Origin of the sequence: Amycolatopsis sp. cg9 (genome assembly GCF_041346945.1) — a bacterium.
In the GTDB taxonomy this organism is placed as follows: domain Bacteria; phylum Actinomycetota; class Actinomycetes; order Mycobacteriales; family Pseudonocardiaceae; genus Amycolatopsis.
Map to the genome: position 1 here is coordinate 6581272 of NZ_CP166850.1, position 56468 is coordinate 6637739.

Annotated in this window: 52 protein-coding genes (2 of these 52 only partly in view); 26 read left to right on the forward strand and 26 right to left on the reverse strand. The window is 73.1% G+C overall.

The window, feature by feature from the left end:
- The 4 genes in view from AB5J73_RS30580 to AB5J73_RS30595 are tightly spaced (at most 53 nt apart) and all read left to right on the forward strand, a layout consistent with a single transcriptional unit that may run on beyond the window.
- Window positions 1–5325, forward strand: the 3' portion of a protein-coding gene (locus AB5J73_RS30580; protein ID WP_370962129.1) for a beta-ketoacyl synthase N-terminal-like domain-containing protein. Its footprint begins 948 nt before the window's first position; the window shows 5325 of its 6273 coding nt (coding positions 949–6273); the start codon falls outside the window, past its left edge; the stop codon is at window positions 5323–5325.
- A complete protein-coding gene (locus AB5J73_RS30585) occupies window positions 5325–6902 on the forward strand; it encodes an acyl-CoA carboxylase subunit beta (protein ID WP_370962130.1) in 1578 nt (525 codons plus the stop codon). The genes AB5J73_RS30580 and AB5J73_RS30585 overlap by 1 nt, the downstream gene beginning before the upstream one ends.
- Window positions 6903–6919: 17 nt before the next feature.
- On the forward strand, window positions 6920–7894 hold the full coding sequence (locus AB5J73_RS30590) for an alpha/beta hydrolase (protein ID WP_370962131.1): 975 nt from the start codon (window positions 6920–6922) through the stop codon (window positions 7892–7894).
- A 53-nt stretch (window positions 7895–7947) separates the two neighbouring features.
- Window positions 7948–9138, forward strand: a complete 1191-nt coding sequence (locus AB5J73_RS30595) for a lipase family protein (RefSeq protein WP_370973391.1) — start codon at window positions 7948–7950, stop codon at window positions 9136–9138.
- A 4-nt stretch (window positions 9139–9142) separates the two neighbouring features.
- On the opposite strand, the gene AB5J73_RS30600 is transcribed toward AB5J73_RS30595, so the two are convergent.
- Together AB5J73_RS30600 and AB5J73_RS30605 are read right to left on the reverse strand one after the other, a co-directional pair.
- Entirely contained in the window at window positions 9143–9787 is a 645-nt protein-coding gene (locus AB5J73_RS30600) for a cutinase family protein (protein WP_370962132.1), read from the reverse strand.
- Window positions 9788–9964: 177 nt separating this feature from the next.
- Window positions 9965–10633 carry a TetR/AcrR family transcriptional regulator gene (locus tag AB5J73_RS30605; protein WP_370962133.1) on the reverse strand — a complete coding sequence of 223 codons (669 nt, stop codon included), beginning with the start codon at window positions 10631–10633 and terminating at the stop codon, window positions 9965–9967.
- Between the two features lie 136 nt (window positions 10634–10769).
- Here AB5J73_RS30605 and AB5J73_RS30610 point away from each other — a divergent pair, with 136 nt between their 5' ends.
- The 8 genes from AB5J73_RS30610 to fgd all read left to right on the forward strand — a co-directional run bounded on the left by AB5J73_RS30610 (window position 10770) and on the right by fgd (window position 18312).
- The gene (locus tag AB5J73_RS30610) at window positions 10770–11906 is read left to right on the forward strand and encodes a PucR family transcriptional regulator (protein ID WP_370962134.1); all 1137 of its coding nucleotides are present in this window, start codon (window positions 10770–10772) and stop codon (window positions 11904–11906) included.
- A 383-nt stretch (window positions 11907–12289) separates the two neighbouring features.
- Entirely contained in the window at window positions 12290–13057 is a 768-nt protein-coding gene (locus AB5J73_RS30615; RefSeq protein WP_370962135.1) for an SDR family oxidoreductase, read from the forward strand.
- Window positions 13054–13932: an SDR family oxidoreductase gene (locus tag AB5J73_RS30620; protein ID WP_370962136.1), complete on the forward strand. Its 879-nt coding sequence runs from the start codon at window positions 13054–13056 to the stop codon at window positions 13930–13932. Before AB5J73_RS30615 ends, AB5J73_RS30620 begins: the two co-directional genes overlap by 4 nt.
- On the forward strand, window positions 13932–14672 hold the full coding sequence (locus AB5J73_RS30625) for an enoyl-CoA hydratase family protein (protein WP_370962137.1): 741 nt from the start codon (window positions 13932–13934) through the stop codon (window positions 14670–14672). The genes AB5J73_RS30620 and AB5J73_RS30625 overlap by 1 nt, the downstream gene beginning before the upstream one ends.
- Window positions 14662–15525, forward strand: coding sequence for a CoA transferase subunit A (locus AB5J73_RS30630; RefSeq protein WP_370962138.1), 864 nt, complete (start codon window positions 14662–14664; stop codon window positions 15523–15525). Before AB5J73_RS30625 ends, AB5J73_RS30630 begins: the two co-directional genes overlap by 11 nt.
- Complete coding sequence (locus AB5J73_RS30635) at window positions 15522–16253, forward strand: CoA-transferase subunit beta (protein ID WP_370962139.1); 732 nt, start codon at window positions 15522–15524, stop codon at window positions 16251–16253. The genes AB5J73_RS30630 and AB5J73_RS30635 overlap by 4 nt, the downstream gene beginning before the upstream one ends.
- The gene (locus AB5J73_RS30640) at window positions 16250–17305 is read left to right on the forward strand and encodes an NAD(P)H-dependent flavin oxidoreductase (protein ID WP_370962140.1); all 1056 of its coding nucleotides are present in this window, start codon (window positions 16250–16252) and stop codon (window positions 17303–17305) included. The genes AB5J73_RS30635 and AB5J73_RS30640 overlap by 4 nt, the downstream gene beginning before the upstream one ends.
- 2 nt (window positions 17306–17307) lie before the next feature.
- Window positions 17308–18312, forward strand: coding sequence for a glucose-6-phosphate dehydrogenase (coenzyme-F420) (gene fgd / locus AB5J73_RS30645; RefSeq protein WP_370973393.1), 1005 nt, complete (start codon window positions 17308–17310; stop codon window positions 18310–18312).
- 9 nt (window positions 18313–18321) lie between these two features.
- On the opposite strand, the gene AB5J73_RS30650 is transcribed toward fgd, so the two are convergent.
- Genes AB5J73_RS30650 through AB5J73_RS30660 form a run of 3 tightly spaced genes read right to left on the reverse strand, consistent with a single transcriptional unit; the run spans window position 18322 to window position 21376 of the window.
- Entirely contained in the window at window positions 18322–19473 is a 1152-nt protein-coding gene (locus AB5J73_RS30650) for an acetyl-CoA C-acetyltransferase (RefSeq protein WP_370962141.1), read from the reverse strand.
- 8 nt (window positions 19474–19481) lie between these two features.
- The gene (locus AB5J73_RS30655; RefSeq protein ID WP_370962142.1) at window positions 19482–20243 is read right to left on the reverse strand and encodes an SDR family oxidoreductase; all 762 of its coding nucleotides are present in this window, start codon (window positions 20241–20243) and stop codon (window positions 19482–19484) included.
- The gene (locus AB5J73_RS30660; RefSeq protein WP_370973395.1) at window positions 20240–21376 is read right to left on the reverse strand and encodes an acyl-CoA dehydrogenase family protein; all 1137 of its coding nucleotides are present in this window, start codon (window positions 21374–21376) and stop codon (window positions 20240–20242) included. Before AB5J73_RS30660 ends, AB5J73_RS30655 begins: the two co-directional genes overlap by 4 nt.
- 91 nt (window positions 21377–21467) lie before the next feature.
- Between AB5J73_RS30660 and AB5J73_RS30665 the strand changes: the two genes are divergently transcribed.
- From AB5J73_RS30665 to AB5J73_RS30685, 5 genes are read left to right on the forward strand one after another with little or no spacing between them, the layout of a single operon-like run.
- Entirely contained in the window at window positions 21468–22997 is a 1530-nt protein-coding gene (locus AB5J73_RS30665; RefSeq protein WP_370962143.1) for a FadD3 family acyl-CoA ligase, read from the forward strand.
- Complete coding sequence (locus AB5J73_RS30670; RefSeq protein ID WP_370962144.1) at window positions 22994–23839, forward strand: enoyl-CoA hydratase; 846 nt, start codon at window positions 22994–22996, stop codon at window positions 23837–23839. The genes AB5J73_RS30665 and AB5J73_RS30670 overlap by 4 nt, the downstream gene beginning before the upstream one ends.
- On the forward strand, window positions 23839–24969 hold the full coding sequence (locus AB5J73_RS30675; protein WP_370962145.1) for an acyl-CoA dehydrogenase family protein: 1131 nt from the start codon (window positions 23839–23841) through the stop codon (window positions 24967–24969). The genes AB5J73_RS30670 and AB5J73_RS30675 overlap by 1 nt, the downstream gene beginning before the upstream one ends.
- Window positions 24966–25877, forward strand: coding sequence for an acyl-CoA dehydrogenase family protein (locus tag AB5J73_RS30680; RefSeq protein WP_370962146.1), 912 nt, complete (start codon window positions 24966–24968; stop codon window positions 25875–25877). The genes AB5J73_RS30675 and AB5J73_RS30680 overlap by 4 nt, the downstream gene beginning before the upstream one ends.
- The gene (locus AB5J73_RS30685; protein ID WP_370962147.1) at window positions 25874–26917 is read left to right on the forward strand and encodes an acyl-CoA dehydrogenase family protein; all 1044 of its coding nucleotides are present in this window, start codon (window positions 25874–25876) and stop codon (window positions 26915–26917) included. The genes AB5J73_RS30680 and AB5J73_RS30685 overlap by 4 nt, the downstream gene beginning before the upstream one ends.
- On the opposite strand, the gene AB5J73_RS30690 is transcribed toward AB5J73_RS30685, so the two are convergent.
- From AB5J73_RS30690 to AB5J73_RS30700, 3 genes are all read right to left on the reverse strand, one after another.
- The gene (locus tag AB5J73_RS30690) at window positions 26914–28728 is read right to left on the reverse strand and encodes a flavin-containing monooxygenase (protein ID WP_370962148.1); all 1815 of its coding nucleotides are present in this window, start codon (window positions 28726–28728) and stop codon (window positions 26914–26916) included. The genes AB5J73_RS30685 and AB5J73_RS30690 overlap by 4 nt on opposite strands.
- Before the next feature lie 90 nt (window positions 28729–28818).
- On the reverse strand, window positions 28819–29991 hold the full coding sequence (locus tag AB5J73_RS30695; protein WP_370962149.1) for a GAF domain-containing protein: 1173 nt from the start codon (window positions 29989–29991) through the stop codon (window positions 28819–28821).
- 494 nt (window positions 29992–30485) lie between these two features.
- Entirely contained in the window at window positions 30486–31232 is a 747-nt protein-coding gene (locus AB5J73_RS30700) for a sigma-70 family RNA polymerase sigma factor (RefSeq protein ID WP_370962150.1), read from the reverse strand.
- Between the two features lie 84 nt (window positions 31233–31316).
- On the opposite strand from AB5J73_RS30700, the gene AB5J73_RS30705 reads away from it, so the two are divergent.
- On the forward strand, window positions 31317–32003 hold the full coding sequence (locus AB5J73_RS30705; protein WP_370962151.1) for a TetR/AcrR family transcriptional regulator: 687 nt from the start codon (window positions 31317–31319) through the stop codon (window positions 32001–32003).
- Between the two features lie 80 nt (window positions 32004–32083).
- Window positions 32084–33085: a TerC/Alx family metal homeostasis membrane protein gene (locus tag AB5J73_RS30710; protein ID WP_370962152.1), complete on the forward strand. Its 1002-nt coding sequence runs from the start codon at window positions 32084–32086 to the stop codon at window positions 33083–33085.
- On the opposite strand, the gene AB5J73_RS30715 is transcribed toward AB5J73_RS30710, so the two are convergent.
- Window positions 33065–33481, reverse strand: a complete 417-nt coding sequence (locus tag AB5J73_RS30715) for a VOC family protein (RefSeq protein WP_370962153.1) — start codon at window positions 33479–33481, stop codon at window positions 33065–33067. The genes AB5J73_RS30710 and AB5J73_RS30715 overlap by 21 nt on opposite strands.
- A gap of 22 nt (window positions 33482–33503) precedes the next feature.
- On the opposite strand from AB5J73_RS30715, the gene AB5J73_RS30720 reads away from it, so the two are divergent.
- Both AB5J73_RS30720 and AB5J73_RS30725 read left to right on the forward strand, forming a co-directional pair.
- Window positions 33504–34148: a GntR family transcriptional regulator gene (locus AB5J73_RS30720; RefSeq protein WP_370962154.1), complete on the forward strand. Its 645-nt coding sequence runs from the start codon at window positions 33504–33506 to the stop codon at window positions 34146–34148.
- Window positions 34149–34180: 32 nt separating this feature from the next.
- Window positions 34181–34999 carry a DUF427 domain-containing protein gene (locus AB5J73_RS30725; protein ID WP_370962155.1) on the forward strand — a complete coding sequence of 273 codons (819 nt, stop codon included), beginning with the start codon at window positions 34181–34183 and terminating at the stop codon, window positions 34997–34999.
- Here the strand turns inward: AB5J73_RS30725 and AB5J73_RS30730 are convergent.
- From AB5J73_RS30730 to AB5J73_RS30740, 3 genes are all read right to left on the reverse strand, one after another.
- Window positions 34994–36943, reverse strand: coding sequence for a DNA/RNA non-specific endonuclease (locus AB5J73_RS30730; RefSeq protein ID WP_370962156.1), 1950 nt, complete (start codon window positions 36941–36943; stop codon window positions 34994–34996). The two genes, AB5J73_RS30725 and AB5J73_RS30730, sit on opposite strands and share 6 nt — an antisense overlap.
- Before the next feature lie 140 nt (window positions 36944–37083).
- Window positions 37084–38691 carry a CocE/NonD family hydrolase gene (locus AB5J73_RS30735; RefSeq protein WP_370962157.1) on the reverse strand — a complete coding sequence of 536 codons (1608 nt, stop codon included), beginning with the start codon at window positions 38689–38691 and terminating at the stop codon, window positions 37084–37086.
- Window positions 38688–39281, reverse strand: a complete 594-nt coding sequence (locus AB5J73_RS30740) for a TetR/AcrR family transcriptional regulator (RefSeq protein WP_370962158.1) — start codon at window positions 39279–39281, stop codon at window positions 38688–38690. Before AB5J73_RS30740 ends, AB5J73_RS30735 begins: the two co-directional genes overlap by 4 nt.
- Before the next feature lie 54 nt (window positions 39282–39335).
- Between AB5J73_RS30740 and AB5J73_RS30745 the strand changes: the two genes are divergently transcribed.
- Entirely contained in the window at window positions 39336–40349 is a 1014-nt protein-coding gene (locus AB5J73_RS30745) for a zinc-binding dehydrogenase (RefSeq protein WP_370962159.1), read from the forward strand.
- Window positions 40350–40474: 125 nt separating this feature from the next.
- Here the strand turns inward: AB5J73_RS30745 and AB5J73_RS30750 are convergent, their stop codons facing one another.
- Window positions 40475–42004 (reverse strand): adenylate/guanylate cyclase domain-containing protein, encoded by a 1530-nt coding sequence (locus AB5J73_RS30750; protein WP_370962160.1) that lies wholly within the window; start codon window positions 42002–42004, stop codon window positions 40475–40477.
- 106 nt (window positions 42005–42110) lie between these two features.
- Between AB5J73_RS30750 and AB5J73_RS30755 the strand changes: the two genes are divergently transcribed.
- Both AB5J73_RS30755 and AB5J73_RS30760 read left to right on the forward strand, forming a co-directional pair.
- A complete protein-coding gene (locus AB5J73_RS30755; RefSeq protein ID WP_370962161.1) occupies window positions 42111–43013 on the forward strand; it encodes a diiron oxygenase in 903 nt (300 codons plus the stop codon).
- A 1-nt stretch (window position 43014) separates the two neighbouring features.
- Window positions 43015–44484, forward strand: a complete 1470-nt coding sequence (locus tag AB5J73_RS30760) for an FAD-dependent oxidoreductase (RefSeq protein ID WP_370962162.1) — start codon at window positions 43015–43017, stop codon at window positions 44482–44484.
- Here AB5J73_RS30760 and AB5J73_RS30765 read toward each other — a convergent pair.
- From AB5J73_RS30765 to AB5J73_RS30810, 10 genes are all read right to left on the reverse strand, one after another.
- Window positions 44467–45003, reverse strand: coding sequence for a pyridoxamine 5'-phosphate oxidase family protein (locus tag AB5J73_RS30765; RefSeq protein ID WP_370962163.1), 537 nt, complete (start codon window positions 45001–45003; stop codon window positions 44467–44469). The genes AB5J73_RS30760 and AB5J73_RS30765 overlap by 18 nt on opposite strands.
- A gap of 2 nt (window positions 45004–45005) precedes the next feature.
- Window positions 45006–45509: a winged helix-turn-helix transcriptional regulator gene (locus tag AB5J73_RS30770; RefSeq protein WP_370962164.1), complete on the reverse strand. Its 504-nt coding sequence runs from the start codon at window positions 45507–45509 to the stop codon at window positions 45006–45008.
- A gap of 60 nt (window positions 45510–45569) precedes the next feature.
- The gene (locus AB5J73_RS30775) at window positions 45570–46709 is read right to left on the reverse strand and encodes a M20 family metallopeptidase (RefSeq protein WP_370962165.1); all 1140 of its coding nucleotides are present in this window, start codon (window positions 46707–46709) and stop codon (window positions 45570–45572) included.
- The gene (locus AB5J73_RS30780; RefSeq protein WP_370962166.1) at window positions 46706–47692 is read right to left on the reverse strand and encodes a ketopantoate reductase family protein; all 987 of its coding nucleotides are present in this window, start codon (window positions 47690–47692) and stop codon (window positions 46706–46708) included. The genes AB5J73_RS30775 and AB5J73_RS30780 overlap by 4 nt, the downstream gene beginning before the upstream one ends.
- Window positions 47685–48464, reverse strand: a complete 780-nt coding sequence (locus AB5J73_RS30785; protein WP_370962167.1) for an SDR family NAD(P)-dependent oxidoreductase — start codon at window positions 48462–48464, stop codon at window positions 47685–47687. The genes AB5J73_RS30780 and AB5J73_RS30785 overlap by 8 nt, the downstream gene beginning before the upstream one ends.
- Window positions 48464–49747 carry an MFS transporter gene (locus AB5J73_RS30790; protein WP_370962168.1) on the reverse strand — a complete coding sequence of 428 codons (1284 nt, stop codon included), beginning with the start codon at window positions 49745–49747 and terminating at the stop codon, window positions 48464–48466. Before AB5J73_RS30790 ends, AB5J73_RS30785 begins: the two co-directional genes overlap by 1 nt.
- Window positions 49744–50631, reverse strand: coding sequence for a polysaccharide deacetylase (locus tag AB5J73_RS30795; RefSeq protein WP_370962169.1), 888 nt, complete (start codon window positions 50629–50631; stop codon window positions 49744–49746). The genes AB5J73_RS30790 and AB5J73_RS30795 overlap by 4 nt, the downstream gene beginning before the upstream one ends.
- Complete coding sequence (locus AB5J73_RS30800; protein WP_370962170.1) at window positions 50628–51635, reverse strand: Lrp/AsnC family transcriptional regulator; 1008 nt, start codon at window positions 51633–51635, stop codon at window positions 50628–50630. The genes AB5J73_RS30795 and AB5J73_RS30800 overlap by 4 nt, the downstream gene beginning before the upstream one ends.
- A 217-nt stretch (window positions 51636–51852) precedes the next feature.
- Window positions 51853–52788: a carbohydrate kinase family protein gene (locus AB5J73_RS30805; RefSeq protein WP_370962171.1), complete on the reverse strand. Its 936-nt coding sequence runs from the start codon at window positions 52786–52788 to the stop codon at window positions 51853–51855.
- Entirely contained in the window at window positions 52785–53435 is a 651-nt protein-coding gene (locus tag AB5J73_RS30810; protein ID WP_370962172.1) for a class II aldolase/adducin family protein, read from the reverse strand. The genes AB5J73_RS30805 and AB5J73_RS30810 overlap by 4 nt, the downstream gene beginning before the upstream one ends.
- Window positions 53436–53489: 54 nt before the next feature.
- On the opposite strand from AB5J73_RS30810, the gene AB5J73_RS30815 reads away from it, so the two are divergent.
- Window positions 53490–54098, forward strand: a complete 609-nt coding sequence (locus AB5J73_RS30815) for a TetR/AcrR family transcriptional regulator (protein WP_370962173.1) — start codon at window positions 53490–53492, stop codon at window positions 54096–54098.
- On the opposite strand, the gene AB5J73_RS30820 is transcribed toward AB5J73_RS30815, so the two are convergent.
- Genes AB5J73_RS30820 through AB5J73_RS30830 form a run of 3 tightly spaced genes read right to left on the reverse strand, consistent with a single transcriptional unit; the run spans window position 54052 to window position 55427 of the window.
- The gene (locus AB5J73_RS30820; RefSeq protein ID WP_370962174.1) at window positions 54052–54927 is read right to left on the reverse strand and encodes a class I SAM-dependent methyltransferase; all 876 of its coding nucleotides are present in this window, start codon (window positions 54925–54927) and stop codon (window positions 54052–54054) included. The two genes, AB5J73_RS30815 and AB5J73_RS30820, sit on opposite strands and share 47 nt — an antisense overlap.
- A 1-nt stretch (window position 54928) precedes the next feature.
- A complete protein-coding gene (locus AB5J73_RS30825) occupies window positions 54929–55273 on the reverse strand; it encodes a VOC family protein (protein ID WP_370962175.1) in 345 nt (114 codons plus the stop codon).
- Between the two features lies 1 nt (window position 55274).
- Complete coding sequence (locus AB5J73_RS30830) at window positions 55275–55427, reverse strand: CopG family transcriptional regulator (protein ID WP_370962176.1); 153 nt, start codon at window positions 55425–55427, stop codon at window positions 55275–55277.
- Between the two features lie 671 nt (window positions 55428–56098).
- Between AB5J73_RS30830 and AB5J73_RS30835 the strand changes: the two genes are divergently transcribed.
- Window positions 56099–56468: the start of an RICIN domain-containing protein gene (locus tag AB5J73_RS30835; protein ID WP_370962177.1), read on the forward strand. The gene runs 1499 nt beyond the window's last position; the window shows 370 of its 1869 coding nt (coding positions 1–370); it begins with the start codon at window positions 56099–56101; its stop codon lies beyond the right edge, outside the window.

The window sequence follows — 56468 nt, forward strand, 5'->3', positions numbered from 1 at the left end:
GGCGTCGTCGTGCTGAAGCCGCTGCGCGCGGCCCGGCGGGACGGCGACCGGGTGCTGGCCCTGGTGCGGGGCAGCGCGGTGAACTCGGACGGGCGCTCCAACGGGCTGACGGCACCGAACCCGGAGGCGCAGGCCGCGCTGCTGCGGGACGCCTACGCGGGGCTCGATCCGTCCTCTGTGGACTACGTCGAGGCGCACGGAACCGGCACCCCGCTGGGGGATCCGCTGGAGGCCGGGGCGCTGTCGGCGGTGCTCGGGCGCGACGCGGACCGCCCGCTGCTGCTCGGCTCGGTCAAGAGCAACCTCGGCCACCTCGAAGGGGCGGCCGGGATCGCCGGCCTGCTCAAGGTGGTGCTGGCCATGACGCACCGGCGGCTGCCGCCTAGCCTGCACTTCCGTTCGCCGAACCCGTACATCGACTTCGCCGGTTTGCGAGTGGTCGCGGAGGGGACGTCGTGGCCGCGGTACTCCGGGACCGCGCGGGCCGGGGTGTCGGCGTTCGGGTTCGGCGGGACCAACGCCCACGTCGTGCTCGAAGAGTGGCCCGCGGCGGCGTTCCCGGCCCGGGTGGAGCCGGCCGGGCCGCAGGTGTTCGCGCTTTCGGCCCGCTCCGGCGAGGCTTTGCGGGCGCGGGCCGGCGAGCTGGCGGACTGGCTCGACGGGACGGAGGTCCCGCTGGGCCCGGTCGCGGCGACGCTGGCCCACCGCCGGGAGCACCTGCCGGTCCGGGGCGCGGTGGTGGGGGAGAGCCGCGGGGAAGTGGTGGAGGCGCTGCGCGAGCTGGCGGCCGGGCGGGGGATTGTGGCGGGTTCGGCTGGGCTGGGTGGCGGGCAGCGGTCTGCGTCGGGCTCGGCTGAGTTGGCCGCGGGGCGGGGAATCGCGTCGGGCTCGGCTGAGCTGGCTGGTGGTGGCTCGATCGCCCCGGCGGGCGGCGGTGGCTCCGCTGAGGCGCGGGGCCTGACCGGTGAGCCCAGCGTGGTCTTCGTCTTCTCCGGCTACGGTTCGCAGTGGTCCGGCATGGGCCGCGGCCTCCTCGAATCCGAGCCCGCCTTCCGCGCCGAGATCGAAGCCCTCGATCCCGTTTTCCGCGCCCACGCCGGGTTCTCCCTCCGCGAAGCGCTCGATCAGGACCTGCCGGACCTGGCCACGACCCAGCTCACGCTCTTCGGCGTGCAGCTCGCCCTCGCCGCGCTGTGGCGGGCGCAGGGCGTCACCCCGGCCGCCGTGCTGGGGCACTCGATGGGGGAGGTCGCCGCGGCCGTGGTCGCCGGGGCGCTCGATGTCGCCGCCGGGGTGCAGGTCATGGCCACCCGGGCGCGGCTGCTTGCCGAACTCGACCAGTCGGGGGCGGGGGCGATGGCCGTCGTCGAGCTCTCGCCCGCCGAGCTCGCGGAGTTCCCCGAAGTCGCCATCGCGGTGTACGCCTCGGCCACCCAGTGCACCGTCAGCGGGCCCGCCGACCAGGTCGAAGCGCTCGTCGAGCACGCCGAAAGCCGCGGGAGGCTGGCGCGGCGGCTGCCCGTCGGCGGGGCCGGGCACTCCGCCGCCGTCGACGCCGTGCTCGGGCGGCTGCGCGAAGACCTGGCCGGGCTCACCCCGGGCGAAGCCGGGATTCCCTGCTACAGCAGCGTTCTCGACGACCCCCGGGCGCGGCCCGCGTTCGACGTCGAGTACTGGGCCGCGAATCTGCGCCGTCCGGTGCGGTTCAGCCAGGCCCTCGCCGCGGCGGCCGGGGACGGGCACACCGCCTTCGTCGAGATCGCGCCGCACCCCGTCGCGCTCGCCGCGATCGAGCAGGCCGGTGCGCTCGGCCTGCCGTCGGGGAGTCGCCGGGCCGACGAGCGGACGGCGTTCCTGACCAGCCTCGCCCGGCTGCACGTGCTGGGCCGGCCCGGTGTGCTCGCCGCGCGGCCGACGGCGGCGCCGGTCGAGCTGCCCGGGCCTGTCTGGCGGCACGAGCGGTTCTGGCCGCGGCGGGCCGTCCGCGCCGGCGGCGGCCACCCGCTGCTGGGCGTCCACATCGAACACCCGGACGGCGGCCACCTCTGGCGCGCCGACGTCGGCACCGCGCTGCTGCCGTGGCTGGCCGACCACACCGTGCGGGGCCGGCCGGTGTTCCCGGCCACCGGGTTCCTCGAGCTGGCACTGGCCGCCGGCGGGCACGTGCGCGACCTCGAACTGCGGGAAGTGCTCCCGCTCGCCGACCACACCGAGGTGACGACCACCCTGACCGGCGGCGAGCTGTGCGTGCACGCCAAGTCCGCGGCCGGTGAGTGGGTTCGCCACGCCACGGCGCGGGTCGGGACCGGTGGGACGCCGTCGGCGCCGTTCGGTGAGGCCGGCGGTGAGCCCGTCGACGTCTACCGCGCGCTGGCCGAGCTGGGCCAGTCCTACGGGCCGGCGTTCCGCGGCCTGCGGCTGGTCGTGGCCGCGGACGGCCGCGCGTCGGCGTCGATCGCGCTGCCCGGCGCCGACCACCCGGCGTACGTGCTGCACCCCGCCCTCGCCGACGCCTGCCTGCACGCACTGGCCGCCGCCGTCGGTTCCGCGGACACCCTCTACCTGCCGCTTTCCGTGGGCGAGGTGGTCGTCGCGGGCGAACCGCGCCGGGGCGTGCGGGTGGACGCCGTGGTCGCCCCCGCCGGCGACGGCCTGCTCGGGAGCGTCCAGCTGGTCGACGCCGAGGACGTCGTCCTGGTGGAGTTCCGCGACGTCTACTGCCGCCGGTTCCGCGACGCGGCGGTGGCGCGGCTCCTGCTCGAAGCGACCTGGCAGCCGGTGGAGCTGCCCGAAGAGCCGGAGCGCGACCACGACTGGATCGAGCTGGACACCGCCCGCCTCGGCGACCGGGCCGCGCTCGCGAAACTGGTGCGCGACGGCGAACCGGCCGCGGTCGTCGCCCGCCTCGGCCGGGCGGGCGGCCCGGACCCCGAGTCCGCCGCGCGGCTGGTCGAGACGCTGACCGGGGTCGTCGCCGAACTGGCCGAACTACCGGTGCCGCCGCGGTTGTGGCTGGTCACGGCGGGGGCCCAGGTCGTCCGGCCGGGGGAGGCGGGCGATCCCGGGACGGCCGCGGTGCGCGGGCTGGTGCGGGTGCTCGCGTTCGAGCACCCGGAACTGCGGGTGTCGCTCGCCGACTTCGACGACTTCGCCCGGTTGCGGGACGAGATCCGCGCGGACGCCCCGGACGACGAGATCGCTTGGCGCGACGGCGTCCGGTACGCCCGGCGGCTGACCCGCCCGGAACTCGGTGAAGCGGTCCGCGAGCCGGTCCGTGACGGCGCGTACATCATCACCGGCGGGCTGGGCGGGCTCGGCCTGGTGGCGGCGAAGTGGCTGGCCGAGCACGGAGCGACCCGGGTGGTGCTCGGCGGCCGGCGCGCCGCCGATCCGGGCGGGTCGAGTGCCGAAGTCCGGGTCGTGACCGGGGACATCGCCGAACCCGGGACCGCCGAAAAGCTGGTCGCGGCCGCCGTCGAAGGGGGCGTGCCGCTGCGCGGGGTGCTGCACGCCGCCGGCGTGCTCGCCGACGGGGCCGCGATCACCCTCGACGCCGGCGCGCTCGACGCCGTCTGGCGGCCCAAGGCGCTGGGGGCTTGGCGGCTGCACCAGGCGACCGCCGGGCACGACCTGGACTGGTGGCTCGTCTACTCCTCCGCCGCCGCGCTCTTGGGGTCGCCGGGCCAGACCGCCTACGCGACCGCCAACGCCTGGGCCGACGCCCTCGTCGCCTGGCGCCGGGCCCAAGGGCTGCCCGCCGCGACCGTCAACTGGGGTGCCTGGGGCGAGGCCGGCGCCGCGGCCGGGTCGGTGAACCCGGTGCTCACCCCGCTCGGTACCGGCGAAGCCTTGAGCGCTCTCGAGGCCGTCCTGGCGACGGACCGTCCGGAAACCGGCGTCGCCCGCGTCGACGCCGGGACTGTCCTCGAACTGTTCCCGCGCCTCGCCGACCGCCCGTTCTTCAGCCTGTTCAGCCCACCGAAACAGTCCACTTGGGACGGTATGGCGGCGTTGCGGGCCGGGACGCCCGAGCGGGCCAGGGCCGCGATCGCCGACCACCTCGCCGGCCTGATCGCGGACCTGCTGGGCTTCGCCGAGGTCGACCGGGACGTACCGCTCACCCGGCTCGGGCTCGATTCGCTGTCGGCCATGCGCGCCCGCGGCGCCGTGGAACGCGATTTCGGGCTGCCGCTGCCGATTCCGCTGCTCCTGCGCGGGGCCAGCCTCGGCGAGCTCGCCGGGCACCTGGCCGAGCAGGCCGGGTTCGGGACCACCACGCCGGCCGGGCGGGTGGTCGCCGGGCCGCGTGATCCGGCCGAACGGTGGGTGGCGCGGCACTGGCGGACCGTCGTGGGCGGGACCGAACCCGGGGTGCACGACGACTTCTTCGCCGCGGGCGGCGATCCGGACCGGCTGCGGGCGCTGTTCGCGGCCGAGCTCGACGTGGTGCCCGACCGGCTGTTCGACACCCCGACCGTCGCCGCGATGGCCGATCTGCTGCGGCCCGAGCTGGAAGGGCACGGGGGCGGGCCGGTGCGGGTGCTGCGCGACGGCGTCGCCGACCCGGTGTTCCTGTTCCACCCGGCGGGCGGCCGGGCGAGCGTGTACCGCGAGCTCGTGCGGCTGCTGCCGGAAGGGCAGCCGGTGTACGGGTTCGAGCGGATCGACGACGAGGACACCGTCGAGGGCAAGGCCGCCTGCTACGCGGAACTGGTCCGCGAGATCCAGCCGGACGGTCCCTACCGGCTCGGCGGCTGGTCGTTCGGCGGCTGCCTGGCCTACGAGACCGCGCGGCAGCTGGGCGGCGCCGAGCTGGTGTTCCTGATCGACACCATCCTGCCGCTGCCCGCGGCCGGAACCGCGGTGGAAGACCTGCTGCTGGACCGCTTCGACCGGTTCGCCGACCACGTTTCGCGCACGTACGGGGTCCCGTTCCCGCTCCCGCGCGACGAGCTCACGCGGCTGGACGAGGACGCCCAGATCCGGTGGGTGCTGGCGAAGCTGACCGAGCTCGTGCCGGACCTCGGCGCCGGGGTCCTGCGGCACCAGTACGAGTCCTATGTGGACGCGCGGGTCGCCGAGCGGTACACCCCCGAGCGCTACGACGGGCGCGTGGTGCTGCTGCGGGCGCAGGACCCGCACCCGCTGACCACCGCGCTGGACCCGCGGTACCTGCGCACCGACGACGCGCTCGGCTGGGACGCGCACTGCCCCGCCCTCGACGTCGTGCGGGTACCGGGCGACCACGTGTCGATGATCGACCCGCCGCACGTGGCGGCGCTGGCGGCCGCGCTCACCGCGCGGCTCGGGACGGGGGTGCGCTGATGGACGAACTCACGCCGGGGACGGCGTTCCGGATCGCCGACCTCGCCGCGCGGCAGGACGAAGCCGTGCGGATCGCCGAGAAGCGGGCCGTCGACCGGCAGCACGCCAAGGGCAAGCTGACCGCGCGCGAGCGGATCGGGCTGCTGCTGGACCCCGGGTCCTTCGTGGAGCTCGACCAGTTCGCGCGGCACCGGTGCGCCGAGTTCGGGATGGACGCCAACCGGCCGTGGGGCGACGGCGTGGTGACCGGGCACGGCACCGTCGACGGACGGCAGATCTGCGTGTTCTCGCAGGACTTCAGCGTCTTCGGCGGCAGCATGGGTGAAGTTTCGGGCGAGAAGGTCCTCAAGGTGATGGACCTCGCGATGGCGCTGGGCTGCCCGGTCGTCGGGATCAACGACTCCGGCGGCGCCCGGATCCAGGAAGGCGTCGTTTCGCTGGCGTACTACGCCGAACTCGGCCGCCGCAACGCCCACGCCTCCGGCGTCGTCCCGCAGATCTCGATGATCATGGGCCCGTGCGCGGGCGGCGCCGTCTACGCGCCCGCGATCACCGACTTCACCGTGATGGTCGACGGGACTTCGCACATGTTCGTCACCGGCCCGGACGTCGTGCACGCGGTCACCGGCGAGCGGGTGACCGCGCAGGAGCTCGGCGGCGCGGCCGTCCAGTCCGAAGTGGCCGGCAACGCCCACCACCGCGCGGTGTCCGAAGAGGACGCCGTCGAGTGGGTGCAGACCCTGCTCGGCTACCTGCCGCAGAACAACCTCGACCTCGCCCCGGAGTACGCCGACGACACCAGTCCCGCCGTCACGCCGGCCGACCTCGAGCTCGACCGGCTGGTGCCCGACTCGCCGCACCGGACCTACGACATGGCCGAGCTGATCGCCGCGCTGGTCGACGACGGCGACTACACCGAGGTCCACAGTGCCTTCGCGCCCAACATGATCTGCGCGTTCGGCCGGGTGCAGGGCCGGTCGGTCGGCGTCGTCGCCAACCAGCCGCGCCACCAGGCCGGCGTGCTCGACATCGACGCGTCCGAGAAGGCCGCGCGGTTCGTGCGTTTCTGCGACGCCTTCGGGATCCCGCTGCTCACCCTCGCCGACGTCCCCGGCTACCTGCCCGGCACCGGCCAGGAACGCGGCGGGATCATCCGCCGCGGTGCCAAGCTGATCTACGCCTACTCGGAAGCCACCGTGCCGAAGGTGACCGTGGTCGTGCGCAAGGCCTACGGCGGCGGCTACGCGGTGATGGGCTCGAAGCACCTCGGCGCCGACGCCGTGCTCGCCTGGCCCACCGCGGAAATCGCGGTGATGGGCGCCGAAGGCGCGGTGCAGGTGCTGCACCGGCGCGAGCTGGCCGCCTTGCCACCGGAACGCCGGGAAGCCGCGCGCCGCCGGCTCACCGACGAGTACCGCGAACGCCACGGCGGCCCCTACCTGGCCGCCGAACGCGGGTACGTCGACCAGGTCGTCACGCCGTCGCAGACCCGCCTGCACGTGGCTCGGGCGCTGCGGACCCTGCGGACCAAACGGCAGACCCTGCCGGCGAAGAAGCACGGCAACATCCCCCTGTGACGAGTCGAGGAGTCGCGATGAAGCGATGGGCTTTGCTGGCGTTGTCGGCCGTGCTCTTGGTGGCCGCCGGCGGCGTGACCCCGGCCGTGGCCGCCCCCGCCGTGGCCGACGACGGCGCGAAGGTCGTCGGCGAAACCTGGCTGGACGCCCGGACCGTCGACCTCAAGATCAGTTCGCCCGCGCTCGGCACGACCGGGCTGGTCCGGCTGATCGTGCCGACCGGCTGGGCGGCGCAGCCGAGCCGGACCTGGCCGGTGCTGTTCCTGCTGCACGGCTGCTGCGAGCCGGTCGACTACCAGTCGTGGGACCGGTTCACCGACGTCAAGGCGTTCACCGCGAACAAGGACGCCCTCGTCGTGATGCCGACCGACGGGCCGGCCGGGATGTACACCAAGTGGTGGAACTTCGGGTTGAGCGGCACCCCCGACTGGGAGACGTTCCACACCGCCGAAGTGCGCCAGATCGTCGAACGCGGTTACCGCGGCGGCACCAAGCGGGCGGTCGCCGGGCTGTCGATCGGCGGCTACGGCGCGCTCGCCTACGCGTTCAAGCACCCGGGGATGTTCGGCGCGGCCGCGTCCTACAGCGGCGTGCCGAACACGCTCTTCCCGGGCATCCCGGTCTGGATCATCGGCATCCTGGCCCGCGCCGGCATCTTCAACTATCTCCAGCTTTGGGGTGACTCCTTCGGGATGCGGCCGCTCTGGTCGGCCGCCAACCCGTACGACCACGCCGACCAGCTGCGCGGCACGGCGCTCTACATCTCCTGCGGCAACGGCCAGACCGGGCCGCTCGACCCCCCGGGGCAGTCCGACGTCCTTGAGCCCTCGGCGCTGCTGTCGTCGCAGAGCTTCACGGATCTGCTGCGGGCCAAGGGGATTCCCGCGACCGTCGACTACTACGGACCGGGCACGCACAGCTGGCCGTACTGGCAGCGGGCCCTGCACAAATCGTGGCCGGTCCTCGCCGGCGCGCTCGGCCTCCCGGCCTGAGTGGTTCCCTTCGACTGATGGAGGTTGTGGTGAAGTCCGTCCACGTGCGACAGCTGGTGTCGGCGCTGGTGAGCTGCTGCCTGGTGGCGCTGGGGGTGGTGGCCGCGAGCCCGCCCGCCGGCGCGGCCGCCGCTCCGATCCTGCCCGGGCCGTTCGACGACTCGTTCTACACCCCGCCGTCGCCGCTGCCGGCCGGGAAACCCGGGGACGTGCTCCGCTGGCGCCCCACCGTCCCGCTGCTCAACGCGGCCAACGCCGACGCCTGGCAGGTGATGTACCTCTCGACCAACGCCCAGGGCCGCCCGGACGCGGTGACCGGGACGATCCTGGTGCCCAAGGGGAAGGACCCGGCCACGGCGCCGATCGTCGGCTACGCCGTGGGCACGCAGGGCCCGGCGTTCAAGTGCACGGCGTCCAAGGCGATGGAGCGGGGCACGCTGTACGACCAGCCCGCCGTCAACGACTCGCTCTCGGCCGGGTACGCGGTCGCGGTGACCGACTACGAGGGCTACTCGCCGACGACGGTGCCCACCTACATCACCGGGCAGTCGATGGGGCCGGCCGTGATCGACTCGGTGCGGGCGGCGCAGAGCCTCCCGTCGGCGCGGCTTTCCCGGAGCGCCAAGGTGATCTTCCAGGGGTACTCGCAGGGCGGCGGCGGAGCGATGTGGGCGGGGGAGAAGCAGCCCTCGTACGCACCGGAGCTGAACCTCGTGGGCGTCGTCGCGGGCGGGGTCCCGGCCGACCTGACCGAGGTCGCCAAGGGGCTCGACGGGTACATCGGGTTCGGGTTCCTCGCGTTCGCCGCGGTCGGGCTGGACGCGGCTTACCCGGACCTGAAACTGGATTCGTTCCTCAACGACACCGGTCGTCAGCAGTTGTCCGACGCCAAGAAGAACGCGTGCGTCGCGGAACTGCTGCTCAACTACTCGTTCAAGAAGATCAGTGACTACACGACGTCCAACCCGTTGACCACCCCGCAGTGGCAGGCGCGGCTGGCGCAGAACAAGCTGGGCGCGAACCCGCCGCGGGTGCCGGTGTTCCAGTACCACGCGAGCACCGACGAGATCGTCAACACCCCGCAGGCGGAGGCGCTGCACCGGGCGTACTGCGCGGCCGGCGTCCGGGAGCAGTGGAAGACCTACATCTCCGACCACGCCACCGGGATCCTGGCCGGCAACGCCGACGCCCACCAGTGGATCGTCAACCGCTTCACGGGGGCGGCGGCGCCGTCGAACTGCTGAGGCGTCAGACCTTCGTAGCGGCGAAGGCTGCTGCGTCGGCGGCGTTGCTCCCGTAGCTCAGGTGGGCCAGGAAGTTGAACGCGCCCGCCCGGCAGACCGGGTCGCCGTCGGCGCAGTAGTCCTTGGTGCGGCTCTGGTAGGTGCCGGTGACCTGGCGGCCGATCGCGCGGATCGGGTTGCCGAACAGGAGGATCGCCGCGATCCGGGGCGCGAGCTCGGCGGGGACGGTCGCGACGATCGGGCCGCCGACGACGGCGCCGTCGCTGCTGATGCCGATCGAGTTGTCGACGACGTTGGCGCCCTGGGAGTAGCCGACCAGCACGAACCGCTGCTGCGGGCAGGCGGCGGCCTGCGCCTTGACGTGGTCGACCAGATCGGTGTTGCCCTTCTGCACCGACGCGGGCTCGCCGAGGTCGGCCGGGTAGTCGACCCGGTAGCTGCTCAGCGTGCGCGGGCGCAGCGCGTTCTGGACCGCTCGGTAGACGGGGTCACCGACGATGAAACCCAGTGTGCCGGGTTCGCCGGTGCCGCGGGCGACGGGGACGTCGATGTCGGTGCACGGCGCGGCCGAGGCCGGCGGCGCGGAAACGGTGAGGCCGGTGACGGCGATGCCGAGCGCGGCGGCGGCGGAAAACAGGCGCGGTTTCATGGCTGATCAACACCTCTTCGCGGAAACGGAGTCGGCAAGCGCTTTCCGGAAGGGCCGGAAAGCGTTCATCGCTTGCGGGCAATGGCAGCGTCGCAGTGGCCGCCGACCGCGGCAAGGGGGAATTCCGGGGCCCGCCGGGAATTGTTCAGCCGATGACAACCAGTCCGGTGTGGACGCTCAGGTGGCGCACTGGCGCGCGGTGTCGACGCGGTCGAGCAGCGCCGGGTCGAGGCCGCGCAGCGCGGCCACGACGAACCCGGTGGCGAGTTCGCCCGCCGCGATCGGGTCGACGCCGGGGGAGTGCGAGACGTGCATCGCGGCCCGGCCGACGAGGCCCACCATCATCGCGGCGAGCAGGTCCGCGCCCGGGCCGGGCGTGCGGCCGTGGGCCAGCAGGTGCTCGTGGATCCGGCCGAGGACGTGGGTGGTGACGGTGTCGGCCAGCGCGCGCCGCTCGTTCGACATCTCGTCGACGGCGGAGTCGAACAGCAGCCGGAAGCTGTCCGGGTGGGCGCCGGCGTAGCTGAACATCGCCATCACCGACAGCCGCACGCGGTCTTCGAGGGGGCGCCCGCTCGCGGTCTCGTAGGCGGTGAGCACCCACTCCCGCAGCGCGCCCACTTCGCGGGTCACGGTGGCGCGGAAGAGGGCCGCTTTGTCCCCGAAGTGCGCGTAGAGGGTCGGTTTGGTGGAGTCGGCGCGCTCGGCGATCAGCCCCATGGTCGCCTGGGCGTAGCCGCGCTCGGCGAACACGGCGCGGGCGGCGTCGAGCAGTTCGCCGTCGGTGGGCCGGGCGGCCGGGCTGCGGCGAGTGCTGGATCGATCAGGGGGACTCGGCCGGCTCATGGAGGTGTACTGTACGGTCCCGCTGCTTTACCGTCCGGTAAAGCTCGTTCCGTCGCCCGTCCCCGGTGGAGGAACCCTGGTGTCCCCCGAAAGTGCCCGGCAGCGCGTCCCGGCTCCCCGGGACGACGGTGGAGAAGTGCTCGGGAGAAGCGAGCTCGCGGCCCTCATGCGCCCGGCCCTGCCGGCGCTGGTCGACTGGATCGTCCAGGAGGTGTGGCGGGTCGTCCCGGTCTTCGCCCGGCCGGGGGACGGGTCCTACGGCCGCGTCACCCGCCACGGCGTCGAGTGCGCGGTCGCGCTCTTCGTGGACCTCGTCGAGGACCCGCTGGCGCCGCGCGACCGGCTGTACGAGACGTGCCACCGGCTCGGCGCGGGCGAAGCGCGCGAAGGCCGGACGCTCGACGACCTCCAGGCGGCCTACCGGGCCGGCACCCGCGCGGGCTGGCGCTGGATCATGCGGCTGGGCCGCCGCCACCGGCTGTCGTCGGCGGCGATGGCGCGGCTGGCGGAGATGCTGTTCGGCTACGCGGACGAGCTGGCCCGGATGTCGGCGCAGGGCTACCGCGAAGCGCGCGCGGAGATAGAGGGCACCCGGGCGGGGCTGCGCCGCCGGTTGCTGCGGCTGCTCGTCGGCCCGGGCGACGTCCCGGAGCCGGTCCTCGCCGAGCTCGCGGCCGCGGCCGGCTGGCCGGTACCCGCTTCGGTGGCCGCGATCGCGGCGGAGACCGCGGTGAGCGCGTCGTGGGGCGCCGAGGTGCTCACCGACCTCGAACCGCCGCGGCCGTACCTGCTCGTGCCCGCCCCGGTCGACGCCGGCGCGCTGGCCCGCCTCGGCACGCGCGTGGCGGTCGGCCCGGCGACGGACCTCGCGGCGGCGGCGCACTCCCTGCGCTGGGCCCGCACCGCCCTGCGCCTGGTGGCCGACGGCGCCCTCCCGGACGTGCCGGTGACGTGGTGCGGGGAGCACCTGACCACGCTGTGGCTGCTGTCCGACGCACCGCTGGCGGACCGGCTGGCCGACCGCGAACTGGCCCCGCTGGCGCAGTTCCCGGACCGCACGCGACGGCGGCTGGGGGAGACGTTGCTGTCCTGGCTGGAGCACGGCGGCAACTCGGAGAAGATCGCCGTTGAGCTGTCGGTGCACCCGCAGACGGTGCGCTACCGCGTGCGCCAGCTGAAGCAGGCGTTCGGGGACCGGCTGGAGAACGCGGACACCCGGTTCGCGATGCAGGCGGCGTTGCGCGCGTCGGGGTTGAGGTCGCGCGAGGCCTGACGGCCCCGGCGTGGCCTGACGGCCCCGGCGTGGCCTGACGGCCCCGGCGTGGCCTGACGGCCCCGGCGTGGCCTGACGGCCCCGGCGTGGCCTGACGGCCCCGGCGTGGCCTGACGGCCCCGGCGTGGCCTGACGGCCCCGGCGTGGCCTGACGGCCCCGGCGTGGCCTGACGGCCCCGGCGAGGCCTGACGGCCCCGGCGAGGCCTGACGGCCCCGGCGAGGCCTGACGGCGTACGCCGGCAGCGGGTGGCCGGTCGCCGAGGTCGCGAATGACTCATTCGGGACCTCGGACGTCCCGAATGAGTCATTCGCGACGCTGCCGTGCCCCGTCGACCGGCCGCGCCACCTTGCCCCAAGTGAGAACGTGTTCTAGTTTTGTGACGTGAAGACCGATCTGGGCCTGGCCGGTGCCGTGGTGCTGGTCACCGGCGGTGTCCGAGGTGTCGGCCAAGGCATCTGCAACGTGTTCTTGGCCCAGGGGGCGCGCGTGGTGACCTGCGCGCGACGCGAGGCGCCCACCGACGCGGAGTTCGTCCCGTGCGACGTCCGCGACGAAGCGCAGGTCGCCGCGCTCGTCGAAGGGATCGTCGAGCGGCACGGGCGGCTCGACGTCGTCGTGAACAACGCCGGCGGGGCGCCGTACGCCCCGGCGGCCGAGGCCTCACCGCGGCTGCACGAGAAGGTCGTGCAGCTGAACCTGCTGGCGCCGCTGCTGGTCTCGCAGCACGCGAACGCCGTGATGCAGCGCCAGGACGGCGGCGGTGCGATCGTGATGATCTCCAGCGTCAGCGGGACGCGCCCGTCGCCGGGGACCGCGGCCTACGGCGCCGCGAAAGCCGGGCTCGGGAACCTGACCGCCAGTCTCGCCGTGGAGTGGGCGCCGAAGGTGCGGGTCAACGCACTGGCCGTCGGGATGGTGCGGACCGAGCAGTCCCACCTGCACTACGGCAGCGAAGCCGCGGTCGAAGCGGTCGGGAAGACCGTGCCGCTGGGCCGGCTCGCCGAACCCGGGGAGGTCGGCGCGTGCGCCGCGTTCCTGGCTTCGCCGCTGGCTTCCTACGTCTCCGGCGCCACCTTGCACGTGCACGGCGGCGGTGAGGTCCCGGCCTTCCTCGCCGCGGCCGACGTCAACCATCGGGAGGATTCGTGATCGGGTTGTGCCAGGACCGGGTGGTCGTGGTGACCGGAGCCGGCCGCGGGATCGGGCGCGCGCACGCGCTGGCGTTCGCCGCCGAGGGGGCGCCGGTGGTGGTGAACGACGTGGACGGCGACGCGGCGGCCCAAGTCGTCGCCGAGGTCGGGGAACTCGGCGGGAAGGCGGTGGCGAACACCTCCGACATCGCCGACTGGGCCGGGGCCGCGGAACTGATCGGCACGGCGCTGGAGAATTTCGGGCGCCTCGACGTGCTGGTCAACAACGCGGGATTCGTCCGGGACCGGATGCTGGTCAACCTCGGTGAGGACGAGTGGGACGCGGTGATCCGCGTGCACCTCAAAGGGCATTTCGCGCCGCTGCGGCACGCGGCCGAGCACTGGCGGGCGGAGGCCAAAGCGGGCCGGCTGCCGAGCGCGCGGGTGGTCAACACCAGCTCGGGCGCCGGGCTGCTGGGCAGCGTCGGGCAGGGCAACTACTCGGCGGCGAAGGCGGGGATCGCCGGGCTGACCGTCGTGGCCGCGGCCGAGCTGGCGCGGTACGGGGTGACGGTGAACGCGATCGCGCCGGCCGCGCGGACCCGGATGACCGAGGCGGTGTTCGCGTCGATGGCGCGTCCGGACGAGGGGTTCGACGCGATGGCGCCGGAGAACGTCTCGCCGCTGGTCGTCTGGCTCGGCAGCGAGGAGTCCGCGCACGTCACCGGCCGCGTCTTCGAGGTCGAGGGCGGCAAGGTTTCCCTGGCGCAGGCCTGGCGGCACGGCCCGGTCGTGGACAAGGGGGACCGGTGGGCGCCGGGCGAACTCGGCCCGGTCGTCGCCGAGCTGCTCGAGCGCGCGCCCGAGCCCGAACCCGTCTACGGAGCGAGCTGATGGGCATCCACACCAAGCGCGACGCGCACGTCGAGGTCGTCACGGTCGACTTCCCGCCGGTCAACGCGCTGCCGGTGCAAGGCTGGTTCGACCTGGCCGACGCGCTCACCCGGGCCGGGCGCGACCCGGACGTCCACGTCGTCGTGCTGCGCGCCGAGGGGCGGGGCTTCAACGCGGGCGTGGACATCAAGGAGATCCAGCGCAGCGCGGGTTACGACGCGCTGGTCGGCGCGAACCGGGGCTGCTACGCGGCTTTCGGGGCGGTTTACGACTGCGAAGTGCCGGTCGTCGCGGCCGTGCACGGGTTCTGCCTCGGCGGCGGGATCGGGCTGGTCGGCAACGCCGACGTCGTCATCGCGTCCGACGACGCCACCTTCGGCGTCCCCGAAGTGGAACGCGGCGCGCTCGGCGCGGCGACGCACCTGGCCCGGCTGGTGCCGCAGCACCTGATGCGCACGCTGTACTTCACCGCCCGCACCATCACCGCCGCCGAGCTGCACGCCCACGGCTCGGTGTACCAGGTCGTGCCCCGCGCCGAACTCGACGACGCGGCGCTGGCCGTCGCCGCCGACATCGCGAAGAAGGACCCGCGGGTCATCCGGGCCGCCAAGGAGGCGCTGAACGGGATCGACACCCAGCAGGTGCACCGCAGCTACCGGTTCGAGCAGGGCTTCACCTTCGAGCTCAACCTGCTCGGCGCGTCCGACGAGGCCCGCGAGGAGTTCTTGAATGGCCGATAAGCGCATGACCGCCGACGAGGTCGCGGCGGAACTGGAAGACGGCATGACGGTCGGCATCGGCGGCTGGGGGTCGCGGCGCAAGCCGATGGCCCTGGTCCGCGCGATCCTCCGGACGCCCGTGCAGGATCTCACCGTCGTCTCCTACGGCGGTCCCGACGTCGGCCTGCTGTGCGCGGCGGGCAAGGTGAAGCGGGTCGTGTTCGGGTTCGTCACGCTGGATTCGATCCCGTTCGACCCGTGGTTCGGCCGCGCCCGCGAAACCGGCGCGATCGAGGTGACCGAGTACGACGAAGGCATGTTCGGCGCGGCGCTTTCCGCGGCCGCGCAACGGCTTCCGTTCCTGCCGCTGCGCGCCGGGCTCGGCTCGGAGGTGATGCGCGCCAACCCGGACCTGCGGACCGTGCGCTCGCCCTACGCCGACGCCGAGGAGCTCGTCGCCGTCCCCGCGCGGCACCTCGACGTCGCGCTGGTGCACCTCAACCGCGCCGACACGCGCGGCAACGCCCAGTACCTCGGGCCGGACCCGTACTTCGACGACCTGTTCTGCCTCGCGGCGGCGAAGCGGTTCGTATCGGTGGAAAGGGTCGTCGAGACGGCGGAGCTGACGGCGGCCGGGCCGGTGCAGTCGCTGCTGCTCAACCGCGGCGCGGTGGACGGCGTCGTCGAGGCCCCGCGGGGCGCGCACTTCACCACCGCGGTCCCGGACTACGGCCGGGACGAGCGGTTCCAGCGCCACTACGCGACCTGCGCCAAGGACCTCGACGCGTGGCCCGGGTTCGTGGACCGGTTCCTGTCCGGGGACGAGCGGACGTACCTGTCCGAAGTGGACAAGTTCGAGGCGGAGGCGGCATGAACGCGACCCGGGCCGAGATCGCCGTCGTGGCGGTGGCCGAGCTGTTCCGCGGCGACGGCGAGATCGTCGCCAGCCCGATGGGCCTGATCCCGCAGCTGGGCGCCAAGCTCGCGCGGCTGACGTTCGAGCCGGACCTCCTGCTGTCCGACGGCGAAGCCTACCTGGTCACCCCGGACGGCGAGATCGAAGGCTGGCAGCCGTTCCGCAAGATGCTCGACACGATCGTCCCGCACGGACGGCGGCACGTCGTGATGGGCGCGAACCAGGTCGACCGGTACGGCAACCAGAACATCTCCGCCATCGGCGACCACGCGCACCCGAAGAAGCAGCTGCTCGGCGTGCGCGGCGCGCCCGGCAACACGGTCAACCACCGCACCAGCTACTGGGTGCCGAAGCACTCCGCCCGGGTGTTCGTGGACGCCGTGGACGTCGTCTCCGGGGTCGGCTACGACAACGCGGCCAAGGCGGGACCGTCCGCCGAGAAGTACCACGACGTCCACCGGGTGGTCACCAACCTCGGCGTGTTCGACTTCGCCACGCCGGACCACTCGATGCGCGCGGTGTCGCTGCACCCCGGCGTGACGCGCGAGGAGGTCGCCGCGGCGACGACGTTCGAGATCGACTTCGCGGACGCCGGGACCAGCCGCGAGCCGGCCGCGGAGGAACTGCGCCTGCTCCGCGAAGTGCTCGACCCGAAGAGCGTCCGCGACAAGGAAGTCCCGGCGTGAAGACCGCGCTGACCGCACTCGCGGGCGTCGAGCACCCGATCGTCCAGACCGGCATGGGCTGGGTCGCCGGCCCGCGGCTGGTCTCGGCGACCGCCGAAGCCGGCGCCCTCGGCATCCTCGCCTCGGCGACGATGACCTACCTCGAGCTCGAAGCCGCGATCGCGGAGGTGAAGAAGCGCACGGAGAAGCCGTTCGGCGTCAACCTGCGGGCGGACGCCGCCGACGCGGGCGACCGCGTCGACCTGCTGATCCGCGAAGGCGTGAAGGTGGCGTCGTTCGCGCTCGCGCCGCGGAAGGAGATGATCGCGAAGCTGCGCGACCACGGCATCGTCGTCATCCCGTCGGTCGGCGCCGCCCGGCACGCCGAGAAGGTCGCCGGCTGGGGCGCGGACGCCGTCATCGTCCAGGGCGGCGAAGGCGGCGGGCACACCGGCGGCGTCGCCACCACGCTCCTGCTGCCGTCCGTGCTCGACACCGTCGACATCCCGGTGATCGCGGCCGGCGGCTTCTTCGACGGCCGCGGGCTCGCCGCCGCGCTGGCCTACGGGGCCGCGGGCGTGGCGATGGGCACCCGGTTCCTGCTCAGCAAGGAGAGCACGGTCCCCGACGAGGTCAAGCGCGTCTACCTCGGTCAAGGGCTCACCGGGACCGTCGTCACCCGCCGCGTCGACGGCCTGCCGCACCGGGTGCTGCGCACCGACCTCGTCGACCGGCTCGAGCGCTCCGGGCGGCTGAAGGGACTCGCACAGGCCGCGCGAAACGCGCTCCGCTTCCGGAATATCACCGGACTGTCCCCGGTTGCCATGGTCAAAGAAGGCTTCGCGATGAAGCACGGCAACGATCTCACCTGGAGTCAGCTGGTCATGGCGGCCAACACCCCCATGCTGCTGCGTGCGGGCCTGGTCGAGGGCCGGACCGACGCCGGGGTGCTAGCGTCGGGGCAGGTGGTGGGCATGATCCACGACCTGCCCACGGTGGGCGAGATCGTCGAGGGCACGGTGGCCGAGGCGGGTGAAATCCTGCGGCGCCTCGGCCGGGAAACGGGAGGATGACAGTGGCGCTCAAGGTCGGTTACAAGGCGTCGCCGGAGCAGTTCGGGGCGCGCGACCTGGTCGAGTTCGCCGTGCGCGCCGAGGAGGTCGGCCTGGACTCGGTCTGGGTGGCGGACCACTTCCTGCCGTGGCGGCACGAAGGCGGGCACGCGCCGTGGGCGCTGGCGTTCATCCCGGCGGTGGCGGAGCGGACGAACCGGGTGCAGATCGGCACGAGCGTGCTGACCCCGACGTTCCGGTACAACCCGGCGGTGATCGCGCAGGCGTTCGCGTCGATGTCCCTGCTGTCGGAGGGCCGGGTGATCCTCGGGGTCGGCACCGGCGAGGCGCTCAACGAGATCGCCGTTTCCGGCATGGAGTGGCCGGAGTTCAAGGAGCGGTTCGCGCGGCTGCGCGAGGCGATCACGCTGATGCGGCGGCTGTGGACCGAGGACAACGTCTCGCACGACGGCGAGTACTACAAGCTGGTCGACGCGCGGATCTACGACCGCCCGGACGTGCCGCTGCCGGTGTACATCGCCGCGGGCGGCCCGGTGGTGGCCAAGTACGCGGGCCGCGCGGGCGACGGCTTCATCTGCACCTCGGGCAAGGGCATGGACCTCTACACCGAGAAGCTGATGCCGGCCGTGGCCGAGGGCGCGGAAGCCGCCGGGCGCGAGGTCAAGGACATCGACCGGATGATCGAGGTCAAGATCTCCTACGACCGCGACCCGGAGAAGGCGCTGGAGAACACGCGCTTCTGGGCGCCGCTGTCGCTGACGGCGGAGCAGAAGCACACGATCTCGTCGGCCGACGAGATGGAGCGGCTGGCCAACGAGCTGCCGATCGAGCAGGTCGCCAAGCGCTGGATCGTCGCGTCCGACCCGGACGAGGCCGTGGCGCTGGTGAAGCCGTACGTCGACGCGGGCCTGAACCACCTGGTCGTGCACGGCCCGGGCCACGACCAGGAGCGGTTCCTGAGCCAGTTCTCCGAGGACGTCCTGCCGAAGCTGCGCGAGCTGGGCTGACCGCTCGGGTCACAGCCGTTCGATGATGGTGACGTTGGCGGTGCCACCGCCTTCGCACATCGTCTGCAGGCCGTAGCGGCCGCCGCGGCGCTCCAGCTCGTGCAGGAGCGTCGCCAGGAGCTTGGTGCCGGTGGCCCCGATCGGGTGGCCGAGGGCGATGCCGCCCCCGTTCACGTTGACCCGGCCGGGGTCCGCGCCGGTTTCGTCCAGCCAGGCCAGGACGACGCTGGCGAAGGCCTCGTTGACCTCGAACAGGTCGATGTCCTCGATCGCCAGCCCGGCCTTGCGCAGCGCGTGCGCGGTGGCCGGGATCGGGCCGGTCAGCATCCACACCGGGTCCGCGGCGCGCACCGACAGGTGGTGGATCCGCGCTCGAGGCGTCAGGCCGTGCTCCTCGACGAACGACGAAGACGCCAGCACGGCCGCGCTCGCGCCGTCGGAGATCTGGCTGGCCACGGCCGCCGTCAGCCGCGAACCTTCGCTCAACGGCTTCAGGCCGCGCATCCGCTCCAGTGACGTGTCCCGGCGCGGCCCCTCGTCGTGCCGGAAGCCGTCGACCGGCGCGAGCTCCGCGTCGAACCGCCCGGAGTCGATCGCCGCCAGCGCTCGCTGGTGGCTGCCCAGCGCGTACTCCTCCATGGCTTCGCGGGTGATGTCCCAGTGCTCGGCGATCATGTCCGCGCTGCGGAACTGCGAGACCTCGACGCTGCCGTAGCGCTCCTGCCAGCCCTTCGACCCGGAGAACGGGTCCTCGAAGCCGTATTCGCGCCCGGCCAGCATGGCCGCGCTGATCGGGATGCGGCTCATGTTCTGCACGCCCCCGGCCAGCACCAGGTCCTGCGTCCCCGACATGACGGCTTGCGCGGCGAAGTGGACGGCCTGCTGGCTCGACCCGCACTGCCGGTCGACGGTCACCCCGGGCACGTGGTCGCCGAACCCCGCCGCCAGCCACGCCGTGCGCGCGATGTTGCCCGACTGCGGGCCGAGGGTGTCGGTGCAGCCGAGGATGACGTCGTCGACGAGGTCCGGGTCGACGCCCGCGCGGGCGACGACCGCCTGGATGACGTGTGCGGCGAGGTCGGCGGAGTGCCACCCGGACAGGGCGCCGCCGCGCCGGCCGGCCGGGGTGCGGACCGCGTCGAGGAGGAAGGCTTCGGGCACGGGCGCTCCTAGGGGTGCTGGCTGCTGACGGAGACGACTTCGCCGGTCAGGTAACCGGCGTAGTCGCTGGCGAGGAAGACCATGACGTTGGCGACTTCCCACGGTTCGGCGGCGCGGCCGAAGGCTTCGCGTTTCGTGAGGTCGTCGAGGAGTTCGTCGCTGGTCACCTTGGCGAGGAACGGGTGCATCGCCAGGCTGGGGGCGACGGCGTTGATCCGGACGTGGTGTTCGGCGGCATCGAGCGCGGAGCAGCGGGTCAGCGCCATGACCCCGGCCTTCGCGGCGGCGTAGTGGGCTTGCCCGGCTTGGGCGCGCCAGCCGATCACCGAGGCGTTGTTGACGATCGCGCCGCCGCCGCCCTGGGCGACGAACTGCTTCAGCGCCGCGCGGGTGCAGCGGAAGGTCCCGGTGAGGGTGATGTCGAGGACCTTGGACCACTCGTCGTCGGTCATCTCCAGCACGGACTTCGCGCCGCCGAGCCCGGCGTTGTTGATCAGCACGTCGACGCGGCCGTAGTGCGCCACGGCGCCGTCGACGAGCGCCTGGACCTGCTCTTCCTGAGTGACGTCGCAGGGGATCGCGTGCACGTCGCCCAGTTCCGCGGCCTTTTCCTTCAGCCGCCGCTCGTGCCAGTCGCTGATGACGACTTCCGCGCCTTCCTCCAGGCAGCGCTTGGCCGCGGCGGAGCCGATCCCGGTGCCGGCGGCGGCGGTGACCACGACGACCTTCCCCGCGAGCAGGTCGTGGCCGGGCACGTAGGGGGGTATCACGGGCGGGCCTCCCGGGGCAGGCCGAGGACGCGCTCGGCGATGATGTTCCGTTCGATTTCGTCCGAGCCGCCGTAGATCGTGTCGGCGCGGGTGAACAGGTAGAGCCGCTGCCAGTCGTCCAGTTCGGCGCCGGCCGAGGTGAGCGAACGCGCTCCGCGGGCGCGCACGGCGAGTTCGCCGAGGCCCCGGTGCCACTGCGCCCAGAGCAGCTTGCCGACGGCGACTTCCGGACCGGCGGCCTGGCCCAGCGTCCGCAGCGCGTGGGCCCGCAGGACGCGCAGGCCGATGCGGGCGCGGGCGAGGTCGGCGCGCAGGAGCGGGTCGTCGTAGGTGCCGGTCCGCCGGGCTTCGGCGGTGATGTCGTCGAGTTCGCGGCGGAAGCCGATCTGCTGGCCGAGCGTCGACACCCCGCGTTCGAAGCCGAGGGTCGCCATCGCGATCTGCCAGCCCTCGCCGGGCTCGCCGACGACGAGATCGGCGGGCGTGCGGGCGTCGTCGAAGAAGACTTCGTTGAACTCCGACGTGCCGGTGAGCTGCTGGATCGGCCGCACGGTGACGCCGTCCTGGCGCAGCGGCACCAGCAGGTAGGACAGGCCGTGGTGGCGCCGGGAGCCGGGTTCGGTGCGGGCGATGACGAAGCACCAGTCGGCCACGTGCGCGAGCGACGTCCAGATCTTCTGCCCGTTGATGACCCATTCGTCGTCGCGCCGGACCGCGGACGTCGAGACGGCGGCGAGGTCGGAGCCGGCGCCGGGCTCGGAGTAGCCCTGGCACCACAGTTCCTCGACGGCGAGGATCTTCGGCAGGAACCGGGCCCGCTGCTCGGGCGTGCCGAACGCGATGAGCGTCGGGCCCAGCAGCTGCTCGCCGATGTGGTTGACCCGGGCGGGGGCGCCGGAAGCGGCGTACTCCTCGTGGAAGGCGACCTGCTCGGCCAGCGACAGGCCCCGGCCGCCGTGCTCGGCCGGCCAGCCGACGCCGGTCCAGCCCGCGGCGGCGAGGTGGCGTTCCCAGGCCAGCCGCAGCTCGAACTCCTCGTGCTCGCGCCCCGGGCCGCCCAGGCCGCGCAGCCGGGCGAATTCGCCGGTCAGGTTGGCGGCCAGCCAGCCGGCGACTGCACGGCGGAATCCCATCGGTTCCACACACGCCTCCTTGCTGCCGGGCCGGTCCGGCACCTAGGGTAATGAGAACACGTTCTAGTTTGTCGGTCCAGAGGAGGGTGTGGTGGGAAGAACCACGATCCCGGCCGTCGTCCGGGACGCCGCCGCCAAGTTCGGCGATGCGGAGGCCCTGGTCGACGGTGAGCTGAGGCTCGGCTTCGACCAGCTTCTGGAACGTGTTCGAACGGTCGCGCGCGCCTTCCTCGCCCGCGGTGTCGAGCCCGGTGACCGCGTCGCGATCACCCTGCCGAACACCTGCCACTGGGTCCTGACCGCACTGGGCGCGCTCTACGCGGGCGCGACGCTGGTGCCGGTCAACACCCGGTTCACCGCCGCCGAGACCGTGGACCTGCTCGTCCGCAGCCGGGCGAAAGCGCTGGTCGTGGCGGCCGACTTCCTCGGCACCGACCGCCACGCCGCCGTCCGGGCGACCGGCGCGGAACTGCCCGGCCTCGGCACCGTCGTCCGGGTGGCCCTGGAGCAGCCGCACCGGCCGGTCGAAGGCACCCTCGGCTGGGACGAGTTCCTCGGCCTCGCCGAGCGCGTGCCCCTCGCCGCCGCCGAAGCGCGGGCCGACGCCGTGCGGCCGGACGACGTCAGCGACATCCTGTTCACCTCGGGCACCAGCGGCCGCTCGAAGGGCGTGCTGTCGGCCCACCGCCAGGCGGTCGGCGTCGCCGCCGCGTGGGCGGAGTGCGGCCGGGTCACCGCCGACGACCGGTACCTGGTGATCAACCCGTTCTTCCACAGCTTCGGCTACAAGGCCGGGATCCTGGTGGCGCTGCTGACCGGCGCGACGCTCGTCCCGCAGGCCGTCTTCGACGTCCGGGCGGCCCTGGAGCTCATCGAGCGGGAGCGCATCTCCGTGCTGCCCGGCGCGCCGACGATCTTCCAGTCCCTGCTGCAGGAACGCCGGGGCGATCTCCCGTCCCTGCGGCTCGCGGTCACCGGCGCCGCCACGGTTCCCGCGTCGCTGGTCCGGCGGATGCGGGCCGAGCTGGGGTTCGAGATCGTCCTCACCGCCTACGGTCTCACCGAAGCCGTCGTGGTGACGATGTGCCGCCCCGGCGACGACGCCGAGCTGGTGTCCCGGACGTCCGGCCGCGCGACCGCCGGGTTCGAAGTCGCGATCCAGGGCTCGCCGGGCGAGATCGTGGTCCGCGGGCCGAACGTGATGCTCGGCTACCTCGACGACCCGGAAGCCACGGCGAAGGCGGTCGACGGCCAGGGCTGGCTGCACACCGGCGACGTCGGCGAGCTCGACGACGGCGGCAACTTGGCGATCACCGGCCGGCTCAAGGACATGTACATCTGCGGCGGCTTCAACGTCTACCCGGCCGAGGTCGAGCACGCGCTGACCGAACTGGACGGCGTCCGCGACGTCGCCGTCGTCGGCGTCCCGGACGACCGGCTCGGCGAGGTCGGCAAGGCCTTCGTCGTCGGCACCGGGCTGACCGAGGAAGCGGTCGTCGCGTTCTGCCGCGAACGGCTCGCCAACTACAAGACCCCGCGGTCCGTCGAGTTCGTGGACGAGCTGCCCCGCAACGCTTCCGGCAAGGTGCTGAAGCGGCTGCTGACCGAGGAGAACGCATGAGTGAACCGGTGGTCCGCATCGAGCGGCGCGGTCCGGTCGCGGTGGTCACGATGAACCGGCCGGACTACCGCAACGCCCAGAACTCCGCGATGACCTACGCGCTGGACGACGCTTTCACCGCCGCGGTCAACGACCCCGAGGTGAAGGTGATCGTGCTGGCCGGGGAAGGCAAGCACTTCTCGGCCGGGCACGACATCGGCAGCCCGGGCCGCGACGCCGACCAGTCGTTCGACCGGCGCGCGGTGCTGTGGTGGGACCACACCGACAAGGCGGGCGGCGACCAGCGGTTCGCCCGCGAGTCCGAGGTGTACCTCGGGATGTGCCGCCGGTGGCGGGAGATCCCGAAGCCGATGATCGCCAGCGTCCAGGGCGCCTGCATCGCCGGCGGGCTGATGCTGGCCTGGGTGTGCGACCTGATCGTCGCGGCCGACGACGCGTTCTTCGCCGATCCCGTGGTGCGCATGGGGATCCCCGGCGTCGAGTACTTCGCGCACCCGTGGGTGCTCGGCCCCCGCGCGGCGAAGGAAGTCCTGTTCACCGGCGAGCGGTTCACGGTGCAGCAGGCCAAGGAGTGGGGCATGGTCACCCGGATCGTGCCGCGCGCGGAACTGGAAGAGCACACCCTGGCGCTGGCGGAGAAGATCAGCGCGATGCCGTCGTTCGGACTGGCGCTGGCGAAGAAGGCCGTCAACCAGGCCGAGGACCTGATGGGCCTGCGGTCCGGGATGGACTCGGTGTTCGGGCTGCACCACTTCGCGCACGCCCACAACGCGGAGACGTCGGAAGACTCGCTCGGCGGCCAGTCGGCGCGGTCGATGCGCGACGCGAACAAGGGGGGCTGATGGACCTCGACATCGACGAGGCTTCGGCGGCCTTCCGCGACGAGGCCCGCGAGTGGCTCGCGTCGAACGTCCCCGCGCTGCCTTCGATGGACACCGCGGAAGGGTTCGCGGCGCACCGGGAGTGGGAGGCGCGGCTCGCCGAGGCGCGGTGGTCGGTCGTGTCGTGGCCCGCCGAGTACCACGGGCGGGACGCCTCGATGCTGCAGTGGCTGCTGTTCGAGGAGGAGTACTACGCGGCCCGCGCGCCGGGCCGGGTGAGCCAGAACGGCATCTTCATGCTGGGCCCCACGTTGTTCGCCCACGGCACCCGGGAGCAGCGCGACCGGATCCTCCCGCCGATGGCCCGGGGCGAGCAGGTCTGGGCGCAGGCGTGGTCGGAACCCGAAGCGGGCAGCGACATCGCCGCGTTGCGCAGCACGGCGGTGCGCACCGCCGGCGGGTGGCTGCTGTCGGGGCAGAAGACGTGGAGTTCGCGGGCGAGTTTCGCCGACCGGGCGTTCGGGTTGTTCCGCACCGACCCCGAGGCCCACCGCCACCACGGGCTGACGTACTTCATGGCCGACCTGCGCGCCGACGGCGTCACCGTCCGGCCGATCCCGCAGCTGGACGGGGAACCGGGGTTCGCGGAAATCTTCTTCGACGACGTGTTCGTGCCCGACGCCGACGTGATCGGGGAGGTGGGGCAGGGGTGGCGGGTCGCGATGACGACGGCCAACAACGAGCGCGGCTTGTCGTTGCGCAGCCCCGGCCGGTTCCTCGCCGCCGCCGATCGGCTCGTCGACCTCTGGCGCGCACAGGACGCGCCGGAGTCCACAAAGGACCGGGTGGCCGACGCCTGGATCGGCGCCCGGGCCTACCAGCTCTACACGTTCGGGACGGTGAGCAGGCTCGCCGAGGGCGGCGAACTGGGCCCGGAGTCCAGTGTGAACAAGCTCTTCTGGTCCCACCTCGACGTCGAACTGCACGAAACCGCGCTCGACGTGCTCGGCCCGGCCGGGGAGACCGACGAGGACTGGGTGAACGGCTACCTGTTCTCCCTCGCCGGGCCGATCTACGGCGGCACGGACCAGATCCAGCGGAACACGATCGCCGAACGGCTGCTGAAGCTCCCGAGGGAGGCCCGCCGATGAGGTTCCTGCTTTCGCCGGAGCAACGGCAGTTCTCCGCGGCCCTGCACGACCTGCTCGGCGGGGCGGACACCGCGGCCGCCGCCCGGGCGTGGGCGGCGGGGGAGCACGACCGCGGCCTCAAGCTCTGGCGCGCGCTCGCCGACGCCGGGGTGTTCGCGCTGCTCGTGCCCGAGGAGCACGGCGGGCTCGGCGCCGGCCCGGTCGACCTGGTGGTCGCCTGCGAAGCGCTCGGCTACCACGCCGTCCCCGGCCCGCTCGTGGAGTCGGCGGCGGTCGCCCCGGCGCTGCTCACCGGCCACCGGCTGACCGCTCTCGCCGAGGGCGACCTGCTGGCCACCGTCGCCGCCCCGCCGGAAGTCCCGCTGGCGCTGGACGCCGACGTCGCCGGCGTCGTGCTCGACCTGACCGGCGCGGAACTCGCCGGTGCGGAGCCGGTCCGCTCGATCGACCCGGTCCGGCGGCTGTTCCGCGTTTCCGGCACGCCGGTGGCCGACGCGCCCGCGTTCGACCTCGGCGTCCTGGCGGTGGCCGCCCAGCTCCTCGGTGCCGGGCAATGGCTCCTGGACTCCTCCGTCGCCTACGCCAAGCAGCGCAGCCAGTACGGCCGGGCGATCGGCGAGTACCAGGCGATCAAGCACCTGCTCGCCGACGTCGCCACCCGGCTCGAACTGGCCCGGCCGCTGCTCCACGGCGCGGCGGTCGCCGGCGGGACGTTCGCCCGGGACGTCTCGGCGGCCAAGGTGATGGCCGGGGACGCCGCCTACCTGGCCGCACGGACCGCCCTGCAGGTGCACGGCGCCATCGGCTACACCGCCGAGCACGACCTCGGCCTGCGGCTGACGAAGGTCCGCGCGCTGGCCGGGGCCTGGGGGACCGGGTCGTTCCACCGCGCGCGGGTGCTGCGATGACGGACCCGATGGACACCGAGGAAGCCCGCGCCCTGCGGGACGCCGTGCGAGCGCTGCTGACCCGGCGGTCGGGGCCCGAGGCGGTGCGGGCCGCGATGGACTCGCCGCTGGGCCACGACGACAAGCTGTGGTCGACGCTGTGCGAGCAGATCGGCGTCGCCGCCCTCGCCGTCCCGGAGCACTACGGCGGTGCGGGCGCGGGACTCGCCGAGGCCTGCGTGGTCCTGCAGGAACTCGGCCGGACGCTGACCCCCGCGCCGATGCTCGGGTCGGCGTTGCTCTGCGGCGAGGCCCTGCTCCGCGCCGGCAACGACGAGGCCTGCGAACGGCTGCTGCCGGGCATCGCCGCCGGCACCACCCTCGCCGCGCTGGCCTGGGCCGGCGAGGACTGGGCGCCGGGGCTGAGCGCGTCGGACGCCGGGCTCGACGGCCGCGCCCACTACGTCCTGGACGGCGACATCGCGGACGTCCTGCTGGCCGTGGCCCGGACCGCGGACGGCGCCGGCCTGTTCGAAGTGCCGCTCGACGGCGTCCGCCGCGAGCGCGTGACGACCCTCGACCCCACCCGCCGGCTGGCCGTCGTGGACTTCGCCTCGACGCCGGCCCGGCGCCTCGACGCCGGCGGTTTCGAGCGGCAGCTGCGGCGGCTGCTCGACACGGCGGTGATCGGGGTGGCCGCGGAGCAGGTCGGCGCGGCGGCCCGGGCGCTGGAGCTGACGGTGGAATACACGAAGCAACGCCGTCAGTTCGGCCGGCCGATCGGGTCGTTCCAGGCGCTGAAGCACCGGATGGCCGACGTCCACGTCCACGTCGAAGCGGCCCGCTCGGCGCTGTACGCGGCCATTGTGGACGGTGACGAAGAAGCCGTCGCGGGCGCGAAACTCGTGTGCGGCGAAGCCTTTTCGCACGCCGCCGCGGAAATGATCCAGCTCCACGGCGGCATCGCGATCACCTGGGAGCACGACGCCCACCTGTACTTCAAGCGCGCGCACGGGACCGCCCTGCTCTTCGGCGATCCCGCGCGCGCACTCGGTTCCTAGGCGAGGTGGTGCACCTCCTGCAGCCCGTACACCGGCGTCGGCAGGCCTTCGGCGCGGGCCTTGAGCTGCAGGGCGAGGTAGAGCGAGTAGTGGCGGGACTGGTGCAGGTTCCCGCCGTGGAACCACAGCCCCTCCTGCCGCGTGGGCTTCCACATGTTCCGCTGCTCGCCTTCCCACGGCCCGGGGTCCTTCGTGGTGTCCGAGCCCAGGCCCCACACCTTGCCGACCTTGTCGGCGACCTCCTGGCTGATCAGGTCCGCGGCCCAGCCGTTCATCGAGCCGTACCCGGTGGCGTAGACGACCAGGTCCGCTTCCAGCTCGGTGCCGTCGTCGAGCTTCACGGAGTTTTCGGTCAGCTCGGTGACCTGGCCGTGCGCGAGCTTGACGTCGCCGTTCGCCACCAGGTCCGCGGCGCCCACGTCGATGTAGTAGCCCGAGCCGCGGCGCAGGTACTTCATGAACAGGCCGGAGTCGTCGTCGCCCCAGTCGTGGCGGAAGCCCGCGGCTTCGAGACGGTCGTAGAACTCCTGGTCGCGGTCCTTGATCGCCGCGTACACCGGCTGCTGGAAGGTGTGCATGATCCGGTAGGGGAGCGAGGCGAACGTCAGGTCCGCCTTCTGCGTCGTCATCCCGGCGGCCAGCGCGCGCTCGGAGTAGAGGTCGCCCAGCCCCAGGTCCATCAGGGAGTCCGACTTCACGATGTGCGTGGAGCTGCGCTGGACCATGGTGACGTCGGCGCCGGCTTCCCACAGCGCGCCGCAGATGTCGAACGCCGAGTTGTTGGACCCGATGATCACGGCCTTCTGGCCGCGGTAGGCGTCCGGGCCGGGGTGCTGGGAGCTGTGGTGCTGTTCGCCCCGGAAGCGATCTTGGCCGGGCAGGACCGGGACGTTCGGCTTGCCCGACATGCCGGTCGCGAGCACCAGCTGCTTCGGCTTGAGGACCACCTCTTCGCCGTCGCGGTCGAGGACGACCGTCCACTCCTTCGCCGCTTCGTCGTAGGAGGCGCTCTTGCAGGTCGTCGACGACCAGTAGTTCACCTCCATGACCTTCGTGTACATCTCGAGCCAGTCGGCGATCTTGTCCTTGGGCGCGAAGACCGGCCAGTTGCGCGGGAAGTCGAGGTAGGGCAGGTGGTCGTACCAGACCGGGTCGTGCAGGCAGAGCGACTTGTAGCGGCCGCGCCACTGGTCGCCGGGGCGGGCGTACCGGTCGACGACCACGTGCGGCACGCCGAGCTGGCGCAGCCGGGCGCCCAGCGCGATCCCGCCCTGGCCGCCGCCGATGACGACGACGTACGGCTGCCGCGTGGTGCCCAGCTCCGCCGCTTCCGCCTGCCGCGCTTCGGACCAGGTGACGCGGTCGCGGTTGACGCCGTGCTCGGCGCCCTTCGGCCGGGCGGTGCCGAGCGGCTCTTCGTGGCCCTTCAGCTCGTGCAGGGTGGTGAGCAGCGTGAACGCGCCCTCGTCGGTGAGCCGCAGGTGCCCGCGTCCGCGCCCGGCCGCGGTCTCGAAGCCGATCCACGCCTCGACGACGCCGTCGGTCTCGGTCGGCTCCTCGGTGGCGTGGAAGCCGCTCGCGTCCGTCGTGTCCATCGTGGCGAGCAGGAGGTCCTTGACGCCGTCGCGGTTTTCGACGGTCTTGAGGTTCCAGGTGAAGGCGACCAGGTCGCGCCAGAACGACGTGGTGGCGAAGAGGGCGGCCGCCCGGTCGGCGTCCCGGGCCGCGAGCGCGGCCTCGAAGTCGGCGAGCCAGCCGTCGACGCGCTGCCGGGCACCGAGGGCCGCGGCCGGTTCGAGGGTCTGGGTCATGAGCGGACCTCCCCGTCTCGGGCACCGTCGTCGTCGGCGGCGCGTTGAGGGCAGCCAACCCCGGCGGGCCGGGTCCGCGTAAGGGTTGCCCTAGGGTTGCATCACGACTTCGACGCCGGGCGCGATCCGGTACGGCCGGGCGAGCAGCAGCCCGCCGACGAGCTTGCGCAGCCGGGACAGCTCGGCGCGCACGGTCACCAGGTGCGTGCGATCGCCGTAGACGGTTTCCGACAGCTGCGCGGCGGACATCCCGGCGGGTCCCGCGGCCGCGATCAGCCGCAGCAGGTCGGCCTGGCGCCGTCCGAGCGGGTGCGTCCACCGCGCCGAGCCTTCGACGATCGCGCGCGGCGGCCCGAGTTCGAGGGTGAGCCGCAGCGGTTCCCGGCGGCTCGGCCGCAGCAGCCAGCCCCCGGGCACCGGCTCGGGTTCGCACACCCCGATCCCGCGCACGGCCACCGGAACGCCTTGCCGCGGCGCGGCGACCCGGTCGAGGCCCGGCACCCCGCTCTGCGCGGCGACCCAGCCGTGGTCGTCGACGACCAGCCCGGGCCCGCCGCGGAGCACGTGCCCGGACAGCTGCCGGAGCCCTTGCAGCTTGGCCTCGTGCCGTTGCCACAGCAGGGATTCGGCCAGCCGCACCGACGTCCCGACCAGCGCGACGGTCATCGGGTGCACGGTCTCGGCCGGCCCGCTGACGTCGACGATGCCGAGCAGCTCCCCGGTCCGCGGATCGTGCACCGGGTAGGCGGTGCAGGCCCAGGTGTGGTGCGACCGCACGAAGTGCTCGGCGGCGAACATCTGCACGGGCGCGGCCTCGGCCAGCGCGGTCCCGATCGCGTTGCTCCCGATGGCGGGCTCGGACCAGGTGGCGCCTTCGGTGAAGCCGAGCGAGTCGGCGCGGTGCCGCACCCGGCGTGCCCCTTCGCGCCAGAGGACGACCCCGTCGGCGTCGGTGACGACCATGAGGTGGTGCGCGTCTTCGGCGACGGAGGTCAGCGCGCCCCGCAACTCGGGCAGCACTTCGCTCAACCGGCAGCCGTTGCGCCGCCGTTCGACTTCGGCGACCCCGACGGGATCGGGCGCCGGCGGCCGATCGGGATCCACCCCTTGCGCGGCTACGCGTCGCCAGGAGCGTTCGACGAGCAGCCGCGGAGCGGTTTTGGGCGGCTTCCCGGCGAGGACGGCGTCGTGGATACCCGCGAGCAGCCGGGCGTGCCCGGCGACGTCGGTGCCGGGCCGGACCGCGCAGACGCCTTCGTCCACCGCCACCTCCTGGGCCGTGGCATCACGGTAACCCGGCCGGTGGGGGGTGGGGCAACCTTCCCGCAACCCCCGGGGCCAGCGGGGGGATGCATCCCGGATGCCGTGGAGGTGCCCCGCACGGCATCCGGTGCCCGGGTCTCGGTGCGGGCGGGTTGGTGCTTCCGGTTGGGTGGCAGCGGTTCGGTCGAGGTCGCGAATGACTCATTGGGGACCTCCAAGGTCGCGAATGACTCATTCGCGACATGCGGTGTGCGTCTTGCGGCGTCTGGTGTCCGGGTCCGGTCGAAGTCGGGGGTGGGCTTCCGGTTGGGTGGCGGCGGTGGGGTGGAGGTCGCGAATGACTCATTGGGGGCCTCCAAGGTCGCGAATGACTCATTCGCGACACCCCGGCGAACCCCCTCCCGTAAAGCAACCGTGCCTGGGGTAAGTCGTGGCCGGGTGGCAGGTGTCGCGGGTCGGCCCGGACGTGGGTGCGCACCGCCGGGGCGAGCGGGTCAGCCCGTGAGCCGGGCCGCCATCGAAGGGAGTTCGCGGTTCGCCTCGTCCAGGCCGGTCGCCACCGTGCGGCAGGCTCCGCAGCCCGCGATGTGCTCCGCGATCGCCGTCGCCCGCCGCGGGGACAACGCTCCGCGGACCCACGCTCCCATCCGGCGGCGGGGTTCGCGGCAGATCGGTTCCTCCGCGTCCGGTACCTGGACCTGCAGGTACGCCTGCCGCAATCCTTCACGCGCGCGCATCGCCAGCGCCGCCACACTATTGGGTGAAAGTCCGAGCAGGGGGGCCACCTCCGTCGGGGTGTCGCCCTCGGCTTCGGTCCGCCAGAGCACCGTCCGCCAGCGGCCGGGCAGTGTGCAGTAGGCCGTCCACACCAGCTTCTCGTTGGACCGGTGCAACGCCAGTTCGTCGGCCCCGCCGGTGGCGGACGCCTCGGGGACCGTCTCGCACAGCTCGACGCGGCTGCCTTGCTTGCCCCAGCGGGAAACCAGGTTCCGCATGGTCACGACGAGGTACGGCCGCAGGTCGCCGTCCGGGCCGCCGCCGGCGCGGACCACCGCCAGGACGCGGGTGAACGCCTCGGCCACCAGGTCGTCGCGCTCGGCGGGCTGCGCGGCCCAGCCGCTCGCGATGCGGCGCAGCGGGCCCGCGTGCCGGCGGAACAGGGCGCCGCCCGCGGCGAGGTCGCCGGCGCGGAGGGCGGCAAGCAGCTCCGCGTCCGGCGGGTCCTCTTCTGCTGTCCTCATCGGTACTCTCCGTGACCGCGCTGCACTCAAAGTAAGAGGTACGGCAGTGTACGCCATAGCGTCGCGCCGGTACACTCCGTGCCGATGACATCGACGGACAGGCCGCGGCCGCCCGACGGGCGGGCCGTGCGGTGGGCCGGGCAGCGGGAACGCCGCCGCGGCGAGTTCGTCGAGGCGGGCCTGCGCGCCATCGCGCGGTACGGGCCCGAGGTGTCCACCGAGCAGATCGCCGACGAAGCCGGCGTCGCGCGCACGCGCCTCTACCGGCACTTCGCCGGCGCCGCCGACCTGCAGCACGCCATCGCGGGCCGGGTCGCGGAGCTGATCACCGCCGAATTCGCGCCGCTGTGGAGCCCCGGCGGCACGCCGATGGACCTGATCCGGACGGCGATCGGCGCGCACACCCGCTGGCTGGCCGAGCACGGCTCGCTCTACCGCTACCTGACCAAGCACGGCATGGACGGCGCTCCCGACGTCTTCGCCGACGGCAAGACCGCCATCGCCCGCCAGCTCACCGTCGTCTTCGAGCACTACCTCGGGCTCTTCGGCATGGACACCCGCGTCTGCGAGGCCGTCGCGTTCGGGCTGGTCGGCCTCGTGGAAACGAGCACCTCGCGCTGGCTGGAGAACCCCCGCGAGGTCACCCGAGCCGAGCTGGCCGCGCTGCTGGCGCGCTGGGTCTGGGGGATCGTCGACGACACCCTGCGCGCGGGCGGCGTCGCGCTCGACCCGGACGAGCCGCTCGCCGCCGCCGACCTCACCCCGCGCTGACCGTCCACAGTGGAGTCAGGGTGCGCGGTCGCGGCCCCGCCCTTACGATCGCCGCAAGCACGCGGGAGCGGGGGAGCGGGATGGGCATCGGCGCCGGCACGTGGCTCGTCACCATCGGCGTCGTCCTGGCCTTGCTGGCCGTCGACCTCGTGCTCGCCGCGGTCCGGCCGCACCGGGTCGGGTTCGGCGAGGCGGTCGCGTGGTCGGTGGGCTACATCCTCGTCGCGGTGGCGTTCGGCGTCTGGCTGGCGCTGGCCCACGGCGGTGAGTTCGGCGCCGAGTACTTCGCCGGATACATCGTCGAAAAGAGCCTGTCGGTCGACAACCTGTTCGTGTTCGTGATCATCATGACGACGTTCGCCGTCCCGGAGGAGCATCAGCACAAGGTGCTCACGTTCGGGATCGTGCTCGCCCTGGTGATGCGCGGGCTCTTCATCGCGCTCGGCGCCGCCCTGCTCGCGTTGTTCTCCTTCATGTTCCTGCTGTTCGGCCTGCTGCTGATCTTCACCGGCGTCCAGCTGTTCCGGCACCGCGACGCCGACCCCGACATCGAGCACAACCTCGTCGTGCGCACCGCGCGCCGCCTGCTGCCGGTGTCGGAGACCTACGACGGCGGCAGGCTGATCACCACGGCCGGGGGACGGCGGCTCGTCACCCCGCTGGTGGTGGTCCTGGTCGCGATCGGCGGCGTCGACCTGCTGTTCGCGCTGGACTCGATCCCGGCGGTGTTCGGCGTGACCGACGAGCCCTTCATCGTCTTCGCCGCCAACGCCTTCGCGCTGCTGGGCCTGCGCGCGCTGTACTTCCTCGTGAAGGGACTGCTCGACCGGCTGGTGTACCTCTCGGCCGGGCTCGCGGTGATCCTCGCGTTCATCGGCGTGAAGCTGATCCTGCACTGGGCGCACGTCGACATCGACGCGCGCGTCCCGGAGATCGCCACCCCGGTCAGCCTCGCGGTGATCATCGGCGTGCTCGCCGTGGTGACCGTCGCCAGCCTGGTCAAGACCCGGCGCGACCCCGGGGCGAAGGCGCACCCGGGCTCGCTGCGCGGGTCCGGCGAATCAGACCGCGAAGACCTGTGAGTCGTCGGCGAACGCCTTGAACTCCAGGGCGTTGCCGGCCGGGTCGAGCAGGAACATCGTCCACTGCTCGCCGGGCTGCCCCTCGAACCGGAGGTAGGGCTCGATCACGAACGCCGTCCCGGCGGCGCGCAGCCGCTCCGCGAGCGCGTGGAACTCCTCGACGGCGAGGAGCAGGCCGAAGTGCGGCACCGGCACGTCGTGCCCGTCGACCGGGTTGTGCGCCCGCTCCGGCCGGGACGGCGCCAGGTGCGTGACGAACTGGTGGCCGTGCAGGTTCCAGTCGACCCACCTCTCGGCGCTGCGGCCCTGCTCGAGGCCGAGGACCTCGCCGTAGAAGCGGCGGGCGGCGGCCAGGTCGTCGACGGGCACGGCGAGGTGGAAGCGGGGGAGAGTCATGTCTGAATGTTAACATTACGACATGAGTGCTCAAGTGGCTCCCGCGCGGCGGCGCGGGCTGGCCGACGAGGTGGCCGACCGCATCCGCGACGCGATCTTCGACGGCGGGTACGCCCCGGGCAGCCAGCTGCGCGAGGCGGAGCTGGCGGCGGCGCTCGGCGTCAGCCGCGGACCGGTCCGGGAGGCGCTGCTCAAGCTGGAGCGCGAAGGGCTGGTCCGCGGCGAATGGCACCGGGGCACCACCGTCACCGCACTGTCCGATGCGGACGTCGCCGAGCTGGACAGCCTGCGGGCGGCGCTCGAACAGCTCGCCGTCGCACTGGTGGTCGAGCGCGCGCCCGGCCTGGCGGAGATCGACGCCGTCGTCGGCCGCATGGAACGGGCGGCCGACGAACACGAGATGGTCCGCTGCGACCTCGCGTTCCACGACGCCGTCTACGCCGCCGCCGGTCACCGTCGCTTGCGCGAAGCGTGGGAAGCGATCCGCTCGCAGGTGCACCTGTTCCTGCTGACGCGGATCGGCGTCGAGTCCGCGGGCTACCTCGCCGGCATCCCCGCCGAGCACCGCGAACTCGCCGAGGCGCTGCGGGCGCGTGACCGGGAGGCCGCGCTCGAGCTCTTCGCCGTGCACCGCCGGCGCGCGGCCGACGTCCTGCGCGGGAGTTGACGGCGGCCGCGTCCGGCGCGGATCGTGGACGGATGGCGACACGCATGGGTGCGCGGTTCACCGGCGATCTGGCCGAGCTGCGCTACGAACCGGTGGCGAAGCGGGTGCGGGCGGTCGCGGGTGGACGGACGTTCGCCGACTCGCGCCGCGCGGTGCTGGTCTGGGAGCCGAAGCGGGTCGTGCCGTCGTACGCCTTCCCGCTGCCGGACCTGCGGGCGACGCTGACCCCCGAGGCCGGCGAAGAAGCGGCGGCGCACCCGGTCCGGCTGGCCGAGGGCGGTCCGCCGGTCCTCGACCCGCGGACCGCGTTCGCCGTGCACACCTGCGCGGGCGAGCCGCTGACACCGGCCGGGGACGGCGTGACGCTGCCGGGCGCGGGCTTCCGGCCGGCCGACCCCGACCTCGCCGAGCACGTCATCCTCGACTTCGCGGCGTTCGACGAGTGGCTCGAGGAGGCCGAACCGATCGTCGGCCACCCGCGGGACCCGTTCGCGCGCATCGACGTCCGGCGCAGCGACAGCCGGGTCCGGATCGAGGTCGACGGCGTCGTCGTGGCGGACTCGGCCGCGCCCCGGATGCTGTTCGAAACCGGCATCACCACCCGCTTCTACCTGCCGCGCGAAGACGTCCGGATGGAGCTGCTCGCGCCGTCGGCCACCCGTACCACGTGTGCCTACAAAGGACACGCGAGCTACTGGTCGGTGGGCGCGCACCCTGATCTCGCCTGGACCTACGAGGAACCGCTGTCCGACGCGCGGGACGTCGCCGGGTACATCGCCTTCCTCACCGAACGCGCCGACGTCTTCCTCGACGGCGAACCGCAGCCGCGGCCGGTCACGCCGTGGTCATAGCACCAGGTCGCCCGGACCGCCGATCTCCCGCACCTCGCCGGTGGATTCCCGCTGTCCCAGCGGATCCGCGTCCGGCAGCTCGCCGAACGACAGCCCGGTGAGCTCGGCGACGCGGCGGACGGGCACCTGGTACGTGCGGTAGGCGCCGTAGCTGAACTCGCCCTCGACCTCCAGGCCCTTGATCAGCTCCTCCTGGCTCAGCAGGTACGCCGTCGCCGAGAGGGTGCCGTCGGACTTCACCATCGCGACGACCTTCCAGAACTGGCGCGGCAGCCGGACCCCGCGGTACCGGTCGTCGTCCTCGGCGAGGACCGGGCCGGTCAGCACGGTGACCTTGAGGTCGTGGTTGTCCGCGTTGTTCAGCACGTAGTCCTCGAGCCCGGCCCACGTGGTCTTGTTCTGGTTGAAGTCCTTGTGCTGCGGCGAACAGTTCGTGAAGTGGAACGTGTCGTCGTTGCCGAGCTGGGCGATCGCCTCCGTCGCGCCCCACGCGGGGTCGAGGCGGCGGACCAGGTGGCCGCGGTCGAGCGGGTTCGCCCGGTAGATCTCCTCGCCGACCTGCTCGGCCTCCTCGACCCGCGGGTCCAGCGACCAGTGGTCGGCTTCGCGGTGCAGCGACCGGCTGGTGCGCCCGTCGATGTTGACCGCGGTGAACAGCGCGAGCCGCCGCTCCTTGTGCAGCACGACGCTGAAGTGGTGGTACGGCAGGACGTACCGCGGCTCGGCGGTGGCCTGCCGGTTGAGCGCGGCCAGCGGCACGAGCGCGGCGGGCAGGGTGGGCAGCGGCACGGTGTGCCCGGGGAGGAAGGCCGGGTCGTAGCCCTCGCGGTTCGAGTAGTCCGGGTCGATCCGGCCGGTCTCCGGCCCGGCGGCCGGTGCCGGTTCGGCGCGCAGCCGGATGTCGACCGGCGTCGTCAGGGTGAGCACTTGCGGCCCGCCGTTCCCGGCGGCCGGCGCCGGCGCCGTGCGTTCGGCGCGGGTCGACAGCCGGTCGACGAGGGCCTGCTCCCCGGCGGTGAACCGCTGCGCGCGCAGGAAGGCCAGCAGCTTGCTGACCCGGATGCCTTCGTTGATGAAGCGGCCGAGCTCGGCGTGGTCGCCGGTGGGGACGCTCGCGTGGTGCAGCGCCACGACCTCCCACTGGTCGTTGAACACCGGCGAGCCCGACGACCCGGGTTCGGTGTCGGTTTCGTAGTGCAGGAACTGCTCCAGCACGTCGACGACGCGGTTTTCGCGCAGGGCGACCTTCTTCTTCTCGCCCTTCGGGTGCTGGACGATCGTGACGAAATCGCCGACGATCGCCTTGCCTTCGGTGCCGATCAGCCGGTTGTACCCGAAGCCGCTCAGCTCGGCGGCGGACGCCCGGACGGCCACGAGCGCGAAATCGAGGTCCTCGTCGGCGGCGAAGAAGCGGCCGGGGTCCAGCCGGAACGCGTGCACCGGCCGGGGCAGGCCGTCGACGCCGTCCTGGTAGTCGAACTCGATCACGCTGAACCCGGCCGTCGCCGCGTCGGGCAGCACGTGGTGGTTGGTGAGCAGCAGTTCCGGCGACACCAGCGACCCGGTGCCGTAGCCGGTGAGCCTGCCGTGCTCGTCGCGGATGTTCACCCGGCCCACGGCCGACGCGGCCCGCACGCCGCCTTCGAGGTAGCCGACGCCGAGGAGGTCGTCGGTGAGGATGATCCGTTCGAGGATCGCGCCCGCCGCCGCCATCGCTGCGGGCTCCCCGGCTTCGATCGCCGCCGGGCTGACCGGGCGCACGTCGGGGTGGTAGCGGGCGAGCCGGTCGATCCGGGTGGCCACGCGGCGCGGCTCGTCGGCCCTGGCGATCCCGCCGGGGGTGCGGAGCAAGGCGATCCTGGCCCGGCGTTCGACGGTGCGGCGGTCCGCGCGCGCGGCGGCGGCCGCCTGCTGGTCGGTGGGCCGTTCGGTCTCGACGTCCACGGTGCCTCCCCGTCCGAAACGGAAATCACCGCGTTAGTCGCATTCACCAGGGGCGTGTTACACGATTTCCGGTGTTTCGGCCGGAATGTGATGTGGTCGATTCTGTCTTTTTCGAGATTGATGGAGAAAATAACCGCCCGCTAAGCGCGGACGGGCAGGACCACCGCCGACCCGGGGTGGACCTCCTGGTCGGCGGCGCGGAGGGTGACCGCCGTGGCGTGCGGCTCGCCGGTGCCCGGATTCCTGGCGTAGCGCGGGAAAGCGCCGCTGGAGACCTGGACGCGGATGCGGTGCCCGCGCCGGAACCGGTGCGCGGTCGGCCAGAGCGTGACCCGGACGCCGGCGAGTTCGTCCGCGTTCGTCAAGCTGGTGAGGCCGTCGCAGACATTCACCGAGCGGCCAGCCGGATCGACGTCGCACAGCCGGACGAAGACGTCGGCGAACCGCAGGCTGGAGCGGAACCGGATTTCCGCGCTCACCTCACCGACGATTTCCACGTCTTCGCCGAGTGCGGCCGTCGTGTAGGTGAGGACGTCGGCGCGGGCCTCCAGTGCCGCGTTGTCGACCCGGCCCGCGTCGGGGGCCATGCGCACGCCACCGGCCGCGGGCGTCGGATCCGCGGGGTCGTAGCGGTAGCGGTCCGGTGCGGAACCGGCGGGCTCCCCGGTCGACAGGGCGCCACCGGGCTGGAGGTGGAACCGTTGCGGCGCATAGCCTTCCGGCGGCCACGACGCGAAGTCGCGCCAGTCTTCCTCGCCCATGACGTACAGCCGGACCGGCGCCCGTTCCGGCGGTTCCTCGCCGCGGGCGTGCGCGAGCCCGAACTCGAGGGTTTCCCGCAGGGCCAGGCCCGCGCCGCTGAGCAGGTCGGCGCGGCCGGCGTGGGTCCACGGCCCGACGGTGAGCCGCGGCCGCCGCCCGGCGTCCTGCAGGGCCCGGAAGTCGCGGAGCTGGCCCGGCAGGAAGATGTCGTACCAGCCGCCGATCGAGCTGACGGGCACGGTGACGCCGGCGACGCGGGACCGGTGGTCGGCCGCGGCCCAGTGCGGGTCGTGCTCCGGGCGGGTGAGGATGTCCTGGAGGTAGCCGGAGCGGTGGCCGATGGCGACGACGTCGGCCTGGGAGAGCGGGAGCGTGGTCAGTGCCCGCGCGAGCTTCTTGGCCTGGGCGCGCTGCCGCAGCAGTGCGAAACGGCGCTCCTGGACCGCGACCTGGACGCCCCAGCCGAACGGTGTCTCCAGCGAAAAGCCGTCCTCGCGCAGGAATTCCAGCGTCAGCCCGGATTCGGTGACGTGCGGGATCATCGCCTTGACCTGCGGCGGCAGCCGGTCGGCGACGGCCCACTGCACGTACCCCAGGTAGCTGGCGCCGGTGAGCACGAGGGCGTCGCCGAACCACGGCTGCGCGATCACCCAGTCCAGCGTCGCCAGGCCGTCTTCGCGTTCCTGGCGCAGCGGGTCGAAGCCGCCGCCGGACCCGAAGCCGCCGCGGGTGCTCTGCACGAGCACCTGGAAGCCGCGTTCCGCCAGCGGCCGGGCCAGGATCGAGCCGAACACGCCCCGCCGCCCGTACGGCGTGCGCAGCAACGCGGTCGGCAGTCCGGCGCCCGTGCGCGGTGCCCACCGGTCGGCGAGCAGCTCGGCGCCGTCGGGCATCGGGACGCGCAGGTCTCGCTGGACGACGAGGTCCCGGGTGGCCGGGCCGGGCAGCTTCAGCAGGCGTTCGGCGAGCAGGCTGATCGGCTTCACCGGGACTCCTTCGTGAGCAGGTCGGTCACGACCGAGCGCACCCGCTCCAGCCGGTCGGTGAACCCGGCGGCGTCGAGCGGCTCCGGCCCCTCGACGACCCAGGTGTTGACGACCGCGGCGGCACCGCCGGTCAGGAAGGCGGCCAGGTCTTCGACGCCCTGCGCGTCGAGCCGGTCGCCGAGCACCCGGCCGATGTGCTGCCGGTTGAGTGGGAGGAACACGCTGGTCAGCGCTTTGTTGAGGGCGAACGCGGCCGGGCCGGTGAGCAGGGCCCGGTAGAACCGCCGGTGCGCGGCGAAGTGGCGGGCGAGGGCGAGCAGGGCCGCGCGGTCGTCGGGTTCGGGCGGGCCGTCCAGGAGCTCGCGCCGGACGAGGTCGAGCGCGGCTTCGAGGACGAGCGCGTCCCGGTCGCCGAACTGCTGGTAGAGCACCTGGCGGCTGACGTCGGCGGCGCCGGCGATGTCGGACACCGGCACGGCGGCCGTCCCCCGTTCGCCGACCAGCTCGACGGCGGCCCGCATCAGCGCGGTCCGCGACCGGCGCACCCGCCGGTCCTTCGCCGGCGCCTCGGTCGTCCACTCGGCTGACATGTGTTCGATAATGAACAGGTGTCAAGAAAAAGGCAAGCGTGCGAGCATGCACCCATGTCTTCGATCATGCGGGCGTTCGTGCTCACCGGGCCCCGCGAGTACTCCGTGCAGGAGGTGCCGTCACCGGTGGCGTTGCCGGGTGAGGTCGTCGTCGACGTCGAACGCGCCGGCGTGTGCGGCACCGATGTCGAGTTCTTCACCGGCGAGATGCCCTACCTGCACGACGGCCACGCCGCCTACCCGATGCGGCTCGGGCACGAATGGGCGGGCACGGTCTCGGCGGTGGGGGACGGCGTCGACCCCGCCTGGCTCGGCCGCCGGGTCATGGGCGACACGATGCTCGGCGACCGGACGTGCCGCCGCTGCCGGAAAGGCCACCAGCACACCTGTGAGCAGCGCGAGGAGGTCGGCATCCGCGGGGGCCGGCCCGGCGCGCTGGCGGAGCGGCTCGCCGTCCCGGCGTGGTCGCTGCACGCGTTGCCGGACTCGGTCGACGCCGTCCTCGGCGCCCTGGTCGAACCCGGCGGCAACGCCCTGCGCGCGGCGCGGGCGTCCGGCGCCGGGCCGGGGGACCGGGCGCTCGTGCTCGGGCCGGGGACGATCGGGCTGCTGACGGCGATGTTCCTGCGGGCCGCGGGTGCCGAGGTGCACCTGATGGGCGTGGCCGGCCCGGACTTCCCGCGGAGCCTGGGTTTCACCGGCGTCTGGACCCGCGACACGCTGCCGGACCTGCCCTTCGACGCGGTCGTCGACGCCACCGGCGCGGCCGGCGCGCCCGCGCTCGCCGTGGACCTCGTGGAGCCCGCCGGGCGGGTCGTCTGCATCGGCCTGTCGGGCGACCCCAGCCGGGTGGACACGCGTGCGCTGGTCTTCAAGGACGTCACGGCGGTCGGCGTCCTGTCGGCGTCACCGGGGCTGGCGGAGACGATCGAGGCGTACGCGAGCGGAGCGGTCGACCCGCGGCCCCTGGTGGGGGCGACGGTCGGCCTCGACGAGGTGGGCGCGGTGCTGGCGGGCGAGCGGCCCGGCGGCGCCGGCCCGAAGGTCCACATCGACCCCCGCCGCTAGGTGCGCGCGTCCGGGCAATGCGCCCCAATGTGGCGTTGGGTGCGCTGGACGCACCGAACGCCACATTGGGTGCGCTGGACGCACCGAACGCCACATTGGGGCGCTTGGGCCGTGGGACACCCGCGCTAGGTCCTCGGCGACGCGAGGGTGGTGGGCCGGGCGCGGCCGCGCAGCACCACTTCGTCCTTCGCCACCCACTGGGCCGCCTCGGTTTCCGTGGCGGACTCGACCGCCGTCCAGGACGCGAGGAGGCGGGCGGGTGCGTTCTTCGCCAGTTCGGTCAGCCGGGCGGCCTCGTTGACCGGGTCGCCGATCACCGTGTACTCGAAGCGGCGCGGGTCGCCGACGTTGCCCGCGACCGCGTCGCCGGTGGCCACGCCGATGCCGGCCGGGCCGTCCGGGACCTCCGCGGCCAGGCGGCGGGCGATCGCGCGGCCGGCGGCCAGTGCGCACGTCGCGTGGTCGCCGAGCGGGGCGGGGGCGCCGAAGACCGCCAGCGCGGCGTCGCCGACGAATTTGTTGAGCAGCCCGTGGTGCCGGTCGACCTCGTCGACCACGACGGCGAAGAACCGGTTGAGCAGGTCCACGACCTCCTCCGGCGGGCGGCTCGCGGCGAGCGCGGTCGACCCGACGAGGTCGACGAACAGCACCGACACCGTCCGCACCGTGCCGCCCAGCTCGGTGGCCGTGCGCATGGCCTCGATCGCGACCTCGTGGCCGACGTGCCTGCCGAACAGGTCGCGCAGCCGCTCGCGCTCGGCCAGCCCGGCCGCCATCCCGTTGAACCCGGCCTGCAGCAGGCCGAGCTCGGTGCCGTCGTAGACCGGGATCTCCACCGCGAAGTCGCCGGCCCGGACGCGGCCCAGCGCGTCCTGGACCGCGGTGATCGGGTTGACCACCGCGCGGGCGGTGAACACCGTGACCAGCAGGCCGAAGCACAGCACGACCAGCCCGAGGGCGATCACCGACACCGCGAGCTTCGTGGTCGACACGTCGCCGCGGACCCAGGCCAGCACCGCGGTCACCACCAGCCCGGCCACCGGCACCCCGGTACCGAGGCCCCAGAACAGCAGCATCCGCAGGTTGACGCCGCCGGTGACCGGGCGCGGCGGCGTCGTGCCCGCCAGCGCCAGCGCCGCGTACGGCCGCAGCGCGAACTCGCCGAACAGGTAGGCGATGGCGCAGACGACGACGGCGGCGAAGGCGACGACCAGCAGCTCGGTCAGCACGACCGACGGCTGCACGAGCGCCGCGAGCCCGCCGAACAGCAGCGTCGCGACGCCCCACAGCACGGCCTGGACCACGGTGAGGCGCAGCGGGACGCGCAGGCTCGCGGTGCGTTCGGCGTCGGTGGGCCGGCGTCCCTCGGCCGCCCAGCGCAGCGTCCGCAGCGCGCCGCCGGTACCCCACAGCGTGCCGACGACGACCGCCGAAGCGACGTACACGGGGACCGCGATCGCCGTCACCCGGACGAGGTCGCCCGACATCCCGGGCGCCGGCATGAGCAGCGCCGCCAGCCCGACGACGACCAGCGCGCCGATGACGTTGGTGGCGATCAACGCGGCCGTGAGCAGCCGCTGGACCCGCCGTCGCAGCGCGGGGACGTTCTGGTCGAGTGGGCCGAGCAGCCCCGAGCCGTACGGCAGCGGTTTCACTCGCCGAGTGTACGACTGTTCACTCAAATGGTCTCCAGAGGGCGTACAAGTATGTGTTACGGTTGGTAACAGTGAACTTCGGTAACACCTGACGAGGAGGCCGGCCATGACGAGCATCGGCGAAGCGGGCGTGTCGGACCGGGAGACCGTGGCGCGGCGCCTGCTCGACTCGTCCGAGCAGCTCTCCTACGACCCCGTCAAGGAGGTCGACTGGGAGACGCCGCTGGACACGGACTACCACGGCGCGAGCCCGGAGTGGAGCACGCTCTACGGGACCTCCTACTGGGCGGACATGACCCCGGAGCAGCAGCGTGAGCTGACCCGCCAGGAGGCGGCGTCGGTGGCGAGCACCGGGATCTGGTTCGAGATGATCCTCCAGCAGATGGTGCTGCGCGACTTCTACGCCAAGGACCCGACCGACCCGGCGTTCCAGTGGGCGCTGACCGAGATCGCCGACGAGTGCCGCCACTCGATCATGTTCGCCCGCGGCGCCGCCAAGCTGCGGGCGCCCGCGTACCGGCCGCGCCGGTTCGTCGTCGAGCTGGGCCGGATCTTCAAGGCCACCGCGACCGGGGAAGCCGCCTACGCGGCGATCCTCGTCGCCGAGGAGGTCCTCGACGTCATGCAGCGGGACTGGATGCGGGACGAGCGAGTGGTCCCGTTCGTGCGGACCATCAACAACATCCACGTCGTCGAGGAATCGCGGCACATGAAGTTCGCCCGCGAGGAGACCCGTGAGCGGCTGAAGGGCGCCGGCCGGCTGCGCCGCCAGATCAACGGCTTCGTCGTCGCGGTCGCGTCGTACTTCATCGTCACCAGCATGGTGAACGCCAAGGTGTACGAGAACGCCGGGCTGGACGGCAAGCGGGCGCGGCGCGAGGCGAAGGCGAACGAGCACCACAAGTCGATGCTGCGCTCGAGCTGCTCCGGGCTGATGGAGTTCCTGCACTCGGCCGGGCTGCTGACCAAGCCGTCGCTGTGGTTCTACAAGCGCGCGAACCTGATCTGACATGGCCTTCGCGATCACGCAGACCTGCTGCGCCGACGCGTCCTGCGTGTCGGTCTGCCCGGTCAACTGCATCCACCCGACGCCGGACGAGCCGGACTTCGGGACGACCGACATGCTCTACGTCGACCCGGGCACGTGCATCGACTGCGGGGCCTGCGCCGACGCCTGCCCGGTCGACGCGATCTTCCCGGCCGGGGCCCTGACCGGGCCGCTCGCGGTCTACCCGGAGCTCAACGCGGAGTACTACGCGGAGCGGGACGTGCTGGCCGAAGCCACCGTCGCGCCGAACTTCCACCGGTGGGCGCCGCCGTCGTTCGCCCGGATCCTCCCGAGCGACTTCGCGCCGCTGGACGTCGCGGTCGTCGGCACCGGCCCGGCCGGCATGTACGCGGTCGAGGACCTGTTGCTGCACACCAATTCCCGGGTCACCCTCGTCGACCGGCTGGCCGAGGCGGGCGGGCTGATCCGCTACGGCGTCGCGCCCGACCACCCGTCGACGAAGAAGATCGGCGAGACGTTCGCGCGCTTCCACGACCACCCGCGGCTCCGCCTGCGGCTCGGCGTCGAAGCGGGCCCGGAACTCGCCACGCGGCACGACGCGGTGATCTACGCGGTCGGCGCCACGGAGGCCCGCCCCCTCGGGATCCCCGGCGAAGACCTGCCCGGCAGCCTCCCGGCGGCGTCGGTGGTCGGCTGGTACAACGGCCACCCGGACGTCGAGCCGGACGCCGTCGACCTCTCGGCCGAGCGGGTGGTCGTGGTGGGCACCGGCAACGTCGCCCTCGACATCGCGCGGATCCTGACCGCCGACCCGGCGTCGCTGGCCGGGACGTCGCTCGCTCCCGCGGCCCTGACCCGGTTGCGGTCGAGCAAGGTGCGCGAGGTCGTGGTGCTGGCCCGGCGCGGCCCCGAAGACGCCGCGTACACGCGTTCGGAACTGCTGGCGCTGGCCGCCCGGGGCGACCTCGTCGTGGACGGCCACGACCCGCGCGTCGCCGCGGCGATCGAAGGCGGGGACGGGAAAGCCACCTTGCTCCGAGGCCTGCCGCTTGAGGCGGTGGACTGGTCTTCGCCACCTCCGGACGGACGCCGGATCGTGCTGCGGTTCCACTCCTCGCCGGTCGAGTTCACCGGCGACACCGAGGTCCGGAGCGTGGTCACTTCCGAAGGCGCCGAAATCCCGGCGGGCCGGGTCGTGCGAGCCGCCGGGTTCCGCGGCGCGCCGGTGGCCGGACTGCCGTTCGACCCGGAAACCGGGACGGTGCCGAACGTCGAGGGCCGGGTCGCGCCCGGGACGTACGTGGCCGGGTGGATCAAGCGCGGCCCGTCGGGCGGCATCGGGACGAACAAGGCGTGTGCCCGCGAGACGGTCGGTGCCCTGCTGGCGGACGCGGTCGCCGGCCGCCTGCGGGCCCGCGCACCCCGGCGCGGACTGGCCAGGGTGCTCGGCCGGTCAGCCGCCCGAGGGTGAATGGCTGGTGTGGGTGAACTCCACAGTGGACAGCATCGAGGCGTCCGTCGTGGTGCGTTTGCGGCCGAAGGCGAGGACCTTCGCCGGCTCGACCGCGAACACCGCCGCGTCGTGGCCGCCCTGCCGGAAGCCGTCGTCGGTGGCCTCGTAGACCCAGCTGCCGTCCCACTTGGCCAGCCAGGCTTCGGCGAGCCGGTCGAGCTTCGCGCGGCCGGTGACGCGGCGGGCGACGCCTTCGACCACGACGTCCAGCGCGTCGTCCCAGGAATCGCGGCCGGTGGTCAGCACGACGTTCGGGTTCGCGGTCAGGTTGAGGTACTTCTGCTCGGTTTCGCCGGTCGCGAAGTGCAGGGTGCCGTCGAGCCGCACCGCGACCAGCGGCGTGACGTGCGGCCGGCCGTCGGCGCGCACCGTGGTGAGCCAGCTGATCTGCGCCGCTTCGAGCGCCTGTGCGGTTTCGGCCCAGTCCGTGGCCCGGGTGCCGGGGTCGCTGAACCGTTCGTCGAGCCGGGTTTCCATCGTCACTCCGATCGTCGGCCTGGAAGGGCCGCCGCGTAGGCGGCCGCGAGGCGCGCCGCGACGGTGGGTCCGTCCGGCGCTGGTGCGCGACGGGTTCCGAGGTGGGTCTCCCGCAGTTCGTCCATGAAGGCTTCCCACCGCGGGGGACCGCCGTCGGTGAGCACCGCGGCGCGCGCGGCGTATTCGTCGGCGACCGGCAGGTGCCGGACGCCCCACGCGCTGAGCTGGACGAGCACCGGGACGAGCTCGATCGCCCGCTCGGTGAGGCTGTAGGTGACCTTCTGCTTGTGCGACGGGTCGCCGGCCCGGGTGAGCAGCCCGTGCTCGACGAGCACGGCGAGCCGGTCGGCCAGCACGTTCGACGAGATCCGTTCGGCGCCGCCGAGCAGCTCGCGGAAGTGCCGGGCGCCGCCGAAGACGACGTCGCGCAGGACGAGCAGCGTCCACCGGTCGCCGAAGATCTCCAGCGACAGGTTGATGGGGCAGCCGGATCGCGTGTCCCGCACCGCTCTCACCTCGAAACTGGTTCCATTACGAGAGCAGTATAGGCGGCGGGCGGCCCCCGGTCAACCGGCGAGCCGGTGCAGGACGGCGGCGGCCAGCGCCGTGCGCTCCAGCGTCCCTTCGACGCTGATGTGCTCGTGCCGCGCGTGCGCGCCGTCGCCGACCGCGCCGAAGCCGTCCAGGACCGGGTGGCCCAGCGCGGCCACGAAGTTGCCGTCGCTCGCGCCACCGACCGAACACTCCCGCAGCGTGACGCCCAGCTCCGCCGCTTCCTCGCGTGCCAGTTCGTACACCGTCGCGATGGCGGCCGAGCGTTCCATCACCGGCCGGTTCCAGCCGCCCTCGAGGGTGAGGGCCGCTCGGGGGTCGTGGGGCTCGAGCGCGGCCAGGCCCGCGTCGATGCGGGCCGCTTCGGCCGCGCTCGAAACGCGGACGTCGATCTCGCCCGACGCCGTCCCCGCGATCACGTTGGAGCGCGTGCCGCCGTCGATCACGCCGACGTTGACCGTCGTGCCGGCGGCCGGATCGGACAGTCCGTGCAGCGCCAGGATCGCCCGCGCCAGCTCGTCGACCGCGCTCGCGCCCTTCGCCGGGTCCAGGCCGGCGTGCGCCTCGACACCGGTCGCGCGCACCCGGAAGATGCCGACGCCCTTGCGCGCGGTCTTCACCGCGCCGTCGGCACTCGCCTCGAACACCAGCGTGGCGCGGGTGCCCGCGGCGGCTTCCTCGATCACCGGCCGCGACGCCGGGCTGCCGATCTCCTCGTCGCCGTTGAGGACCAGCCGCACGGCCGGGCGCGCCAGCCCGGCGGCGTCGAGCGCGCGCAGCGCCCACACCGCGTGCACCAGGCCTGACTTCATGTCGAAGATCCCCGGCCCGGTCGCGCGGTCGCCGTCCACGGTGAACGGCCACTCCGCCAGGGTGCCCAGCGGCCACACCGTGTCGTAGTGGCAGAGCAGCAGCACCGGCTCGCCGGTGCCGGCGAAGTCGTAGACCCTGATGTCGCCGTACCGCCCGCCGTCGACGTCGCGGACGTGCTCGGGCGCGCCGAGGCGGGTGCGCAGCCAGCCGTCCACCCAGGACAGTCCACGGTCCAAAGCGGACTTGTCGTCGCTGGGCGTCTCGATGCCGACGTAGGCGGCGATGTCGGCGAGGAGGTCGTCGCGGTGCGCGCGCACCCACTCGTGCAGTTCCCGGATCACAGCGCTCGCTCCAGTTCGGTCAGGTGGTCTTCGGACATCGCGGCGGCGCCGGTTTCGACTTCCCGCAGCCGGTCCAGCACCGCGCGCAGCAGCGGCACGGGAGCTTCCGCGAGCACCGGCGCGTAGTGGTGGTGGACCTCGACCGGCCGGTGCCGCACGGCGATGTCGCGCCAGATGCCGCTGCGGTCCTTCGGCTGGGTCCGCAGCCACGCGACCAGCCGGTCGGTCGCCGCCTCGCGGCCGGTCGCGCCCGGCAGGTACGCCGCCGGGTCGAACTGGTCGAACGCTTCGAGGGTGCGGTCGCCCGCCGCCGCGAACACTTCCGCCGCCAGCGCGTGCATGAGCGGCCGGTGCCGGTCGATCAGGTCGGCCATCGGCGCGTCGGCGAGCGCGGTCGTGGTGAGCATCGCGCCGAAGCCCAGTTTCGCCCACAGGTAGCCCTCGACGTTGGCGGTCGCCTTCGCCGGACCCCACGCCTGCAGGTCCGCGACGACCTCCTCGACCCGCGGCGTGATCCGGCCGTCGGGTTCGCCGACGACCAGGGCACCGAGGCCGCCGTCCCGCACGACACCGGGTTCGACGACGTCGGCGAACAGGTTCACGAACGCGCCGACCGTGCGGTCCGGACCGACGCGGGCGGCGATCAGCGGCTCGTTGAGCCCGTTCTGCAGGGACACGACGAAGCCGTCGCCGGCCAAGCGCGGCGCCAGCCAGTCCAGGACGGTCTCGGTGGCTTGGGCCTTGACGGCGAGCAGGACCCGGCCGAGTACCGGCGGGGCGTCGGCCGGCACGAACGCGGGCAGCTCGACGGTTTCGTCGCCGTCCGGGCGGCGCAGCGTGAGCCCGCGGCCGGTGATCGCGGCCACGTGCGCCGGGTCGGCGTCCACGATGGACACCGGGTGGCCCGCGCGCGCGAGGTGGAACGCGAGCGTCCCGCCGATCGCGCCGCCGCCGACCACCGTGTACGCGCGCCGGTCAGACATGTGCTTCCTTTCCTTGTTGCACGGGGGTTTCCCCGGTCCAGTGCAGCGGCAGGCCGGCCGCGCCCGCCGTGGACCCGCCGTCGACGCGCAGGACGGCGCCGGTGATCCAGGCCGCCTCCGGCCCGGCGAGCCAGAACACGGCGTCGGCGATCTCCCGCGGTTCGCCGCGGCGCCCGAGCGGGTTGACCGACACCGCGACCGCGTAGGCCTCGGTGACCGGGTTGGCCTCGCTGTCCACGGTGACGAAACCGGGGCTGACGGCATTCACACGGATGCCGTGCGGGCCGAGCTCCACCGCGCACGCCTTGGTGACCATCTCCAGCGCGGCCTTCGACGTCGCGTAGTGCGCGGCGCCGGGGCGCGCCCGGGTCGCCGCGCCGGAGGAGATGTTGACGACCGCACCGGCGGTTCCGGCGGCTACGTGCGACCGTCCGAACGCGACGGTTGTGAGCAGCGCGGCGCGGACGTTCACGTCCTGCACGCGATCCCACGTCGCGGCGGTCATTTCGAGCAGGGGAGTGGCGGGGTAGATCCCGGCGGCGTTGACCAGGACGTCGACGTGCCCGGCCCGGTCGACGAGTCCCTCGGCGAACTCCGCGTCCGCGAGGTCGCCGGGCAGCTCGACGACGTCGGCGGCCAGCCCCGTGGCCACTGTGGACAGTTCCGCCGGGCGGAGGTCGGTGAGGACGAGGCGGTCGCCCGCGGCGGCGAACCGGGCGGCGATCGCCGCGCCGATCCCGCCGCCGGCGCCGGTGACGAGCACGGTCCGCACTACAGCTCCTTCCCCTTCGTCTCGGGCATGGTCAGGTAGACCGCGACCCCGATGAGCGCGGCCGCCGCCACGTAGATCCACACCAGGTGGCCGAGGTGGTGGGCGTTGAGCCAGGTCGTCACGTACGGCGCGGTCCCGCCGAAGAGCGCCACGGCGAGCGCGTACGGCAGGCCGATGCCGGTCGTGCGCACCTCGGCCGGGAACTGCTCGGCCATGATCACCGCGCAGTTCGCCGAGTAGCCGACGATCAGCACCAGGCCGATCAGCTCGACGACGAAGACGCTCCAGAAGCTGTTGCCCAGGAAGTGGAACGCGGGCCAGGCGAACACCACGAACCCGGCGGCGAACGCGGTCATCGTCGCCTTGCGCCCGAGCCGGTCGGACAGCAGGCCGCCGAACGGCAGCAGCGCGATGAACACGACCATGGCCAGGGTGTTGGCGAGCAGCGCCGTCTTGAGCGGGATGCCGGTGCTCAGGTGGGCGTAGGCGGGCATGTAGGAAACCCACACGTAGTAGATCAGCGTGCCGGCGATGGTTACCCCGGCCACGCGCAGTGCCGCGCCCGGGTGGTCGCGCAGCATCGCGACGAGCGGGTTGCGCCGCGGCTTCGCGGAGATCTTGGTGAACGCCTCGGTTTCGTGGACCGACACGCGCAGCCACAGGCCGACCAGGCCGAGCAGCCCGGCGATGCCGAAGGCGAGCCGCCAGCCCCAGCTGTGCAGGTCGCCCTCGGACAGCGTCGAGTTGAGGATGGTGCCCATCAGCGCGGCGATCAGCGAACCCAGGCCGACCGAGACCTGCTGCCACGAACCGGCGAACGCGCGGCGCCCGGGCGCCGCGGACTCGATGAGGAACGCCGAGGAGGAGCCGAATTCGCCGCCCGCCGAGAAGCCCTGCACGAGCCGGGCGAGCAGCAGCACGATCGGCGCCAGCACACCGATCTGCGCGTACGTCGGGCACAGCGCGATGACGATCGACGCTCCGGCCATCAGCGAGATGGTGAGCGTGAGGCCCTTCTTGCGGCCCTTGCGGTCGGCGTAGGCGCCCAGGACCGCGCCGCCGATCGGGCGCATGACGAACCCGACGGCGAACACGGCCAAAGTGGACAGCAGTGCGGTGGTTTCGTCGCCACCGGCGAAGAATTGGCCGGCGAAGACGGGGGCGAAGGTCGCATAGACGGCCCAGTCGACCCACTCCACGGTGTTGCCGACGGCGCCGGCGACGATCGCCTTGCGCTGCGGCGCCGTCAAGCGGTGGCTGACGACGGTGTCCACAGTGGTCATGGCTGCTCCCGGAGGACGTGGCCGGCGATCTGGGCGTGCGTCGCGTACCAGACGCCTTCGTGGCCGTCGATGTGGTCGAGCAGTTCCGCGAGGATCGCGAGCCGGGACCGGTGCCCGATGATGTGCGGGTGCATCGTGAGCTGGAAGATCCCGCCCTCGGCGTACGCGGCGTCGAACTCGTCGCGCCAGATGGAGAGCACGCCGCGCGGCGGGGTGTAGGGCCGCAGCGACGCGAACCGGTCCATCATGAAGTACGGCGCGTCGTCGCGGATCCACTCGACCGGCAGCTCGACGATCCCGGTGGGCTCGCCGTTCTCGAGGAGTTCGTAGCAGTCGTCGTCGGCCATCAGCGACGAGTCGTAGGTCAGGCCCAGCTCGCGGGTGATGGCGAGGGTGTGCGCGGAGAAGTCCCACGACGGCGTCCGGATGCCGGTCGGCCGGGTGCCGGCGAGCCGTTCCAGCACGTCCGCGGCGCGGAAGGCGAGGTCGCGCTCTTCGGTCTCGGTGAGCGCGGTGTTGCGTTCGTGGATCCAGCCGTGCAGCGCGACTTCGTGCCCGGCGTCCACATAGGACTTGACTTCGCCGTCGTGCAGCAGCGCCGACACGGCGGGCACGAAGAACGACGCGGGTGCGTCGTGCCGCTGCAGGAGCTTCAGGATGCGGGGGACGCCGACGCGGGCGCCGTACTCGCCCTGGGCCAGCTTGCCGGGCAGGACTTCGCCGTCGCGCAGGGCGGGCGTTTCGTGGTCGGAGTCGAAGGACAGCGCCACCGCCACCTTCGCGCCGCCGGGCCACGCCGCCGGCCGCAGCGGGCGCCCCGCGCGGACGTGCTCGACGTGCCCGCGCCAGGTCGCTTCGTCCCACTGCCACGGTTGTTCGGTCATGCGTCCTCCAGCTTGGCGGCGGGCGTCGGGGCCCACGCGCGCTTGAGCGTCGAAACCTGCAGGGTCACGTCGGCCTCCCGGAGCCCGGGCAGCGCGCCGACGACGTCGGTGGTGTGCCGGTACAGCTCGCCGTAGTGCCGCAGCACGATCTGGCCGACGAGGTTGAACCGGCCGGTGGTGGCGCTCAGGTACTTCGTGCCGGGGTGGGCGGCGAGCTGCTGCCCGGCGCGGTCGAGCCCGCCGGGGACCACCGAGAGCCAGAGCATGAATTCCAGGGCGTAGCCGAACATCGCCGGCTCGGCGAGCGTCCGGAACCGCAGGCACCCGCGGCGCACCAGCGAGTCGACCCGTCTGGCCACAGTGGACTCGCTGGTCCCGGCCAGTTTGGACACTTCCTTGAACGGCACCCGCGCGTCTTCGCCGAGCGCCGCGCAGATCGCGAGGTCCAGCTCGTCGAGCTGCTCGGGCGGGCGCTCCCAGTGCTGCTCCTCGAACGGCCGCACCTCCCCGCCGCGCAGCTCCGCGACGGCCTCGCGGCTCAGCTCGCCGGAGTCCCAGTCGTGGTTGGAGGTGAACGTCCGCATCACGGCGAAGGTCTCGGCGCCGCGGACGTCGCCGTCGCCGGGGAAGCCGTTTTCCTGCAGCCGCGCGATGTCGCGGTAGGACGGGAGCACGAACTCGGCGGAGCAGTCGGCACTGCCGGCGAGCACGGTCGCGTACCGCACCTCAGGCCGCGCGGCGAGCGCCTCGGCCACGCGGGCGGCCGTACCGGGCCGGCACCGCAGCCGCGCGAGCACCGGCACGCCGAGGCCGCACCGCAGCACGTCCACGACCCCGATCACCCGGAGCCGCCCGCTGTCGGTGAGCTGCGCGGCGCGCCGGAGGACGGTGGACTCGCTCGCTCCGACGTGCCGGGCGATGGCGCCCCACGACGCCCGCCCGTTGAGCTGCAGGGCCGCGACGATGCGGCGGTCCAGTTCAGGAGCCTTGCCTTCGATCTGCACGAGAGGCATCCTGAATGCAGGAAAACGTCAAGTCAAGGGGTGACGATGCAAGAATGCGTCAGCCACCACCACTCGGGGCATGCGCCCCAATGTGGCGTTCGGTGCGCTGGACGCACCGAACGCCACATTGGGTGCGTCTGACGCACCCAACGCCACATTGGGGCGCTTTGGGCGCGGGCGGAGCGGGGGGAGCGGAGTGGGGGGAGCGGAGTGGGGGTCAGGTGAGGGTGGGGGTGGTGGCGGCGAAGGTGTCCGCTGCGGTGAGGTCGAAGTCGCCGTGGTCGCTGCCCAGGCCCTGGGCCACCAGGGCCGCCGCCGCGCTGCCCAGCACCGCCGCGTCGCGGAGGGAACGGCCGAGGCCCAGGCCGCGCAGGAAGCCCGCCGAGAACGCGTCGCCGCAGCCGGTCGTGTCGACCACCGGGACCGCGAACGCGGGGACCGCCAGAGTCTCCGACGCCGTCACCACGAGGGCGCCGCGCTCGCCGCGAGTGACCGCCACGCAGCCGACTCCCGCGGCGAGCAGTGCGCGGGCGCCGGCTTCGAGCGTGGGTGCGTTCGTCAAGCCCAGCACCTGTTCTTCGTTCGGTAGCAAGTAGTCCAAAGAGGACAACGCGGGCTCGAGCCAGGCCAGCACGCCGGGGTCGCCGGGGGCGAGCAGATCGGCCGACGTCACCACGCCCGCCGCGCGGGCCGGGGCCAGGATCTTCGCCGCCTTCTCGCCGCCCATCAGCTCCGGGCCGCCCAGGTGCAGGTGGGTCGCGCGGGCGATCTCCGGTGCGGGAGCGTCCGAGGGTTCGTAGGTCAGGTTCGCGCCGGGGACGTGGAAGGCGGGCCGGCTGCCGTCGGCGCGGATGGGCAGCACCGACGCCGACGTCTGCACGCCGTCGCGGCGCAGCACCAGGGACGTGTCGACGCCGTGGCGGGCGAGCATCGCCAGCAGCAGGTCGCCGACCGGGTCGGTGCCGATCGCGCCCGCCGTGCGGACCGCCGCACCCAGTTTGGCCAGCGTGACCGCCGTGCCCGCGGCGGTGCCCGCCGGGCCGAACCGGATCTGCTCCACCAGCGTCGCGCCCTGGCCGTCCGGGATGGCGTCGACCGGGCGGACCTGCACGTCGAACACGTGCGCCCCGAGCGTCACGACCGTCTGCGTCACCGGCCGTACCCCCGGCGCAGGGCCGCGGCCACGACGGCTTCCTGCTGCGCGGGCTCCAGGACCCGCGGCGCGCCGAGCGTCGCCGCCCGCACGTACAGCCCGCACGCCCACTCGAGCAGCAGCGCGTTGTCGACCGCGGCTTCGAGGGTCGGGCCGTGGGCGACCGCGCCGTGGTTGGCCAGCAGCGCCGCGGACTTGCCGGCGAGCGCCGTGAGGGTCTCCGCGGCCAGCTCCGCCGACCCGAACACCGCGAACGGCGCGACCCGGATCGCGCCGCCGATGGCCAGCTGCTGGTAGTGGACGCAGGGCAGCTCGTCGAGCACCAGGGACACCGCGGTGGCCTGCGGGGAGTGGGTGTGCACCACCGCGCCCGCGCCGTAGCGCCGGTAGATCCCCAGGTGCAGTTCCAGTTCCGAGGTCGGGGCCCGCTCGCCGGCGACCACCTCGCCGTCCAGGTCGACGACGGTGACGTCGTACGCCGTGGCCCGGCCCAGCACGACGCCGGTCGCGGTCACCGCCACGTGCTCGCCCACCCGGACGCTCACGTTGCCCGCGCTGCCGATCAGCAGGCCTTCGCCCGCGAGCCCGTGACAGGCCCTCGCCACCGATCGCCGCGCCTCGTCGAGCGCCGAACTCGCCACTGCCATGCGCCGAGGCTAGGATAAATGCGAAACAAAGTCACGTTCAGGTTTGGGGAGCGGATGACCGAGGGCCGGCTGCGCCGGGTGCCGCGCCAGGCGCGCTCGCGGGAGAAGCTGGCCAGGGTGCTGGCGGCCGCCGACCGCCTGCTCGCCGAAGACGGCGTCGAGGCGCTGACGACGACCCGGGTCGCCGCCGAGGCCGGCGTCCCGGTCGGGACGCTGTACCAGTACCTGCCGGACCGCGAGGCGATCACCGAGGCGCTGGCCGAGGGGTACCTCGCCCGGCTGGAAGAGCTCATGGGCGCCTTCGCCGAGCGGGCGGAGGAGGAGACCTGGGACGACCCGGTCGGCCTGCTCGTCGACGCGTTCGCCGGGCTCTACCGCGCCGAACCCGGGTTCCGCGCCCTGTGGCTCGGCCGCGGCCTCACCGACGGGGCCCGGGAGGCCGACCGCGCGCACAAGCGCGTGATGGCCGCCGGCGTGCACCGCATCCTGGTCGCGCAGCGCCTCCTGCGCGACGACTACCCGGCCGCGGTGGCCTGCCGCACGGCGTTCCTCGCCGCGGACGCCGTGCTCCAGGAAGCGTTCCGCGGCGACGGCGCGCCCGAGCTCCTGGACCCGGTCAAGACGATGCTGCGGGCCTACCTGGGGCAGCTGCCCCGGCCGTAGCGACGAGGAACGCCTCGCCGCGCGCGATCCGCAGCCCGTCCGCGCGGCCCGCGAAGTACCGCTCGTCCAGCTCGGCTCCCGAGACGTGCACCGCCTCGCGGAACCCGGCTTCCCGGGCGAGCGCCAGGATTTCCGCGGGGGAGAAGGAGCTGACGAAGGGCGTGCCGGCCGCCTTCGCCTTGCCCGCTGTGGCGCGGTGCCGGGCGCGCTCGTCTTCGCCGAGGAGCTCGGGCGGCAGCATGAACGTCATCGCCAGCGTGGAGCCCGGGGCGAACCCGGCGATCCGGCGCAGCGTGGCCGCGTTCGCCTCCTTCGACAGGTACATGCTGACGCCGGTGGACGCGACGACCGCCGGTTCGTCCGTCGCGAAGCCCGCTTCCGTGAGCCGGTCCCACCACGACGCGGCCTCGAAGTCGACCGGCACCAGCCGCAGCCATTCGGGCACGCCCAGGCCGAGTTCGGCCAGCCGCCGGCGTTTCCAGGCTTGCGGGCCCGGCCGGTCGACCTCGAACACGCGCAGCCGCGACGCGATTTCCGTGCGGCGCAAAGCGAAGGTGTCGAGACCCGCGCCGAGGATGACGTACTGGCCGACCCCGCGGCCCGCCTGCTCGACGACCAGGTCCTCGACGAACCGGGCCCGCGCGACCATGCCGGCCCGGTAGCGGCCGGCGGTGGCCGGGTCCATGTCGTCGCGGTCCCGCCAGCCCGCGCCCGGATCGGCCAGGCGCAGGCCGAGTTCGTCGGTGAACACGTGCGGCCGCGGATCGACCTCGACGTGCAGGGCCCGCCACAACGCGGTCCGCACCGCGGTGCTGTCCGGCGCGGTCACGTCAGCCCGCCGCGGGCGCGGACAGCGTCCACGTCCGCCCGTCGGGGTCGCGGACGGTCATTTCGCGGGTCCCGTAGTGGGTTTCCTCGAACGGGGTGACCACTTCGACGATGTCGCCGGCCCGGAACGCTTCGGCGTCCGGCACCTTGAAGACGACCTGCGTCCGCGGTTCGCGGCTCTCGGGCACCTCGGCGATGAACAGGTACGGGCCTTCGCCGTTGCGGAGCAGCCCCGAGTTGTGGTCGGTCGCGAAGTCGATTTCGTAGCCCAGCTCCTGGAAGAACTTGGCCGCCTTGCCCCAGTTGTGCGTCTCCAGGTAGACGGCGTCGATGCCTTCGGTCGTCATGTCAGTGCTCCTCTTCGGTTCCGAGGTAGGCGCGCAGCGCTTCGGCGACGAGCGCCGACAGTGACTGCTCCGTTTCGACGGCGCGGTGCTTCACCTGCCGGATCAGGCCGATCGGCAGGTACACGTTGAACTGCTTGACGTCTTCATCGCCCACGACGCGACCCTAGCATGCTAGCAAGATAGCAAGCTAGACATCGTGTAACGCCCGTCGGCCGCGTGTCGATGATCGTTGGTGCGCTATGGGCGGGTGACGCGGGCCGAGGGTGCCGAAGTCGTGAATTTCCTGGATCCGCAGCCCTATCTGCGCGAGCTGCCGGGACTTGCTCTCCCGGACGGCGCGCGCGTTCGCCGCGGACCCCGAGCACTACGACTTCTACAGTGCGAGGTGCGTCAAGGATCTCCGGGTGGGGCAGCTGGCCGTTCGCGAGGCGGGGTACGCGAAGCTGGCGGTCGAGCTGACGCTCCTGCCGAACGAGTTCAAGCACTCTTCGGGACTGCTCATTCGGTACGACGATGTCACGAACATCGATCTCGATGCGAGCCGGTCGGGTTCGAGTGGGCGCGTGTGGCCGGCCTCGCCGAGGCTCGGCGACCTCCAGCTGGACGAGATACTGCCGAATGCCGGTGGCTGTTCGCACGAGATCAAGTTCACCGGCGGGACCATCGTGATCGAGTGTGCGGACCTGACCGCGGAGTGGCTCAGCGAGTGGGTGCCGCCCGGTTCCGCCGTTCGCCGCTTGACGGCTGATCGCCGCGCCGTTCAGAATGCAAGCCGGACAACGCTTGTTAGCGTTAACATTCTGACGACGAGGTCGGAGCGATGCCGTGAAGCTGCGCTGGTTGCTGTCCGTGGTCCTGGTGCTCGCCGGGGCCGTCGTCCCGGGAACGGCCGCCGCTTCGGTCACGGCCGAAGCGGCGGTGCCGCCGCCCGTCATGGGCTGGGCGTCGTGGAACACCTTCGCCGCGAAAATCGACTACAGCGTCATCAGAGCGCAGGCCGACGCGCTGGTGTCCTCGGGACTCAAGGACGCCGGCTACAGCTACGTCAACATCGACGAAGGCTGGTGGCAGGGCACCCGCGACAGCGCCGGGAACATCACCGTCGACACCGCCGAGTGGCCCGGCGGCATGGCAGCCATCGCGGATTACCTGCACGAGCTGGGGTTGAAGGCCGGGATCTACACCGACGCCGGGC

Bases quoted from the DNA above. Each gene is read 5' to 3' on its own strand.
- AB5J73_RS30585 (WP_370962130.1), top strand. From the start codon at position 5,325: ATGGACGAACTCACGCCGGGGACGGCGTTCCGGATCGCCGACCTCGCC.
- AB5J73_RS30590 (WP_370962131.1), top strand. From the start codon at position 6,920: ATGAAGCGATGGGCTTTGCTGGCGTTGTCGGCCGTGCTCTTGGTGGCC.
- AB5J73_RS30600 (WP_370962132.1), bottom strand. From the start codon at position 9,787: ATGAAACCGCGCCTGTTTTCCGCCGCCGCCGCGCTCGGCATCGCCGTC.
- AB5J73_RS30605 (WP_370962133.1), bottom strand. From the start codon at position 10,633: ATGAGCCGGCCGAGTCCCCCTGATCGATCCAGCACTCGCCGCAGCCCG.
- AB5J73_RS30625 (WP_370962137.1), top strand. From the start codon at position 13,932: ATGGGCATCCACACCAAGCGCGACGCGCACGTCGAGGTCGTCACGGTC.
- AB5J73_RS30630 (WP_370962138.1), top strand. From the start codon at position 14,662: ATGGCCGATAAGCGCATGACCGCCGACGAGGTCGCGGCGGAACTGGAA.
- AB5J73_RS30635 (WP_370962139.1), top strand. From the start codon at position 15,522: ATGAACGCGACCCGGGCCGAGATCGCCGTCGTGGCGGTGGCCGAGCTG.
- AB5J73_RS30660 (WP_370973395.1), bottom strand. From the start codon at position 21,376: ATGGGATTCCGCCGTGCAGTCGCCGGCTGGCTGGCCGCCAACCTGACC.
- AB5J73_RS30670 (WP_370962144.1), top strand. From the start codon at position 22,994: ATGAGTGAACCGGTGGTCCGCATCGAGCGGCGCGGTCCGGTCGCGGTG.
- AB5J73_RS30675 (WP_370962145.1), top strand. From the start codon at position 23,839: ATGGACCTCGACATCGACGAGGCTTCGGCGGCCTTCCGCGACGAGGCC.
- AB5J73_RS30680 (WP_370962146.1), top strand. From the start codon at position 24,966: ATGAGGTTCCTGCTTTCGCCGGAGCAACGGCAGTTCTCCGCGGCCCTG.
- AB5J73_RS30685 (WP_370962147.1), top strand. From the start codon at position 25,874: ATGACGGACCCGATGGACACCGAGGAAGCCCGCGCCCTGCGGGACGCC.
- AB5J73_RS30690 (WP_370962148.1), bottom strand. From the start codon at position 28,728: ATGACCCAGACCCTCGAACCGGCCGCGGCCCTCGGTGCCCGGCAGCGC.
- AB5J73_RS30700 (WP_370962150.1), bottom strand. From the start codon at position 31,232: ATGAGGACAGCAGAAGAGGACCCGCCGGACGCGGAGCTGCTTGCCGCC.
- AB5J73_RS30705 (WP_370962151.1), top strand. From the start codon at position 31,317: ATGACATCGACGGACAGGCCGCGGCCGCCCGACGGGCGGGCCGTGCGG.
- AB5J73_RS30710 (WP_370962152.1), top strand. From the start codon at position 32,084: ATGGGCATCGGCGCCGGCACGTGGCTCGTCACCATCGGCGTCGTCCTG.
- AB5J73_RS30715 (WP_370962153.1), bottom strand. From the start codon at position 33,481: ATGACTCTCCCCCGCTTCCACCTCGCCGTGCCCGTCGACGACCTGGCC.
- AB5J73_RS30720 (WP_370962154.1), top strand. From the start codon at position 33,504: ATGAGTGCTCAAGTGGCTCCCGCGCGGCGGCGCGGGCTGGCCGACGAG.
- AB5J73_RS30725 (WP_370962155.1), top strand. From the start codon at position 34,181: ATGGCGACACGCATGGGTGCGCGGTTCACCGGCGATCTGGCCGAGCTG.
- AB5J73_RS30740 (WP_370962158.1), bottom strand. From the start codon at position 39,281: ATGTCAGCCGAGTGGACGACCGAGGCGCCGGCGAAGGACCGGCGGGTG.
- AB5J73_RS30745 (WP_370962159.1), top strand. From the start codon at position 39,336: ATGTCTTCGATCATGCGGGCGTTCGTGCTCACCGGGCCCCGCGAGTAC.
- AB5J73_RS30755 (WP_370962161.1), top strand. From the start codon at position 42,111: ATGACGAGCATCGGCGAAGCGGGCGTGTCGGACCGGGAGACCGTGGCG.
- AB5J73_RS30760 (WP_370962162.1), top strand. From the start codon at position 43,015: ATGGCCTTCGCGATCACGCAGACCTGCTGCGCCGACGCGTCCTGCGTG.
- AB5J73_RS30765 (WP_370962163.1), bottom strand. From the start codon at position 45,003: ATGGAAACCCGGCTCGACGAACGGTTCAGCGACCCCGGCACCCGGGCC.
- AB5J73_RS30780 (WP_370962166.1), bottom strand. From the start codon at position 47,692: ATGTCTGACCGGCGCGCGTACACGGTGGTCGGCGGCGGCGCGATCGGC.
- AB5J73_RS30790 (WP_370962168.1), bottom strand. From the start codon at position 49,747: ATGACCACTGTGGACACCGTCGTCAGCCACCGCTTGACGGCGCCGCAG.
- AB5J73_RS30795 (WP_370962169.1), bottom strand. From the start codon at position 50,631: ATGACCGAACAACCGTGGCAGTGGGACGAAGCGACCTGGCGCGGGCAC.
- AB5J73_RS30810 (WP_370962172.1), bottom strand. From the start codon at position 53,435: ATGGCAGTGGCGAGTTCGGCGCTCGACGAGGCGCGGCGATCGGTGGCG.
- AB5J73_RS30815 (WP_370962173.1), top strand. From the start codon at position 53,490: ATGACCGAGGGCCGGCTGCGCCGGGTGCCGCGCCAGGCGCGCTCGCGG.
- AB5J73_RS30825 (WP_370962175.1), bottom strand. From the start codon at position 55,273: ATGACGACCGAAGGCATCGACGCCGTCTACCTGGAGACGCACAACTGG.